Consider the following 50,164-nt stretch of genomic DNA (forward strand, 5'->3'; position numbering starts at 1 on the left):
CATCATTTGTTATTGCTAAAGCTCCCTCGTGTTCATTCTTTAAATTTATTTTATCTGAGGTAATGGGAGTTATATTGCTAATCACAAGGGTTGAATCAATTCGTTCAATTGTTGATTGATAAATATTTAAATAAGGTTCCCCATTCCACTTATAAATTTTTTGTTTTCCAAAAAGACTGTCGTTTGCTCTTGATGAAGAGAAATATAGGCTTCCATTTCTTTCATATCCTCCAAAATCAGAATATTTACTATTTGAACTTAGATTTACAATACGAATATACTTGTCTTTTGTGCTGGACAATTCTTGAAATTTTTCGAGTGTTATATCTTCAGAACCTTTTAGACGTCTGCTATTTTTTTGATGTGCTTTAAGTTTTTTTAGCCAATTATTTGCTTCGTCAAAATGGCCTAAACTTCTTAAAGTTTGTATGTACTTATAAATATATTCAGGAGCAATATCCTTGTACTTGCTAATCGCTTTATTATACCAAAAGTATGCTTGTTCTGAGTTTGAATTGTTGTAATAGCAATCACCAATTCTGGATAGAATATGTTTAGTACTATCTTCTTTTTTTAATGCATCTTTATATAATTCTTTTGCTTTGAGATAAGCAAAATCCTTAAAAAATTTGTCGGCTACTTTTGATTTTTGAGCATAAATAAAAGTGCTAAAAAAGAAGATTAAAATTAAAAGGATTCTATTTTTCATATAGATATAAGCTTAAAAGAATCTTGGGGATCTAACACGTTTTTCGTTAAACAGTTCATACATGAGTAATATTTCATGAGTAGCTCCTATATATGGTCTCAGGTCAGAAATAAAATGTTCATAAGCATAACCAACTCTAAATTGTTTTGTTATTTGAAAATCTGCTAAAGCACCTACTGAAGCAGTGTCTTTATTATATCTATAAGAACCTCCGAGCCATAATTTATTATAGAGAAGAACATTTGCGTTTACATCCATCGAAAGGGGCGCTCCGTTGGTAGCTTTCAATAAAATCGATGGCTTTAATTTTGCATTTGTGCTAAGGTCAAACACATATCCTCCAGTAAAATAATAGCTCACACGTTCTAGTGCAACGTATTCTACAGAAGTAGTTTCAGTAGTGCGATTATTATCGGTGTTTAATATTCGGGGAGCAGAAAGTCCTACATACCACGCATTCGAATTTAAATATAATCCAGCACCAATATTTGGATTCAATCGATTAGCATAATTTCCGAAGAAAGGGTCTTGAGTAACATCAGGATCGTTTAAAAACTCTTGATCCAGGTTATAATGTGTAACTCCTCCTTTAAATCCGAAAGCTAATTTTGTTGTCTCTGTGATATTAATAGAATATGAAAAATCACCATAAATATATAGGTAGTTTTCAAAACCAGGAGCATCCCTTATGACAGATAATCCAATTCCGATTTTATCATTTCTCAATGGAGAATGAACTGATAATGTTTGAGTTTCTGGTCCTCTTTGTATTCCTGTCCATTGGTTTCTGTGTAATCCTACAATACTTAGTGTTTTTCTACTACCGGCATAGGCTGGATTTATAGATATAGTGTTAAACATATACTGCGTGAACTGCGGTAGTTGTTGTGTATATCCGATCGAACTAATACATAGTATTAGTAATGTTATTTTATTTTTTACCCCCCTCATGGATTATTTGTTTATCTAGTTCCGATATATAATGGACTACTAAATGGTTTTAAGCCGCTATCAATTAAAGTTACAATACAATAGTATGTACCGCTAGGAATCTGATTTGCAGATCCCACAGAAGATTGGTTTGCTATTCCATTCCAATCATTTTGATAATCACTTGATTTGTATATAATCGCTCCCCAACGATTAATAATTTTTACATCTATGGTGTAACCGCAATCCTCGACACCTTTAACTAAAAAATATTCATTAAAGGAATCTCCGTTTGGTGTAATTACTTTTGAAATTTTTATATCACCTTCTCCTCCGCAAGTTAGTACTGCGCATCTATTATGCACTTCTATTTCTGCTTCAAGGAATATTGGGCAGACAGAGTTGTCTATAGTATAGCTAAATGTTACTGTCTCCGAATCATCTTCATCTACTAACTCTATAGTTAATGGATCAAAAAAATTGTCATCAATTACAGAGGTGTTTCCAGATGTAACTTCCCAGATTCCGCTAGTGTCAACATCGCCTTCTAATAAATCAAATAGATCAAAAATTTGCGATTCTACTTCATCGAGAGCACATAAACTTCTGTCGTTTACAATTACAGAGTTATTTTCTAATGTTATTTTGGCATTTATTGTTGATGTGTTGCCACAATCATCTGTTATGGTATATTCTACAGATAGCGTCTCATCAATTAGATTATCAAAATCATAGTCAGAAGTTACTATTGTAGTTGTGCTTGCATTACAGTTATCATTTGCACAACTTTCTAATAAAACGATATTATCGGCATTCCATTGACTTGCAGTTTCTTCGATATCGATTGTAGAGCAAGGTAAAGTTATATCGGTTACTTCACAGTTTGTTAAGCTTGGAGGAGTAGTGTCAAGGAGAGTGAGGGTTGCTACAAGTGTTGTTGCATCTCCATCTTTATCTGTAATAGTATAGGTAACTTCTATGCTTCCGCTTTGACCACAAGTGCTAATTAGATTATTAAAATCATAATCTGAAGTTACTTTACCAGTGAAATCTTCATTGCAGATATTTGTTACACAAGATTCTAATTCTAAGATATTATTCGAGTTCCAAATAGTAGCAATAGTTTCATTATTCTCTCCATCACATTCAATTATTTCATCTGCAATGTTACAGGTAGTTAGGTCAGGAGGAGTAAAGTCTGAGACAGTGAAATATACAGTCGCTCGGTCGCAAGCTAGAGGAGTATTATCATCACAAACAGAATATATAAAACTATCTGTACCTGTGAATCCTATGTTGGGAGTGTATATAAAAGTTCCATTAGCATTGAGCTGTAAAGTGCCATTATCAACATCGTCTACAGGAATTGTATTAACGATTTGGGTATCTCCTTCAGGATCAAAATCATTATCCAGGACATTATCTGAAATATTGTCACAAGCTATAAAATATGCATCATCATTTGCAAATGTACTGTTGTTTTGATTGTTTATGATTGTAATTGTTACCGTTGTGGTGTCGCATAAAGAGGGATTGCCATTGTCACATATGGTGTATTCAAAAGAATCCTCTCCGGTATATCCATTAATAGGTGTGTAAGTAAATGTTCCTGTATCGGGATTGATGATTACGATAACACTTTTCTGCGTTGTTACTGTAGTGGTTGTTACCTTGATTGGATCTCCATCAGGATCAAAATCATTAGTAAGTACATTGCCGTTTACTGGCGTATTGATTTCTGTAATTGCCGTATCTGGATTTGCAATAGGAGGGTTGTTTTTAGGATTTCCATTAGGAAGTACTTCAATATATACAGTTGCTGTATCACAAGCTACCGGACTACCATTGTCACATATGGTATATTCAAAAGTGTCAACTCCAATAAAGTCGATAGGAGGAGTATAGGTGTATATTCCAGTGTTAGGTTCTATAGCTACCTCTATCCCTTCTGTAGTAGTTACAATAAGTGTGGTTACGGTTTGTGTATCTCCTTCGAGATCAAAGTCATTGGTTAATACATTTCCAGAGACAGGAATATTCACAAAAGTATTATTGATGTCTGTTATAGCATGAGTACAATTAAATGAAATCTTTGTACAAGCTATAGAAGTACAATTGTTAGCATCCTTAATGGTTACTGTGTAGTTGTCTTGAGGGAGATTTAAAAATGTTTCATTAGCTTGATAAGTGACTCCATTATCTATGGAATAGGAATAAGGAGGTGTGCCTCCAGTTCCTTTTGATGTAATTTGACCTAAACCTTCGCATGCAATATCGGTTTTGGAGTCAATAGAAACAGATAAAGCTTTTTGAGGTTCAGAAATAATAGCAGTGTTTTTAACTACACAGTTATTGGCATCAGTAATTGTTACAGTGTATCTGCCAGCAATTACATTGGTTAAATCTTCATTAGAAGAACCGTTATTCCATGCAAAAGTATAAGGAGGAGTCCCATCATTTACTGTAAGGTCGATAGCTCCGGTTGCATCGCCTGTACATAATACATCTGTTATCGCATTAGTTGTTTTAATTTGACAAGGGTTTACACATTGTATAACAATGCTTCTTGTTAATTTGGTACCATTGGCATCTGTTACTGTAACGCTATGTATTCGATTTGTAAGAAGAGTTGCAATTTCAGTAGTCTGGTTATTGGCAGAAGCACTCCATTGATATGTGTATCCTGGTTTTCCTCCAGAAGCAATAGCTTTGGCTTTACCATCACAACATATTCCAGTAGATGTGGCGTCTTGTATTTTGATTATCGTAAGACTAAGTGGATTGGGAGGATCAGAAATTGAGCCTAAATCTCTTATGGTTAATGAGTTGTTTTCATCCTTATGGATAGTATCTCCGTAAACATATGAAGAGATGTGTAATAGTGTAAAAACACAAGTAAATAAAATAATTTTCTTATGAAAGAAGAGTAAAGTAATAATTTTCATAGGCCCCCATTTTTATTGATTTACTATAAGAAAATCCCCATTTTTTTGTTGTCTTAGTATCTCAAAAAAATTACAAACAATCGATAATAATAAGTAGTTCAGTAATTTTTTTTCATCACATTATTTTAATTAGCAAGCTTATCTTATGTGCAGAATTTCTTCTGTATATAAGATTGGATGTACATACTCATGCTAAGAATTGATGTTTTATCTGAATTAATACAGAACGATATTAATTTTAGAATCAAAATATCTCTTGTGCACAATTAAGTACCTTGACATAGCAATAAGCTAATGCCTATTTATACATAGTAAGGGGGGAATAATAAATTATACTTTTTTTGCGGGGGAGCAATATTATATTTTGGGGGGATTTATGATGAATATTATTTTCAATAGTATGCCAAAAATTATACTCATTATAAATATAGTGTCAAATATATGTTATATATCGATAAAAATCAACTAATTGAAAAATAATAATTTTAGATTGAATTAGTTTTTGGAGGTTAAAGTTATTTATTTTTCATGTCAGAACTTAATATTAGATAATGATCTGTTTTTGATTTAGTTATAGTCTTTTTAAAGATGGTGAAATCCTACTGTTTTGCAATCATAAATCAAATATTTATAAAGGATTTTGAGTTCTATTGATTTATAATAGTACTGTTTTTATAAAAATCTCTTTTTTCGGTATAGAACTAAATCTATTTCCATTCGTTGTGGTTTAGGTCGTTTTGTTATCTTTACCGCTCGTATAACTATACTTTAATTTATAATTAAATGTCACACAATTTATTAAAAGGCAAAAGAGGAATTATTTTTGGAGCGCTTGATGAAAATTCAATTGCTTGGAAAACCGCAGAGCGTGTTTTTGAAGAAGGAGGAAGTTTTGTTCTTACAAACGCTCCTGTTGCAATGCGTATGGGTGCAATAAATACTCTTGCAGAAAAAACTAATGCTCAGGTTATACCTGCAGATGCTACTTCATTAGAAGATTTAGAAAATCTTGTAGAAAAAGCAATGGAAATTTTGGGTGGTAAACTTGATTTTATATTACATTCTATAGGGATGTCGGTAAATGTGCGAAAAGGTCGTCACTATACTGATCTTAATTATGATTGGAGTCAAAAAGGTTGGGATGTTTCTGCCCTTTCTTTTCATAAAACCATGCAGACATTGTACAAAAAAGAAGCAATGAGCGAGTGGGGAAGTATTGTTGGATTGACTTATATGGCAGCACAACGTGTATTTCCTGATTATAATGATATGGCAGATAATAAAGCATATTTAGAATCTATAGCTCGTAGTTTTGGATATTTCTTTGGTAGAGAAAACAAAGTACGTGTGAATACGATTTCTCAATCACCTACGCCAACTACTGCGGGAAAAGGAGTAAAAGGATTTGATGGTTTTATTGAGTATGCAGATAAGATGTCTCCTCTTGGTAATGCTACTGCTTCAGAATGTGCAGATTATACAATTACCTTGTTTTCAGATTTAACCAAAAAGGTTACACTTCAGAATTTATATCACGATGGAGGTTTCTCAAATATGGGAGTAAGCCAAATGGTGATGGATAAATTTGTAGAAGAAAAATAAATACAGCTTTGTATTAATATAATACTCATAAAATCCCATTCTTAATTGGTATGGGATTTTTTGTAGGTTACCTTTGTGATATGGAAATGTATTTCTCCTTTATTGTTCCCGTATATAACAGACCCAATGAGATTAAGGAGCTGTTGGATAGTATGGTGATAATGGATTATGATAAAAAATATGAAATTGTTATTGTAGAAGATGGATCGACTGAAACATCAGAAGATATTATTCAGACTTTTGTAGATAAGCTTTTTATCAGTTACTATCAAAAACCTAATACTGGCCCTGGAGATTCTCGTAATTACGGTATGCGTAAAGCAAAAGGAAATTATTTCATTATTTTAGATAGCGATGTGATTCTTCCTAAAAATTATTTATCTAAAGTTGATGGTTTTTTAAACAAAAAATTTGTGCATTGTTATGGAGGTCCAGATGACGCACATGAGAGTTTTTCTAACCTTCAGAAAGCGATAAGTTATAGTATGACCTCTTACCTTACTACAGGAGGAATTCGAGGACGAAAAAATACTTTAGGTAAATTTCAACCCCGAAGTTTTAATATGGGATTGTCTAAAGATGCTTTTCAGGCTTCTGGAGGATTTGGAGATATACATCCTGGAGAAGATCCTGATTTAACGATAAGATTGTGGAAATTAGAATATGATACAGAATTGATTCCTGATGCAAAAGTTTTTCATAAAAGAAGAATTTCTTGGCAAAAATTCTACATACAGGTCAATAAATTTGGATTGGTAAGGCCTATTTTAAATAAATGGCATCCAGAAACCGCTAAACTTACCTATTGGTTTCCCACTTTATTTTTGTTTTATGGTGTATTTTCGATAATAACTGCTTTTTTTGGATGGTGGTATTTTATCACTTTTTTAGGACTATATTTTATTTTAATATTTTTGGGAGCAACTTTAGTTTATAAAAATATTTCAATAGGTTTTCAATCTATATTGGCAGTTTTTATACAATTTTATGGATACGGAAAAGGATTCCTGAAATCTTATTATTATATTCATCTATTGAAAAAAGTACCCGAAAGACAATTCGAAAAGTTGTTTTTTTCAAAGTAATACATATGCCAAACAGAATAAGCAATAGATTTTCTCTAAAAAAAAGTAATGTGAAGACTTTTTTCTTTTTTCTAATATTCACATCATTACTATGGCTGTTTATTCAATTTTCTAAAAATTATACTCGAGAAGTAGAAGTAGCTGTTCAATACACTAATATACCACAAGATAAAATTTTCAACGAGGAAAGTGATCAGGCACTACGTATGGTTTTAAACGGAAATGGTTTTAGATTAATGAGCCATAATTGGAAAAAGAGAATACTAGAGTTTAATGTTGAAGATGCAGTAATTAGTGATGACAATCAATATTACTTTAGAGTTAATAAAGAATCTGCGGTATTGAAAAATAAATTAGATTTTAAGGGAAGAGTTTTATCGATACAAAAAGATACCCTAAGGCTAAAAGTAGACCTTAATTTAGAAAAAAAGATTCCTGTTAATATTGCTCAGGATATTCAATATGCTGTTGGGTATGGCAGTGATAAAGGGTTAGTAGTTTCTCCGGATTCAGTCATGATAAGTGGACCCTCACAAGTAATTGATACTATAGAGAGGATATATACAGAGAACCTAAATCTAGAAGGCCTTAATGTTGATTATACTTCTGAATTGAATATAGATGTTTCAAGTTTTTCTTCTACGATAAAAGTGGTTCCTTCCAAGGTAGAAGCAAATATTTTGGTTAGTAAATTTACTGAAGGAAATCAGAAGATTCCGATTACTATTAATAACATACCAGAGGGAGTCGAAATTAAAATTTTTCCAAAAGAAATAACCGTTGTATACCGTGTAGGTTTAGATAAGTATAATGAAATAAGTCAACGAGATTTTATGGTTGTTGCAGATTATGCAAAGGTATCTGAAGAAAGCTCATTTTTAACTTTGGAACTAGTAAATAAACCCGGATCAATCCATGATGTTCGTTTGCAGGAAAAACAAGTTCAATTTGTAGTTCTAAAATGAGAAATGAGATAAAAGTTGTCGGGCTAACAGGTGGAATTGGTAGCGGGAAGTCCACAGTCGCTAAAATGTTCGAAAAGTTGGGAGTTCCCATATACATATCAGATGATGAAGCTAAGAAGTTGATGAACGAAGATGATGACGTCAAAAAGAAAATCATAGCACTATTAGGAGAAAACTCCTATGTGGATGAGACGTTGAATAGGGGGTATATTGCAAATATAGTTTTTAATGACCCCTTAAAATTAGAAAAGTTAAATGCGATTGTACATCCTGCAGTGGCTAAACACTTTGATTCCTGGAAGAGTTTGCAAGATTCGGTATATGTAATAAAAGAAGCTGCAATACTTTTTGAAAACGGAGGGCATACACAATGTGATTATACAATTTTGGTTTCAGTACCTTCAGAAATTAGGATTCAACGAGTTTTAAAAAGGGATAATATAACCAAAGAACAGGTGCTTTCCAGGATGAATAATCAGTGGGAGGATGCCAAGAAAATACCATTGGCAGACTTTGTAATCTATAATCTGGATTTAAAAGATACTGATAAACAGGTAAATAGGATACATAAAGTCATATCTTCATAAGTACTTTGTAATCCGAATCTTTCATTTTGTTAACATTTGGTTAAACCGTAAAGTAGCTAAATGTTAAAGTCTTACTTTTGATTTATGAATAAAAGGTTATTCGTGTTGCTGATAATCCTGATGAGTTTGTCGTTAATTGGGATTATTTTTGTTCAGGGATATTGGATTAACAACACAGTAGAGAATAATGAAGAACAGTTTTCTTTTAATGCAAAGCAAATATTAATATCTGTATCGAATCGAATTCAATACAGAGAGTTTGAGGAAATGTTTTTTCCATTGCAGGAGATTTTGGATAGCATAGAGGAGCCTGATAATAAAACGATACGTCAGCTTCTCAATATTAGTATCGATAATACCACAAAGTCATTTGCTTATACTGATGGTATTTTAGAAGAAGATTATAAGTTATTTTCATCTTTTGTCAATTTTAATATTGATACAGTAAGGTTGAAAAACATTTTAAACCGTAATGTTGACAGTGCAACACAAGACGGTAAAAATGATTTTACGAGGCGAAATTCTAAATCTAAGTTAGAGAGAATAAGAGGTCTAACAGATCTCCAAAGGATGGATTATGAAATAGTGATAGGAGAAATAGCGAGTTTTATCCCTATTCATAGAAGAGTACAAAAGAAGGAAATAGAATATTTGCTTAGAAAAGAATTAGAAGAGAGAGATATAAAGGTAGATTTTGAGTATGCTATTTATAGTAATGCTTTAGCTACAAAAGTACGTTCTGATGATTTTAGTTTGGATTATCCTACAACATACGCTATACCGCTTTTTGTAAATGATGAAGGCGTAAGTGAGTATCAATTGTATGTTAATTTTACTGGGAAAAAGCAATATGTGCTTTCTACCATTAAAGGGATGGCGATATTATCGATAATTTTTACATTAATTATTGTAGTCGCTTATTCGAGTGCGTTGTCACAATTGATGCAACAACGCCAGATATCACAGATTAAAACAGATTTTATTAATAATATGACGCATGAGCTTAAGACTCCGATAGCTACTATTAATTTGGCTTTAGATTCTATAAAGAATCCAAAGATATCAGGAGATCAAGAAAAAGTAAAGCGCTATATGAATATGATACGTGAAGAAAATAAAAGAATGCATGCTCAAGTTGAAAATGTATTAAGGATATCTCAGTTAGAGAAAAATGAGCTTAATATTAAAAAAGAAAGACAAGAGTTACATGATATTATTGAAGATGCAGTAACACATGTTTCTTTAATTGTTGAAAATAGAGAAGGGTATATTAAAATGCATTTAGGCGCCCTTAAAACAACTGTATTGGCTAATGATAGCCATTTGACAAATGTGATAGTTAATATTTTGGATAATGCAATAAAGTATTCTGAAGGAGAACCCAAAATAGATGTATATACAGAAAATGTAAAAAATAGTATTGTTCTTAAGATTCGTGACCAAGGGATTGGAATGAGTAAAGTAGCACAGAAGAAGATTTTTGAAAAGTTCTTTAGAGAACATACAGGAGATCTGCATAATGTAAAAGGACACGGATTAGGACTAACATATGTAAAACGAATTATTGACGACCATCATGGTCAGATATGGGTGGAGAGCGAAAGGGGAAAAGGCTCCACATTTATAATTAAATTACCGTTAATATCTTAAAATATGGAAACAGAAAACAAAAAGATTTTGCTTGTAGAGGATGATCCAAACTTTGGAACAGTTTTAAAGGACTATCTTGTAATGAACGAGTATGATGTTGTGCATGCTAAAAATGGTATGGAAGGCTTCGAGAAATTCAAAAAGGATGATTATGATATGTGTATCCTTGATGTTATGATGCCTTATAAAGATGGATTTACATTAGCAAAAGAGATCAGAGAAAAAAATGAAGAAATTCCTATCATTTTTTTAACCGCTAAGGCAATGAAAGAAGATGTCTTAAAAGGATATAAAGTAGGAGCAGATGACTATCTTAATAAGCCTTTTGATAGCGAGGTGTTATTGATGAAAATACAGGCGATCATGCAACGCAAGAGTACAGAGTCTGTTGCGGATAGTAAGCAATTTGAATTTAAAGTTGGAGGATTTCACCTTAATTCAAAACTTCGTTTTTTAACATTTAAAGAGGAGGATCCGATAAAACTTTCTCCTAAAGAAAATGAATTACTTCGTTTGTTAGCTCTTCATCTTAATGATTTGATGCCTAGGGAATTAGCGCTTACAAAAATATGGAGAGATGATAATTATTTTACTTCTCGTAGTATGGATGTATATATAGCTAAACTTAGAAAATATCTAAAGAAAGACGAGAATGTTGAGATTCTTAATATTCATGGAGAAGGATTTAGGTTGGTTGTTAGAAACGAAGAATCCTAAATAATAGTAATAACGGTAACTAACTTTTAGAAGTTCACCATAATAAATATTTAATTATGGTGAACTTTTTTTATGTATGATATAATAGACTTGTAATCTTCTTTATAAGTAAACCATTTGATTTCTAGATCTTTCTTAAACCAGGTAAGCTGTCTTTTTGCAAAACGTCGGGTATTTTTTTTAATCTCAGATAATGCAAAATCCAAATCCCATTCACCATCTAAGTGTTTGAATATCTCTTTATATCCAACGGTGTTTAGTGCATTAAGTGATTTGTATGGATGTAAGTCTTTGGCTTCTTTTATCAAACCATCATTTACCATTAGATCTACTCTTTGATTTATTCTATCATAAATAACTTCTCGCTCTGCAGTGACACCTATTTTGGTAATAGAAAAAGGTCTCTTTTTTTTGGGTTTGTTGAGAAAAGATGAATAAGGCATTCCGCTTTCAATACAAACTTCTAAAGCTCTCATTACTCTATGAGTGTTTTGTAGATCAACTTTTTCATGATATATAGGGTCTAATGCTTTTAATTGTTGTTGTAAATATTCAATCCCTTTAGTGTTATATTTATCCTGAAGATCTTTTCTAATTTGCTCATCGACTTCGGGGAAATGATCTAATCCTTTAGTAATTGCATCGATATAAAGGCCAGAACCACCAATAAGAATAACATAATTATTTTTTTTAAATAACCTCTCTAGAGTATTTAGTGCATCTTTTTCATAATCGCCTACACTATAGTTGTCCTGGATACTTCTATGCTGAATGAAATGATGCTTAGCTTGTTTGAGTTCATCGAGAGTAGGAGCAGCTGTACCAATACTCATCTCTTTGTAAAACTGCCTACTGTCTGCAGAAACAATTTCACAATCAAAATGTTGTGCAAGTTGAATGCTTAAGCTTGTTTTTCCAATTGCGGTAGGGCCTACAATAACAATTAAATTTTTATTCATTATATAAATCTTCTCCACACTTATGACAAAATTTTGCTCCGTCTAAATGATTATCAGCATTACAATTACTACAATGTTGGGTATTCAATGGCATTTTATGTTTAACTTGTTGGGTATATTCGGCACTAACAATACCGGTTGGAACAGCTATAATTCCATATCCCAATATCATTATTATTGAAGCGATCAATTGCCCTAAAGGAGTTTCTGGAGATATATCGCCATACCCAACAGTTGTGAGAGTGACAATACACCAATAAACGCTTTTTGGAATACTATTAAAACCATGATCTGATCCTTCTACCAGATACATTACGGTTCCTAAAATTATAGCAACAATGATCACGGCAAGCAAAAACACAGATATTTTTACTCTACTGGCTTTTAAAGCTTTTACTAAATTATTAGATTCTCCTATAAAACGTGCAAGTTTTAATATTCTAAAAACTCTTAATAATCGTAAAGCCCTTAAGGCAACAAGAGCATGAGTTCCTACAAATAGTATAGATAAATATTTTGGAACTGTAGAAAGGAGATCTATAATTCCAAAAAAGCTAAAAATGTAGTTCTTTGGTTTGTTAATAGCTATAATCCTTAAAAAATATTCAATAGTAAATACTATGGTAATAACCCATTCCAAGGCATTAAACAATGAAGCATATTTGTCATTTAGATACGAAACACTTTCTAACATAACTAGTATAATACTAGCAAGGATCATAATAAGAATAATTACATCAAATGATTTTCCGGCAGGTGTGTCTGCTTCATAGATAATCTCATGTAATTTGTCTTTCCAGTTTTTCTGAGATGAATTATTGTTCAAACTTCTTGATTTTGAATAAAAATAATAAAAAAACTAACTCTTTTTCTTTACACCGATGAGAATGTCATTTTCTATATTAACAATGAGATTAAAGAATTCTTTCAAAATGGAATAATATTCTGTAGGATAGTAAGAGGAGTTAAATGTTATTCTATGAGTGATGATTAGTTTTTTCGGATTTTTTTGAAAACTAATACCAAGTTGACCTAATTTGTTAGGAATTTGATACAAAGAGTTCTTTGGAATGTCCACAAATTCATAGTTTTCGGGTAATTCTATTGAAACTAAGTAGGTGTATGTGTCTTTGTAACCAAAATCTATGGGGTAAGTTCTTTGGTTAAGTTTAAAAGGATTTTGTTTAAAAAAGCTTTTAGTAAATGGCTTAAGATAGAGTATGTCGTCTATTTTAGAAACATCATCTCTTGTAAAATCAAATTCAAACTCGATAGCTTTATCGTAGTTATTTTTGTTTTTAATATGTATATCTGTGATCGTTATTTCTGGATCCTGATTTTTAATATTATTAAGGAAGTGGTTCTCGCCTAATGCCTCTAATTTTTTTCTTTTGAAATGAGAATGATATCCAGAATAAAGATGTTTTGCTTTACCACTTATTTTTAAATCTTCATTAAGTACAATCTCTTCCTTAAAAAAATGAGCAGAAATTTGCTTAGGTTTTATATCAATCCATGAACTACCATTCTTAAAATCTAATAACCTACCATATTGATTTAAGCACCTAAATGGAACTTCCCCAAATACTAATGTTTTTTCTGTAGCATCTAATAAATAGGTTTTGTTATCTATTGAGAGTTGTACAATCAAGTAATTAAAACCAGAGATGACGGGATGTATTTTGGTAGCATAGCCATTATTTCTAGTAGATAAAAGTACAGGATGTACTGTAAATTTTTGCTGTTTTAAAATGTTGTGTAAGAGTATGTTGATGCCACTAACATTACCAACTTTTTCTTTAATTACCTCATTAATATTTACGTCTTTAAAGATTTTGTTTTTCTTATTCCATGTATAATTACTAGAGATGTATCTAAATATTTTTTTGGCTTTTTTTATATCATTAGGTGTAGCTTTTATACTATCAGGAAGAATCCCTTTTGTAATTGCTAGTTTTTTGAGTTGTACTCCTATCGCAACTTCTTTTTTGAGTTTGTTGTCAACATTTTCCCAGGTTTCTGTATATTTTTTATTTGTTCCATCAAAACCTTTAAACTCTTTCAATTCATAATCTATCCTTGAGAAGTAGTTCTCTTTGGCGGTCATATACTTTTCTTCCTTAAATGCCGGGATATTTTTCATTATGTATACATTATGAGAGCAATCAGCATGCCCTCCGCTAGAAACTTCTAAACATTTTTTGAGTATTGTAGATGTGTTAGTTTCTAGTTTTAGTGTCCCAACCAATTTTATATTATAGATATAATTCCCAGGAAGATCTGCAATATATTCGCTATATAGTTTTGGAATATCATCCTGAAAATCCCATCCATTAAATTTATACATAAATGGGGATGCTAGTTGGTATTTGTAGGTAAGTACTGATCCTGGCTTTACATTAGGAAAGGTGAACTTTACTAGTGTGTAATTTTCGTCATATGCTTCTGTGTAGATATTTTTCTTTTCTATTTTGGTTTTTGAGATTTCACCATTTTCCAAATTATAAGTGTACGCTTTTAAATCATCAAATTGCTCTTTTCCACTCTTGTTTTTGAATAATAATACACTTACAGTTGCCTGATCAAACCCCTTCTCATTAAGTATTTTAATCTTTGCTTCATAATCGGTAAGCAGGTCATAATTTCCTCCGTTCTCAACTCTACTAAACCCTTTTTCATATATGAAAAAGGCATTTGCAGTACTGTCTTTTTTGTAAATGGTGTTCTCTAAGTCAGCCTTACTAACCAGCATATTTGCGCTGTTATAAGTTTCTTGAGAATATGTAAAAAAAAATGAAAGAGTTAAAAAGATTAATAGTGTTAGGTTTTTAATCATTTTTTGGTAGTTTGATAATCTTTAATTTTTTATGCTGGCGCACGTAGCTCTGAATAATATGTTGGGCGTCCCTGTTGTGGGTCATCGGAGTGATAATTGTTCTTAAAATATCGATATTTTGTATTTGATGATTAAGATTAAAATATCCAATGCCTTTAAACCTACCATTTTCTACGAGTATTATACTTTGTTCATCAATATCTCTTCCTCTATCCACAATAACCATATCTTGACTTTGAAAAGAACTATTGAAAATTAATTTTTGTGCTCGAATATTGTACTCTTCAGGAGATTCATTATTGATGCAAGCTCCAAGACATTTTTTTATGGTGTAATTAAAGCAATTGCTTTTACCATTATCTAATCCCATTAATTTTTGACAAAGATTATATTCTTCTGTCCATCTATGCATGTAAGATTTGGCTTGTTGTCTATTAGAAAAAGTAGTAATACTGTTTTTTTTAGAATCTACTTTGCCTACTGTTAAATTTATATACCCATTATCATCTGTAAAATGATATAATGCCTGGTCAAATTTAGTTTTGCGTAAAGCTCTATTGTATCTTGGTTTATTGCGTTTTATTTCTTCGCTCTCTTTTAATAGAGCAAGTAATTCACTTCCTGTAATTTCATGGGTTACAGTTACCACCTCTTCTTGTATTCTTTTGGATTTTCTATTATCGTTAGTGAAATGCTGATTGAGACGCTTTTTAATGTTTTTACTTTTACCAATATATATAATAGTTCCGTCCTCGCGATGCATATAATATACTCCTGTGGCGTTAGGTGCTTGTTCTATAAGTTTAAGAAGTTTGTCATCAACCTGGCGTTTGGTTTCTGTTCTAACGGTGTCGGTGATTATGGTTTTTTCCAGATCTTTTGATAATAATAGTTTAAATAGTTTTACTGTTGCCAAAGCATCTCCATTTGCTCTATGTCTGTCAGAAAGTGGTATTCCTAGTCCACGAACAAGCTTACCTAAACTATATGATTCTTGATCTGGAATTAGCTTTTTAGAAAGCTCTACGGTACACAATGATTGTCTTTCGAATTCAAACCCTAATCTGGAAAATTCGGTTTTTAAGATTCTATAGTCAAAACTGGCGTTATGAGCAACAATAACACAGTCTGTGGTGATTTCAACAATTCTTTTTGCTACTTCATAAAACTTTGGAGCATTACGAAGCATTTGATTGTTTATTCCTGTAAGATTAGCAACAAATGGTTGTATAGGTCTTTCAGGGTTGATAAGACTAATAAATTGGTCAATTACACTATGTCCGTCAAATTTATATATAGCAATTTCGGTAATTCCTTCTTCATTATATTTTCCTCCTGTAGTCTCTATATCTAAAATTGCATACATATATAATGTCTGTCGTAGCGGTTACGTTTTTTTGTTTTTGTTAAATTAAAATTATTTGCTGTTTATCCATAATTTCTGGCTCCAAAGATAGAACTTCCTATTCGAACCATGGTACTACCGCAATCAATTGCTGTTTTATAGTCTCCGCTCATGCCTATGGATAAGGTTTCTAGATAAGGATATTTAGGTTTTAACGTTCTAAACAGCACAGCTATTTTTTCAAATTCAGCTTTTATTTGTTGTTGGTTATTAGTAAAAGTAGCCATCCCCATTAGCCCTTTAATACTAATATTAGTGAGGTTTTTTAATTCTTCAGAATCTAGTAAATTAATGATGTCTTCTGTATATAAACCAAATTTACTTTCTTCCTCAGCAATTTTAACCTGTAAGAGACAATCGATTACTCTATTGTGTTTTTTTGCTTGCTTGTCAATTTCTTTAAGAAGTTTATAGCTATCTACAGCATGAATGAGATTTACAAAAGGAGCCATGTATTTAACTTTGTTAGTCTGTACATGACCAATCATATGCCAATTAATGTCTTTTGGCATATTTTCCCATTTTTCAGCCATTTCCTGAATCTTATTTTCGCCAAAAATGCGTTGTCCGGCTTTATAAGCAGTCATTAGATCAGAAATAGGTTTGGTCTTGGATACAGCAACCAGAGTAACTTCTTTTGGAATTGAAGTTTGTATGTTGTGAAGATTTCTTTCGATGTCATTCATAAGCTACAAAGATATCTAAAAAAACCATTTTTACTCTAAAACTCATATATAGTAATGCCGCTTCTAAGTTTGGGTTCAATATAAGTGCTCTTGGGAGGCATTGTTAATCCTTCGTCTGCAATTTTTTTCATTTGAGCTACCGAAGCAGGAAATAATCCAAATCCAACTTTAAACTCTTTGGAGTCGACCATGCTTTTGATATATACGATGTCTTTTTTACCATGTGCGTAATCAATTCTAGTATCACTTCGTACATCTTTTATTGCTAATATAGGATTCAATACTGTTTGGTAAAGCACTTGTGCATCCAATTCCTCAAGTGCATTAGTAAATTCATAAGTTGTTTTTCTAAGATATAAGGAATAAAACTCACCATCCAGATACATGCTGAAATGATGGGGTTTTGAAGGTTTGTAAACTTCGATTCCTCTATTTTCAATTCGAAACCACTCATCTAACCGAATTAAAAACTCTTCTTTTGATAATCCATTAAGATCTTTAACTAATCTATTAAATTCATAGATTTTTAAATCTGATTCGGGAATCAAATAACTCATAAAAAAATTATAAGCTTCATTACCAGTATGCTCAGAATTATGCGTTTTTAAATCTTGTGCCAATAATTGAGAAGAAGCAGAGCGGTGATGTCCATCAGCAATATAAATTGTCTGAATCAAAGAGAAAGCTTCTTTTATTTCTTGGATAGAATTTTTATTATCTATTTTCCAGAGATAATGGGTGTCTCGATTTGTGGTTGTGAATTCATATTCTGCTCTATGCTCAATGGTTTCATTAATAATTTTTGCAATTGTGGGATTGTCAGGATATGTGAGTAATACAGGTTCTGCATTAAATCCTACTGTTTTTAGATATTCTTTGAAGGTGTTTTCGCGATATTGTATGGTGTCTTCGTGTTTTTTGATAATGTCATTTTCATAATCTTCAGCACTAGCGGCCGCAATTATACCACAAAAAGATTCATGCTCACGATTTACAATTTTATAAATATAATAGCAAGGAGTGTCTTCCTGTATAAAGATTTCGTCTTCTTTAAATTCTAAATACCTATTACGAACTAATTTATAACGTTCTTCGCCTGATATTTCCTTCTGATATTTATATCCTGGGTTTACAATATGAAGAAAAGAATAAGGATTATAATCCATTCGCGAGTCTCGTTCAAAGGGAGTGTAGCTTTGGTATGATCTGGAAGCTACTAAGCTTACTTTATCTCGTGTTGGCCGTACAGCCTTAAACGGAAGGATTTTTGTCATTAATTGATATTTATAAATTCTGTTGGATCAAGATATCCAGAAGTTTCTTCAGAATAACCACCTCCGATATCCATAAAGATATCATCTCTTATCTCCAAATGCAAGTGTGCCCAATATATACCATGTGCATTACCAATAGTTCCTATTAAGGTTCCTTTTTTTACAAAATCACCTTCTTCTATATGTATAGTATCACAGTGGGCATATATCGATTCATAATATTTCCCTTTGTATTTATGTATAATTCGGATAACATTACCCCATCCTCCTTTTATATCTTTTGCAAAAGATATATATCCATTTCCAATAGCGTAAATAGGATCTCCTAAATCGGTATTACCTCCACCAACGCCATTCCAGTCGTCGCCTAAATGGTTGTTTTCTTTGAACTTTTGAGCGTTATAATACCCTTTAGCGTTTGGCTTACCTACTGGATATTCAAAATCACTAGCAATCCAGTCAGGGTTTTTCTTAAATAAAGTGTCGTATTTTTGGTATTGATTCTGGACTAAGGCAGGGTTTGTTTTTTTATTTATGTTTTGAGTAACAGAATAACTTTTTGTTTCATTTTTGCAGGACAAAAATGAAGATAAGATTACTATAACAATTACTAAAGGTATTTTCATTTTTGGATTATAATAACTTTTTTCCTCAAACCTCAAACCTCAAACCTCAAACCTCAAACCTCAAACCTCAAACCTCAAACCTCAAACCTCAAACCTCAAACCTCAAACCTCAAACCGTTGGTTATATAAACTGTTTTGCTACATGCTCTGCTTTTCTACTTTGGCTATAATCATAGAACCCTTCACCATTTTTTACACCGAGTTTACCAGCCATAACCATATTCACTAATAATGGACAAGGAGCATATTTAGGGTTTTTGAAACCATCATACATTACATTGAGGATAGAAAGGCATACGTCAAGGCCAATAAAATCAGCAAGTTGAAGTGGTCCCATAGGATGAGCCATACCTAGTTTCATAACCGTATCTATTTCTGCAACACTTGCCACGCCATTATATAACGTTTCAATAGATTCATTGATCATAGGCATTAGAATGCGATTTGCTACAAATCCAGGATAGTCATTTACTTCAACAGGGGTTTTGCCTAATGTTTTTGATAACTCCATGATTGTATTCGTCACTTCATCAGAAGTATTGTAACCTCTAATAATTTCAACAAGTTTCATGATAGGAACAGGGTTCATAAAATGCATTCCGATAACCATTTCGGGACGATTTGTTACTGCCGCAATTTGAGTAATTGATATTGATGAGGTATTCGATGCTAAAATAGTTTCATCAGAACATGCATCATTTAATTCTTTGAATATCTTAAGCTTAAGATCAATATTTTCTGTGGCTGCTTCAACAACAAGTTCAGCATATTCTACTCCGTCTTTAACATTAGTAAACGTAGATATATTTCCCAGAGTAGCTTCTTTATCAGCTTCTGATATTTTTTCTTTAGCAATCATTCTATCCAAATTCTTTGTAATAGTCGCTAAACCTTTATCCAAAGACTGTTGTGATATATCGATTAATTGTACTTTAAATCCTTTTTGAGCAAAAGTATGTGCAATACCATTTCCCATAGTCCCAGCACCAATTACTGCAATGTTTTTCATGTGTGTATTGTTTATTTATATGAGTGTGTAAATTTTGTATTAACGCTAGAAACAGTCAATGATTTTTAATGCTACTTCTAACGCTTTTTTTCCTTGTTCTAATGAAACGATAGGAATTGAGTCATTTTTTATAGCTTCGGCAAAAGTATCTAGTTCATCCAATATTGCATTATTAGAAGGTACATTAGGGTTGTCAAAATATATTTGTTTTTTGATGCCTTCTGCGTTTTGTAAAATCATGGCAAAATCATCAGGAGTTTCTGGTGCATCTTTCATCTTGACAACCTCACATTTTTTCTCAAAGAAATCAACAGAAATGTATGCGTCACGTTGAAAAAATCTAGATTTTCTCATATTCTTTAACGAAATTCTACTAGCTGTAAGATTAGCTACACAGCCATTTTCAAATTCGATACGAGCGTTTGCAATATCCGGAGTTTCACTAATTACTGAAACGCCACTAGCACTAATATGTTTTACTTCAGAATGAACAACACTTAGAATAGCATCAATATCATGAATCATAAGATCCAAAACAACAGGAACATCTGTTCCCCTGGGATTAAACTCTGCTAATCTATGAGATTCAATAAACATAGGGTTGTCTATTTTGTTAGCGACAGCAGTGTATGCAGGATTAAAACGTTCTACATGACCTACTTGTCCTTTAACACCATGTGTATTTGCCAGCTCAATAAGTTGTTGAGCTTCTGCGACAGTATTGGTGATTGGCTTTTCTATAAAAACGTGCTTACCTGCTTTAATAGCTTGTTTTGCTACTTCAAAATGAGCAAAAGTTGGGGTTACTATATCAACCACATCAACAGCATCTATGAGTTCTTCTACAGAATTGAATAATTGATATCCAAACTCTTCAACGATAGATTTAGCCTGACTTTGACTAGCATCATAGAAACCTATAAGATTGTAATTTTCTGACTGTTCTAAAAGACGTAAATGGATTTTACCAAGGTGTCCCGCACCGAGTACTCCGGCTTTGAGCATAATTCAAGATTTTACACAAAAATAGTATTATTTATAAATTTTAAATCCTAATTATATCTAAAATCTAAAATTTTAATTCTAAAAGGGGAATAAGTTGTAAATACTTCAACTAAATGTTTTTTAAATGAGCATTTTTAGAATATATAAAAACGATAATTTTTGTTTTATTTGTTTTCGAAATCATAAATTATTATACTCTTAATTCTATAAATAATTGATCTAATTGCAAAGAGTAAATTTTTGTAATATTTTCAACTCAAAATATTAAAACAGATAAAATGTTTATGTAATTTTAGCCCTCTAAATAACCATCAAGATAGTGAAAGATACCCTTAGACATGCCGGAAAAAGAAAACAGTTAGTTGAAGTATTAATTAAGAAAGGAATCAAGAATAAAGCTGTGCTATCTGCTATAGAAAAGATACCCAGACATTTATTTATGGATTCTGGGTTTGAAGATCATGCTTATCAGGATAAAGCTTTTCCTATAGCTGCAGATCAAACAATTTCTCAACCTTATACTGTAGCTTTTCAAAGTGAATTATTGGAAATCAAAAGGGGGGATATGGTATTAGAAATAGGAACAGGATCGGGCTATCAGACAGCTGTATTATGTGAATTAGGAGCAAAAGTTTATAGTATTGAACGCCAAAAAGAATTGTTTAAAAAAACAAAATTGTTTTTAACCAAACTTGGATGCCGCCCTAAGCATTTATCGTTTGGTGATGGGTATAAAGGCTTATCAGAGCATGCACCTTATGATGCAATTATCGTGACAGCGGGTGCTCCTTATGTTCCTAAACCATTATTAAGCCAATTACAAATTAATGGAAGGTTGGTAATCCCCGTAGGAGAAGATGTACAAATTATGACTCTTTTTATTCGCAAAAGTGAAACTGAATTTGAAAAGCGAGAGTTTGGAGAATTTAGATTTGTTCCTTTATTAGAAGATAAGAATTGATCAAGTTTGTATTATGAAAAAAACTGAAATAATTTTAGGAGCCTTAATTATTTTTGGAATCTTACTATTTGTATTGAACTTTCCTTTTGGAGCTATTATTGCAATATTGTCTCTTGTAACACTTTCTGGTTTCTATTTCTATTTTAGTTTTGCATTACTTAATGGAGTGAAGTTTCATGAAATGTTTAGAAAAGAATCCTTCAGAGGAATTCCCGGGGTCAGAATTTTTGCTACAATAGGAGCAGGGATAGGGTTTTCAATCATAGTTTTAGGGATACTTTTTAAAATATTTAAATGGCCTTTTGCGAATCAAAATTTGTTGATCGGAGGGGGGATAACATCCGTAATTTTAGTAGTGAGCTTGATAAAACTATGGTTAGGAAAGAAAGAGGTGTATGCGGGAATACTTTTAAGATCAGTTGTGTTAGGAGTGGTGTGTTGCTTATTGTTTTTAATGCCGAGTTCTATATTGATGCAGTTAAAATATAGAGATTACCCTAATTATGTTGAAACCTTGAAAGAATTGGATGCAGATCCGGATAATGTTCTTTTACAAGAAAAAGAACGTCAGGAATATAATAGAATTAATGGAATAAGATAAATAAGAATATAATCAAGTTATCTAAAATCTTTTTTAATACGATCCAGAGCTCTTTTATTATCACGATCTTTAATCGTTTCCCTTTTGTCATACATTTTTTTACCACGAGCAAGTGCAATATTTAACTTGGCTAATCCACGATCATTAATAAATAAACGGGTAGGGATAATGGTTAATCCAGAATTTTTTACTTCTTTTTCTAATTTTTTTAATTCTTTTTTATTCAGAAGTAATTTTCTTTCACTTTTGGGGTTGTGATTAAAATATGTGGCATGTGAATATTCTTCTATATGCATGTTGATTACAAAAAGCTCACCGTTATTAAATTCACAAAAACTTTCTGCAATACCTGCTTTACCTTCGCGTATTGCTTTGATTTCGGTTCCAGCTAATTTAATTCCTGCTGTATATTTATCCAGAAATTCATATTCGAATTTTGCTTTACGGTTGAGTATATTGATTTTATTTGGATTCATGTTTGTGAATTCGAGATGCTTTTATAAATGAATGCAAAAGTACAAAGCTTTCTCGAAAGAAAGCTTTACATCAAAAGTGAATATTTTAAATACTTTCTATGGTTCTTGAAATTGTATTGTGGCAATCTTACCATTGGGACTTAACAGAAGCTCCATTACCAAACTTATTTTTTCAAATTCTGCCGTGTAGCTATTGATATTTTCTGCTGTCTGTATGAAAGTAAGTTTTTTTAGGTTTCCAAATTGCTCATGACATCCATTCACAAAACGTTTCACTCCTTCTTTTGTCATCGTTTCTTGCATTTCGGGAGTATATAACGCAAAAATGGCATCTACATTCTGCGCATTAAAGTTTTCTTGAAAAGCTTTTATAGTATTTTCATATGCAGTAGCATCCTGAGCTAGGATGTGCTGAGTAGAAAAACAAATTATAAGCAGAACTATATATTTCATAGCATTAACATTTGGGGTTTTGAAAGTGCAAAATAATTATCTTTTTTAAGATTTAAAAAAATAAGGCTAAAAAACAGATAATTACCTAATCCTCTTTTTGGGGTATAAAAAGTGAAGTTAATGAGTAAGTATGTTATATGGGTACCGTCTAATAGGGCGATAAACACTATTGAATTTTGTGTGACCTTAATTTTTATGTAATTGGGGGTTTAACAAAATTGTGACAGTAATTTATCCTGTAAAGTTTAATTTAGTTTTTTTAATGATTGTTATGAAAAGGTATTCACTTTTATTATTGATTATAGTTTTAGCTTCATTCACTTTGGTTTTGCCCCAGTTTTCTGCAGCAGAAATTATAGATAAAGCTATAGATCATGCTGGAGGTCATAGATTTGATAATGCAATTATGCATTTTACATTTAGAGGAAAACAATATAGAAGTGAAAGAGGAGAAGGAATCTATGCATTAGAAAGATTTGTGGATGGACCAAATGGATTGATTCATGATATTGTGAGTAATGCTGGTTTGAAGCGTACTATTGAAAATTGTCCTGTGGAAATTACTGATTCATTAGTAACCAGAATTAGTGATGGGGTAAATTCTGTGCATTACTTTGCAAACTTACCTTATGGACTTAATGCTCCTGCCGTACAAAAAGAGTTAATAGGCGAATCAACTATTGATAATGAAGGGTATTATAAGATCAAAGTCACTTTTGCTCAAGAAGGTGGAGGAACTGATTTTGAAGATGAATTTTTATATTGGATAAATAAAGAAGATTTTACAATAGATTATCTAGCTTATAAATATGCAGTTAATGGAGGAGGAATACGTTTTAGAGAGGCATATAATTCAAGGGTTATTAATGGTATACGGTTTGTGGATTATAAGAATTATAAAACAGACGATCTAAAAACTCCATTAGAAAAACTAGATCAATTATTTGAGCAGAAACAACTGAAGTTACTTTCGAAAATAGAGCTAGAAGATATTTATGTGTATCTTGAAAAGGATATCGTTAATTAATTGTAAGTACAGTATCTGTAATAATATCTCCAGTAATTTTTATAATAAATACTTTGCCATAAACTTTCTCATCAATTGCACTATATTTTTCTTTACCCATGATTTTGTTTACAAAAGCAGGAGTAGTATTGCTATGACCAACAACGACAACTGTTTTTCCTTTAGTTTTTTGCTGAAACTCAGGATCATTTAGATTTCTGGGATCATATAGTGTTACTTGTAAATTTTTACTTTTTGCTATAGGTTCAGCGGTTTTTTGAGTTCTGATATAATCAGTAGAGTATATCATATCAATAGTAGTGTCAACAAGCATTTTCGCCCAGTTTTCTGCCCTTGCGTTTCCTTCATCCGTAAGTTTAGGATTCCTGTTTTTGGGATCACTAAGGTCTTTTTCGGCATGTCGTATAAAGAAATACGTAGTTGTAAGATCCTGTGATGCTCCTGTGTTCTGAGCTAAACTTAAAAATGAAGAAAGAAAAATGCTTAAAACTAATATTGCTCTCATAATATAATGTAACTATTAAATCAGATACGAAAATAACTATTACAAAAGTAATAAACGGTTATTTTCGTATCTGATTGGATTATTCTAACATTCCCATTTGCCAAATAACAATGATCATAGACAGAATGGCTATGATAAAAAATCCTATATAGATATAGGTATAGGAGCTTCTCTTTTTGTTAGAGGAGCCCAAATCGCCAGAAGATCTCATATGGCTTGGTTTTATGTGGTTGCATGTTTATATAAGACCCCATAAAAATATAAATGTTACACTTTTTGTGGTTTTAATTGTGAAATTCTTTCTTCAAAACTGGATGCTGCAATTGGTTCTTCGATATTTTTGAATAATTCCATGAGTTGAGTATCATGATTCCAACGTTTTTGCTTTAATAAATTAAAGTGTACAAAAGTACTCCACAATATAGCTTTTAATTCAGTTTTGTCTTGATTCCACATTCTGATTTCTACATGCAATTGATTCTCTGTGTGTCGGATCAGTTGAGAATCTATAATTACATTTTCCATTAATAAGGCAGGTTTGATATATGCAATCTGGTTTGTGCCGACTACCCAACTTATACCTTTTGTCTTTGCTAGTGTGAAAATATCAAGATTGTAATATTTGTCAATTTGATCCTCTCGGGCATTGATCATATAATTGATATAAGCAGCGTTGTTCAGGTGATTAAAAGGGTCGCAATCCTGAAATCTTATTTTTGCTTTACTTTCTAGTACTTTAAGTAATTTCATATGTCTGTTATTTATTAATTTTAATAATATACCAATTGGTATATTGTAGATTAAAAAAAAGTTATTATTTAAGTTCGTTGTTAATTATTTCATCAACTTGATCCATAGTTTCCAGAAGATAACTGTTATCTTCTAGGGTATGCGTCATAAAAATAGCACCAATAATCATTGTGTATAATCTTTTTGCATATAATATAGGGTCTATTTTAGAGTTTATCTCTCCATGTTTTTGGCCGTTTTCAATAATCTTTGCAAGATTACTTTTTATTTTTGTGATTGTATATCTTACCCGTTCGAGTAATAAAGGGTTTTGATGTTTGGCATCTACTCCCATATTTAGAACCGGACAACCTCCTAATTCTTGACTGTAGTTATAATAATTTCGATAAAAATCGGTAATTAGAAATAATTTTTCCAGAGAAGAGTTACTTAAAGATTGGTGATCTGTGATCCTGCGAAGCATATTCTTTACTGTAGCATTAAATGCAGCAACAGCTAATTCTTCTTTATTTTTAAAGTTACCATAAATAGCGCCTTTAGTTAATCCTGTAGCCTTAGTGATATCACTAAGACTTGTAGCTGCGTATCCATTTTTATTAAAAATTGGCGCAACGGTCTGAATAATAAATTCTGTTGTCTGTTCGGCTTTTGTAAGCATTTCTTAGTAAAATGAGTTTAAATGTACAAAAAATATACCTATTGGTATATTTTAAAGTAAAATAATTTTTAGATAATTAAAAAACAGAAAAAAGTAAAGTTGCTAATTATGACCTAGGTTGCCATAAATACCATCGAGAGGTTCTATTTTTGTAATGCTTTTTGGTAAGTTACAAGCATCTTCAATTTCCATATCCTGATAACGTAATAATAAATCAAATTTTTTGAGAGCACTTTGCGCTTGATCACACCCAACATTCACATTTCTTACATTATTTGTTTTAATCTCTTTAGGTCGATTACTTCTATTTTCAAAGTCTTTAAATTGGCATTTTATAACGTTTCTTTCTTTGAAATAGAAACGCTCTTCAAGAGTTAATATAACATCTACAAGTTGACGCTTTCCTGATTTACTTCTTTCATAATCCTTGTACGAGATCTTATGTGTTGCGTACTGGAAGAATAGTTCATCATCCCAGATATAGAATTCATCACGATATTTTACATGCCCTTTGGTATGAGTATGTATGATGTGTTTTAGTTCATTACCATTGTAATAAAAAGTAAGACCTCCTTTTTCTATTGCTTCTTCACAAGAGTATTCTGTATGATGTTGTCTTAGAGTGTTTGTGTCTACTAATTCTCTGATTAATTGATATTTATTGCGAATATCAGATAATGCTCCTTTTCTGGTTTGGCCCAGGGAGATAAATGAGGTCAGAAGAAGTACTAATACTATAGTTGGTTTCATTGAGGGAGCAATGTACTCAAAACCTCTTTTTTTTCATTATTTAGTTATTAACCATGTAGGAATAATTTTGTTAATATCTACGGTAAAACCGTAATTCATGCAGTCTAACGATATCTACTTTTTTTATTTTTTTGTTTAAAAATATACAAGCAATCTACTTTTTCCAGGTAGATTGCTTGTTTTGTCATAAGATTCAGGGGATTTTTCCCGGTCAAGAAACTAAATTCTCTTGATTTCTAAAAACTAAATTATTATCAAATTCATCTAGTAGGATTATGTTTTCAGTAGATACTTTGCCTGCTAGAATTTCTTTTGATAGCTTGTTTAGTACTTCTTTTTGTATTGTACGTTTAACGGGTCTTGCTCCAAACTCTGGCTGGAAACCTCTTTCTGCGAGATATGTTATTGCTTGTTCTGTGGCATCCAAAGTAATTTGTTGTTCCACTAACATTTTTGAAACATGTTTTAGTTGAAGTTTTACAATCTCCTTTATGTTGGATTTGGTTAATGGAGAAAACATCACAATGTCGTCTATTCTGTTTAGAAACTCTGGACGAACAGCTTGTTTTAGTAATCCAAGAACTTCAACTTTGGCCGCTTCCATCGCAGAATCCATATCTTTAATAGTTTCAAATTTTTCCTGAATGATATGGCTCCCGATATTACTGGTCATAATGATGATGGTATTTCTGAAATCGGCTGTTCTACCTTTGTTATCTGTTAATCGACCTTCGTCTAATACTTGTAAGAGTACATTAAATGTATCAGGGTGTGCTTTCTCTATTTCATCGAGTAATACCACAGAATATGGTTTTCTTCTTACAGCTTCAGTTAATTGTCCTCCTTCATCATATCCAACATATCCTGGAGGAGCTCCCATTAATCTGCTTACAGAGTGTCGCTCTTGATATTCACTCATGTCTATACGAGTAATGGAGCTTTCATCATTAAAGAGATATTCTGCTAAAGCTTTTGCTAATTCAGTTTTACCCACTCCTGTAGTTCCGAGAAATAAGAACGATCCAATGGGTTTTTTCTGATCCTGTAAACCGGCTCGACTTCGACGTACTGCATCACTAACTGCTTGTATGGCTTCAGTTTGACCAACAACTCGTTTTTGAAGTTCTTCTTCTAATACAAGTAATTTTTCTCGTTCGCTTTGTAGCATTTTGGTAACGGGTATGCCTGTCCATTTGGCAACAACTTCTGCGATATCATCATTGGTAACTTCTTCTTTGATAAGAGAAGATTTACTCTGTTGTTCATTTAGTTGTGTTTGAAGTTCGTCCAGTTTTTCCTGTACTTCTTTTATTTTTCCATAACGTAATTCTGCAACTTTCCCATAATCACCATTTCGCTCTGCTCGTTCAGCTTCAAGTTTATATTCTTCTATATCTGTTTTGGCATTTTGTATGGCATCAACGACTTCTTTTTCACTTTGCCATTTTGAGAAAATTTCATTACGTTCTTCCTTGATATTAGCAAGATCAGCATTTAATGTTTTTAATTTTAGATGATCATCTTCTCGTTTTATAGCTTCGATTTCAATCTCGAGTTGCATAACTTTTCGATCTAATACATCTAATTCTTCAGGTTTTGAGTTGATTTCCATTCGTAATTTAGAAGCAGCTTCATCCATTAAGTCAATAGCCTTGTCGGGTAAAAACCTGTTAGTTATGTAGCGCTGGGATAATTCAACTGCAGAAATGATGGCTTCATCTTTTATACGAACTTTATGATGTGTTTCGTATTTTTCTTTAATACCTCTAAGAATTGAAATAGCACTTTCTGTATCTGGTTCATCCACAACTACCCTTTGAAAACGTCTTTCTAAAGCTTTATCTTTTTCAAAATATTTTTGGTATTCATCTAGTGTTGTAGCTCCTATCGCTCGTAACTCTCCTCTTGCTAAAGCTGGTTTAAGGATGTTGGCGGCATCCATTGCCCCTTGGCCACCGCCGGCACCTACCAAAGTATGTATTTCGTCAATAAATAGTACAATATCTCCATCGCTAGAGGTTACTTCTTTGACTACAGATTTTAAACGTTCTTCAAATTCACCTTTAAATTTTGCGCCAGCAATTAAGGCACCCATATCCAGAGAAAAAATTTGTTTATCTCTCAGGTTTTCTGGAATATCTCCAGCAATAATTCGATGTGCTAATCCTTCTGCAATAGCAGTTTTACCAACACCAGGTTCTCCAACCAGCATTGGGTTGTTTTTGGTACGACGAGATAAGATTTGTAGCACTCTTCTAATTTCCTCATCACGGCCAATTACAGGATCCAATTTCCCGCTTTCTGCCATTTCATTAAGGTTTTTGGCATATTTGCTTAATGCTTGATATGTCTCTTCTGCGTTTTGAGATGTTACTCGTTCTCCTTTTCTTATTTCGCTAATGGCTTCGGTAAGATGTTTTTCTGTGACTCCTTGATCTTTTAGGATTTGTGCGATCTTACTTTTTGATTTAAAAATTGCAATGACTAAATGTTCGATAGAAACATATTCATCGTTCATCTTTTTTGCAATGATGCTAGCTTCGTTTAATGAAGAACCGGCTTCTCGAGACAATTGCAATTCTCCTCCGCTTACTTTCGGAAAACTTTCTAACGTACTATCTAAAACTTGTTGCAATAGATTAATATTTACATTGAGTTTTTTAAGTAGAAATGGTAAAACATTTTCGTCTACATTAAAAATGGCCTTAAAAATATGTTCATTTTCTATTTGCTGATGTCCGAACCCTTGAGCAAGTTGTTGTGCTTGCTGTATGGCTTCTTGTGATTTTATGGTGAAATTATTAAAATTCATAGGGTTATATTTTGAGTTCTAGTGTAGGAAATCAAATAATATTCCGACAATAAAAACACGTCAAAATGTCTGTTTTTTCTCGAGGTTTACTGACTTTTTGGCTAAATGTAAAGTTAAGGGTTTTACAACGACAAATAAATAATTATAGTCAGTTTTAAAATGCATTTGACTAAGTTTGCAATAATTTAGTATAAGAAATAACAATGGGAATATTAGGTAAATTATTTGGATCTGAAGAGAAAGAATCTAAAGAAGAAAAACAAGCTCTACCATGGCAAGAGCTTAATTCGATACCTCAATTGGATAAAATAGCAGAAGCTTCAAAGACTAAAACACAAGCAATTTTTAAACATTCTACACGATGTGGAATTAGTAGAATGGTGATTAGAAATTTTGAAAGTAGTTTTGATCTAGCAGAGAGTCAGGTAGATCTTTATTATTTGGATTTATTGAATCATAGAGATGTTTCTTCAGAGGTGTCTGCAAAATTTCAGGTTTTTCATGAGTCACCACAATTTATTGTAATTCGCAATGGAGTAGTGGTTCATCATTCTTCACATAGTATGATTACACCTCAGGTTTTACATCAATATATTTAAAAAACATTTTTGCTTTTTTCATCTAGAAATGGGCATATTGTTTTATTAGAATTTCTAGACTCAAACATTTTTATGAATAGGTGAGTTGACATTTTTCGGGCTCTTCTTTTTGCAAGTTCTACTTTTTCTCCAAAAAAGAGTTTATCAAGTGTTTCTATCCATATGTTAAGCCAAATACCAAAGTGTTTTTCTGTAATAGTACCCTTAAAAACTTGATCGACTTCTTGGTGTACTTTGATAGGATTACCTTTATATTTTGCAACAAATAAAAGATTGGTTTCCCAGAAGTCAGTTAACCTTTCTAGATGTGCATCCCAATCCTGGATTACATGATTAAAAAGAGGACCAAGTGTAGGTTCTTCTCTAATTTTTGAATAGAATGAGGTGATTAATAGATAAACATCATCTCTACTCCTTATATCACTTTTCATAGACTCAAATTTTCAATATTCATAAGTCTGTTAGTTTATATGAGACTTAAAAGGATAATAACGCTATTAATAAGTAAACTAACTATTAGTAAATTAAATACTATTTTGGCTTTCATTTGAGCTAAAATAGAGGCGTTAAATGTCATGCACGCGATCACACAAAGAGAAAGTTCTATAACTTGTGCTGTAGATCGATCTTGCATAAGAATAACCATTGCAGCAACTGATCCCAGACAACTGGAAAGTATGATCATTAATGGTATATATGCCATATACATTTCTTTGAAATCTTTTAATAACCTTGAATACATAACAATAGATTTTAGATATATATTACAAAGGTATTTCAAGGAAGAGGTATGGATTTATGATCAAGATCATAAAGCTAGTACAACCACTGATTTATCGATAAACTTTTCGATTTTTGATTAAAAGTTCTCCTTTTTGCTCTAACTTTTTAATGCTCCTTATTACAGTTTCTACACGTAATCCGGTTAAATCGGCAAGTTGTTGTCTTGTGAGTTCTACTTTATATGTTTTTGAAGATGTTATTTGGGGATCATTATTCTTTTTAAAATAATCTAATATTCTTAAAATACGATGCTCTGGTTCCTGAGTTGATATTTCTGAAACCATAATAGCTTTGTAATACAAACGAGAAGCAAGTGTGCTGGTAAATTTATAATGAATCTTAGGGTTTTCTTCTAAGAGTTTTAAAAATTTCTCCTTGGATAATTGCCAAACCTCAGAATCTATAATTGCTTCTGCATTCGCAGGGTATTTGAAATCTGAAAATAAAGGAGGTTCACCAAAACTCTTTTCTTTTACAAAAATACCTTGTATGTACTCTTTGCCTTCTTCATTATAGTTATTCATTTTAATCTCGCCAGCATGCACCTGATAATAATAGCGAGCTATAGTGCCTTCTTCAAAAAGTTGTTCACCTCGTTTATATTTTTTTAAAACAGCCCCCGAGTTAAGTAATTTTTCATTATCTATCATGCTAAATTTTTCTATGGATCATATTATCCGTCAAAATTCAATAGTGATATGGCTAATACTATAAGAAATCTTGTTGTGCAAGACAAGAGGTCTATCGTTACTATTTAAAACGATAATTAGTAATAATATTCTTTAGTTTATTTTTTAAATCTTCACCTGAGTCATAAACCATTTGCTCATTAGATGGAAATTGAACTGCTTTAAGTCCCAGATATCCCAGTAAACCATCTTCTAATGCACGTTTATCACCACTATAATTGGCATAAATATGTTGAAATACATATTCACTAGATATAGGGAAAGTTTCTAAAAGTTGTCTGGTTCTAAGATTTCTGTATTGAACATTACCCACTACATTCGCTGCTTTAAACTGAGTGAATTCATAATACTCGCAACGAACTTTTACCATTTTATCTACTTTTACTTTTTCCCCTTTATCATCTACCACTATTTCATCATTTTCATCTAGTAAATATTCCCAACCATCTTTAACTAGTTTTTCCTTTTCTAGTTGACGTTCTTTTATCTGTTCTGGAGAGATATTAATTTCTCTCAAGGAAACTTCCATTGCATAATCATATTTTACAGAACGTTGAGGTTGGCTATGATATACTGTCCATAAATCATCAAGACCATACGTACCAAAATTTAGCAAATCACTTTCTAATCTTCTTGGGATAATGACGTCTGTGTTATTTTTCATAGTAACTCTTACAAAATCTGTCCCTTTGAGATGAGCTTCTTCTATCATCTCTTTTGTATTCTTATAGTTAGGGGTGATTTTATCAAGGTATATTAAATCATCATATACCGCTCTGTAATCTGATTTTTGTTTTGCAGAGGATAAAAGTGTTTTAGCATTATCAAAAAGGTACTTAGAAAGTTTATCTTTTGTACTTATAATTCTCTGATCATAATTATCGATAGAAAAATTTGCATTACGTCCTTCTTCTACAAGGTAAAGTGGTAGAAGAGGCTTGATACGTTCTTGTCGACTTTTTAAAGTAGTATATGTATTAAAAATACGTTCTAAATTTGCAGGATTCCCTTCTTTTTCTAAGTAGGCTACAGCATTTTTATCTCTCTCAATAACTTTTGCATATGCCTGTTCTAACATAAGAATATAAGGTTGCTTACCCTTTTTATCTTTATTGGTCTTAAGTTTGTTTAAAGCAATATTTATAGCTTGATCGTAGTTTCCTGTATTAAGTGCTTTTTCGGTTTTCTTTACACTGCTACAAGAAACAGCAAAAACAAATGTGAGTACCAGAAGTAATAGTTTTTTCATGTCAATAGTATTTTGATTGGGGTCATAAAATCAACTTTAATGCCAAAAGATAATAAAAAAAACCTCGAAATTGAGTTTTCCGAGGTTTTATAACGGTTGCGATTATTTTATTTTTTGAAAACAGGAAGTAATTTAGTAGAAACTTCTCCAAACCCAATACGTACTCCATTCTTTTCACAATACCCTCTTATAGTCACGGTATCATTATCTTCAACAAATTTACGACTTCCACCAGAATCTAACTGAACTGGTTTCTCTCCTCGCCAGCTTAATTCTAACATAGAACCATAAGATTCTGGAGTTGGACCTGATAAAGTTCCACTTCCCATCATGTCTCCAGAATTAACGGGACACCCATTTATGGTATGATGTGTGAGTTGTTGTGCCATATTCCAGTACATATGTTTAAAATTACTTCTGGATATGATAGTTTCTTTTTCTTTTTCTGGTTGAATAGCTACTTCAAGATTGATGTCAAAACTCTTTTTGCCTTTATATTGAAGATAGGGCAGTTGTTTTTTTAATGGTTTTGGACCCTCAGTTCTATAAGGTTCTAATGCATCAAGAGTAACAATCCATGGTGATATTGATGAGGCAAAGTTTTTACCTAAAAAAGGACCAAGAGGTACATATTCCCATTTTTGTATATCTCTTGCACTCCAATCATTAAAAAGCACCATCCCAAAAATATAATCCTCAGCTTCTTCAATAGGGATTGGTTCTCCCAATTGATTTGCATCTGTAGTTATAAATGCCATTTCAAGTTCGAAATCGACTAATCTCGAAGGACCAAAAATTGGCTCTGTAGCACCATTAGTTAGTTTTTGACCTTGCGGACGATGAACAGGAATACCAGATGGAATTATAGAACTACTTCGTCCATGATACCCAACAGGCATATGTAACCAATTAGGAAGTAGAGCATTTTCTGGATCTCTAAACATCTTTCCTACATTTGTAGCATGCTCAATACTACTATAAAAATCAGTATAATCTCCAATGCTAACAGGTAATTGCATTTCGATTTCATCTAGAGAGAATAATACTTCTTTTCTATGTTTTTCATTGTTTTTTAGACTGTCATTGGTAGCGTCAAAAATATCCGCAATTCTATTACGAACTAACCTCCATGTTTTTTTTCCGTCAGAAATAAAGTCATTTAAAGAATCTTGTAAAAAAATATCATCGGTTAAAGGAATTCCTTCAAAATAACCCAACTGATGAAGAGCTCCTAAGTCAATAGCAGTATCACCAATACGTGTTCCTATGGTAATAATATCATCCCTGGTAAGGAAAACACCAAAAGGAATATTCTGAATTGGAAAATCAGTTTTAAGAGGGGTTTTAATCCACGTTTTTCTATCTGGATAATTTGCGGTTATGGGCATTATTGTTTTTTTAATAGATTGTTGGTAATTCTTAAAATCAAATATATAATTTTCGCTCGTTTAAAAATTTTTAATTGTGTGAAAATTAATTAAAATTTTACAAAAGAATATAATTGATTGTAATAATAATATTTATTAAGCCTTCTTATTGAAGAGTCTTCTCGATAAGAGTAGTAAAAATAGATAATATACAATTCTCTTATCTGCTATGTTGTTAAGAAAATGTTCATATTTATTACTATTCATTTCATCTAATTTAATGAATGTATTTCCTATTTTTGCACTTTTATTAACAAATTGAGAATACATGCAACGCGACGAACAAATTTTTGATTTAATTCAGGACGAAAGAGAACGTCAGATCAACGGATTAGAACTTATCGCTTCAGAAAATTTTGTAAGTGAACAAGTGATGGAAGCTGCCGGATCTGTACTAACTAATAAATATGCCGAGGGATATCCCGGAAAACGTTATTATGGCGGATGTGCAGTAGTAGATGTTGTAGAACAGATTGCTATTGATCGTGCAAAAGAATTGTTTGGAGCAGAGTATGCTAATGTGCAACCACATTCTGGCTCGCAAGCGAATACTGCGGTATATCATGCATGTCTTAAACCTGGAGATAAAATATTAGGTTTTGATCTTTCTCATGGAGGACATTTGACTCATGGGTCTCCGGTTAATTTTTCAGGAAAATTATACAACCCGGTTTTTTATGGTGTAGAAAAAGAGACGGGAGAATTAAATTATGACAAGATTCAGGAAATTGCGACAACAGAAAAGCCACAAATGATCATTGCCGGAGCGTCTGCATATTCAAGAGAAATCGATTATAAAAGATTTAGAGAGATTGCAGATAGTTTAGGTGCAATTCTTATGGCTGATATTGCACATCCAGCAGGCTTAATAGCAAAAGGTGTTATTTCTGATCCTGTTCCGCATTGTCATGTAGTAACGACGACTACACATAAGACGCTTAGAGGTCCAAGAGGAGGGTTGATCCTTATGGGTAAAGATTTTGAAAATCCTTTTGGAATTACTTTAAAAAGTGGAAAGAAGCGTATGATGTCTTCTTTGTTTGATAGTGCTGTTTTTCCAGGAAATCAAGGTGGACCTTTAGAGCACATCATTGCTGCAAAAGCTATTGCGTTTGGAGAGGCGTTAACCGATGAATTTTTGCACTATATAGTACAAGTAAAGAAAAATGCAGCGGTTATGGCTGAAGCATTTGTGAAAAAAGGATATGAAGTGATTTCTGGAGGTACAGATAATCATATGATGTTAATCGATTTACGTAATAAAGGAGTAACAGGGAAGCAGGCTGAAGAAGCTCTTGGTGTTGCAGAAATTACTGTAAATAAAAATATGGTACCTTTTGATGATAAATCTCCATTTGTTACTTCAGGAATTAGAATAGGTGTGGCTGCAGTTACTACACGCGGACTTGTAGAAAATGATATGCTTGCTATTGTAGAATTAATTGACAAAGTAATTGTTAATGTAGAGAATGAAGAAGCATTACATGATATTGCTAACGAAGTAAATGCTATGATGGCAGACAAACCATTATTTATAGCTTAGCAGATTAATTATAATAATTAAAGCGCATTGTCTTATTAGTAGATAATGCGCTTTTCGTATTTAATACGATAGATTTACATTATTATCTATTAGAAACGGCGAATAGTATCAGTTTTTCACTAGAAATAGGGTAGTTTACATATTTTATATTCCTGATCTTTGGATTCATTATAAAATATAATTTGATCTAGAATTATCCCCAATAATAAATTTGCTGGTAAGGAAGTTTTTAACGAATTATGTATTTAAATTTGGATTGGTTATCACCATAGAGTTATGAAAAATATAAAATTACTCATATTCGTATTGATATTGCCTTTTATTGGTATATCACAGAATATAGATGAATCTATTCTAAAAATTAGGAAAGAGTTTCAACGTATCAATTCGAGTACAACATTAAAAAAGATTGATTTGAATAATGAAGAATTTATGGAATATATACCAGATGGAGGAGGTCAGATTACTGGTTTTTTTGAGAGTGATCATTTGGTGAAAATTACTGAATGGATGGGACCTTCTTATGGAGTTATCATAACAGATTATTACTTAAAAGACGGGGACGTGTTTTTTGCGTATCAGCGGGAAAATAAGTTTAAGGATGTTTTTGATGAATCAGGAGAATGGATGCATTTTGATACATCTAAACTCGAAATTAAATTTGAAGGAAGATATTATTTTGAAAATTATAAACTTATAAAAGAACTCAATAAAGGAAAGCCTTTATTTGAAAGAACTTTTAAGGAAACTGAATTTCTTGAACAAGCTAATATATATGCCGAGATATTAAGAAAATCAAGGATTATGAAAAACAAAAAGAATTAGACTCTCTTTTTATTCAAAATGTAATATTCTAGAACAATACAGATGAACAAATATATGAATGTTATGAATATACAGAGTACACTTATTTCGATGTTGATCATAATAACTGTTGTATTGACAGGGTGTAATAAAAAACAACAGTCTACATCTACAAAGAATAAAGTAGAGACAGAGGATGTAAACGCTACATCTGATGAAAACAATATGGAAAAACAGAAAACCTCCTCCGATGACATTACTGTTCCTGATATAGAAGGACGATATGATCTTATAGAAGGGTTTGGGAATGGGCCAGAAAAAATACACGATTATAGTATATATAAAGGGATATTAATCATAAACCGTATCTCTGATACAGAGTTTGGTTTTGTTAAGGTTACAAAAACTAATCCATACAGTCCTATTGGCGAACATGGAATCTTCTCTTATAAAGAAAACAGGTTTTATAAAAAAGAAATAGACTATCCTAAAAAAATTATATACCATAGTAAAAGTATGGATCTCATAGTAAATGATAGTTTGATCAGTACAACTCGATATACTTCAAATATGACTATATATGGTATATGGAGAAAATCGAATCCAGAATCAAATATTTATGTTTCTCTTCGGAAAACATTAGAGAAAGAAAAAAAAGAATATATTGATTTTTATAATGAAGTGTATAAAGATACTAGTATAACAGGAAGAAATGAATTCATCAAATATAGAACAGGAGAGAGATTTATAGAAAATGATTCAATTTTTCTGAGTAAATGGAAGAAATATAATACTAATTCTTCTGATAAGGGATAGAGTATTGATGTGAAAAAAGATTTCAAAATCTCTTTTTCCTCATGAAAGCCTAATATAATGAAAGAATATATACAAACAATAGAGAGTGAATTCAAGAAAAATGGAAACCCAACTATTGCATTGGATCAAAAGGCTTATATGAGGGGTCAATTTGAGTTTTTCGGACTCAAAGCAACCCAAAGAAGAGAAATTCAAAAACCATTTTTTATTAAAGAATTTCTCCCGAAAAAAGGCGAATTACATCAAATTGTTAAAATACTTTGGGAGAAACCTCAAAGAGATTTTCAACATTTTGGACAAGAGCTTACCTTAAAATATGTAAAGCAGTTTGAAAAAGAAGATATTGAACTTTTTGAATTCATGGTGATTCATAAATCCTGGTGGGATACAATTGATTTTATTGCCACAAAATTAATTGGTGAATATTTTAAGATGTATCCAGAACAAAGGGATATTTATATAAAAAAATGGCTTGCATCTAATCATATATGGTTGCAAAGATCATGTTTGCTATTTCAACTGAAGTATAAAGAAAAATTAGATCCCGTGTTTTTGAGTTATGTGATTAATTCATTAACCGGGACTCAAGAATTTTTTATTAATAAAGCTATTGGTTGGGTGCTGAGAGAGTACAGTAGAACAAATCCAGAATGGGTTGTAGAATTTACGAACAAGACAGAATTGAGTAGGTTAAGTAGAAAAGAAGCTTTAAGATTAATTAAAAAGAATTAAAAATTGATAAGAAGAATAGGTGTTATAGTAAGTATAAGTTTACTCGTTGGTCTAAGTAGCTTTTATTCAATTCAATCATTGGGTAATAGGATTGATGAATCAAAATTAATTAGTCACATTATTAACCCTAAAGAACAAGAGGTACATTTTTATTGGAAAGATAAGAACGGAAATACATATGCAAGCCTAAACAATCTAAAAACAAAATTAGAGGAAGAAAATAAACAGTTAGTTTTTGCCATGAATGGAGGCATGTATAATAAAGATAGGACGCCACAGGGATTATATATAGAAAACGGAGTTCGTAAGGCAAAAATAGATACCGTGGATAAAGGATATGGAAACTTTTATTTGCAGCCCAATGGTATTTTCTATTTAACCATAGATAACACCCCTATTATATGCCCGACAACTAAGTTTAACAGTAATAGTGATATAAAATATGCGACTCAATCAGGGCCAATGTTATTGATTGATAATAAAATTCACCCTAAGTTTACTGAAGGTTCTGTTAATGTTCATATCAGAAACGGAGTAGGAATTCTTCCTAATGGAAATTTACTTTTTGCAATGTCAAAAGAAAAAATAAACTTCTATGATTTTGCATCGTATTTTAAACAAAACGGCTGCAAGAATGCACTGTATCTAGATGGTTTTGTGTCTAGAACATATTTGCCTTCAGAGAATTGGGAGCAATTGGATGGAGATTTTGGAGTGATTATAGGAGAAATAAAAACTAAAAACTAATCCTTAGATGCTTATGAATGGCTCCAATTTTCTGCATCGTCACTATTATTGGGAGAAAGTCCGATAATGTCCCCATCAGTATTTACACCCAGACCAACGACAGTTCTATTTACATAATTGAAATAGCTAACTACTTGATTAATTTCTAATATTTCTCCATCAGATAATTGTTGCTCTCTAAGTTTATGAATATCTGCTTCTGTAATAGTGTGATGAGATAGTGTTAATTGTTTTGCATAATGTAAGCCCTCTAAATATTGATATTTAAAATGAAGTTCTGGTTGATCTTTTATGATAGAAGACATAATTCCCTGAAAAGTAGTTTCATCATTGAGCAAACGTTTTAACCCGGCAGCGTGATGATCAACACAATAGCTGCATTGGTTCAAATTACTCACATAAACACCAAGTGTTTCCAAATACCACTTTGGTAGTGTGTTATTCGAATTATGAAGTACATTTTTATATAATCCCATGTGACCTATAAGGGTATGTGGTCGTAAGCTATGAATAGATAAAACATTATCTACATTATTGTCAGGGCCCTTGATACGGTCATAAATCTTTTTTAATTGACCTGTAGCATTTTTATATGCTATTTCCTTTATCCAACTCATTTATTGAAGTTTTTCTCTAAAAAATGACCCTTTTTTACTGAAAAGAGCACTAAATAATACTAACATTGATCCTAGCATAATAGAAACATCTGCTAGGTTAAATATTTCAGTTTTAAAAATACCTAGATCCAAAATCAAAAAATCAGTCACCGATCCATACATAATACGATCAAAAAGGTTTCCAATTCCTCCACCAATAATGAAAGCAAAACCGATAATAGTTTCTCTGGAATAATTTGTCTTGATTAATATTTGTCTTAATAATACTAGTAAAACGAATATTGGAAGAATTTGTAATAAAATAATTTTTAGTATCGGACTTAAATCCGAACCTAAACTATACGCTGCTCCTGTATTTTCGACTTTAGTCAACACAAAATTATCTTTAAAAACAGCTATACGTTCATAAGGTTCAATTGCTTGTCGTACAACACTTTTTGAGATCTGGTCGCAGCTAATATTTAGCAAAACCAGAGAAAGTATGAGTATTATTCTTATTTTTCCTTTGATTTTCATTATAATTTCAAAAGTAATAGAAACGATCAATTATTCTCATGTTTCTCATATTTTTTATGTTCAGAAAGAGAGAAAGCTTTATCATAACTATCTTTGTTAATAGTTTCATTTTCATTAGAATCATAATCAATTAAAATTTTCCAATTACCCTCTATCATTTTTAGTACGACATGAAATTGGCCATATGAATATTGTACTTTATTATCATTATCAGTATACGATGCTCTATAAATACCTCTGTCAGAAACAAGGGTTTCTGAATACACTCTTTCGAATAACCTAAAATCAATAAGAGCTGGTTTTCCTTTGGGTTTACTCCATCTTTTTTTATATCCTTCAAGGTAGGTTTTAACACCTTTTATTTCTCCACCATTTCCAGAAATACGAATCATGTCATTACTATGAATAGAGGCAAACAAATTGTAATCTAATGTTTCAAAGGCTTTAGAAAAATTACCATACATGTCGGCATTAATTTTTTCATGAATAGCAGTTTCTTGCGCTATACCATCAAGATTTGAATAATAAGAGAGTAGAATTATTATAAATATTATTTTTATTTTAGATTTCATAACTGTTAAATATTTTGTTGTTCATATAATACGCAATGTTTCAATCGGTCATTATCTAATAATTTAGGATGTATAAAAGTTTTAATGCGTTGCATTCCTATTTTTTTCATGATTAATTCTGATTTTAGATTAATCTCTGGGGCAACAGAATAGATTTTGTTTAGTCCCATTTGTTGAAATCCAAAATCCAGGCATGCTTTTGCACCTTCGGTAGCATATCCTTTGTTCCAAATACTTTTTTTAAGCCGCCAACCAATATCTATAAAAACATCGAGATCTTTTAAATAGGTTTGCTCGCATAAACCTATAAAGCCAATACATTCTCCATTTTCTAAAAGATCAACAGGGAAGTAACAGAACCCTTTTTCAGCGAACATTTCTTGCATTCGTACAATGAAAGCCTTAGTTTCTTGCTTTGATGGCTTAAAGGGGAAAAATTCCATTACATCATCATCATTATTAATTTCTGTTAAGAGCTCTAGATCGTCTAGCGTCCATTCCCTGAAACCTAAGCGTTCAGATGTAAAGATGTATGTATTCATTTTAAGCATTTTCATGTTGGCTTATGTAAATATAAAGTATCATTTAATACTTCTATAAAAATATAGGAGCACGTTAACGTTTTTTACATAAAAAAACAGGTGTTTACCCTCTTTTATTTACATTATATAATAATTATATTTGGTTATACACGATTCTTTATAAGAATACTAACCTAATAACCAGCCAAATATGAAAAACAAAACAGGAATTATTTTACATGGTTTTATAATAGTAGCTATTGGGGCTGCTTGTATGACTTCTTGTAAAAAGGAAGAAAAAAAAGAAGAAAAGATAGAGCCTGAAACCACATATAGTGAAGTTCAGACAGAAACTACTTGTGCTTGTGAATCGAGCTGGTTCCCACACAGTCAAACATCTGCTCCTGCCGAGGGAAAAGGAAGCCCGTTTGATGTATCTTCTACGACCAATTGTATTTTTCACCAATGGTCATGGCAGAAATTTTTATGGTTGACAAAACCAGATGGTAACCTCCCTTTATTTCTAAATCAGGATTCAATAATTCAAGTGAGTGATTTAATGGAGAAAATACCACAACAGACTGGGGCAAATGTGGTGTTAACAGATACAGAACAAGCAGGGTCGAATGGTATACTAAAAACAAATCCTGCATATAATAGTGCGACCAATGAGGCTATTACTATATATTATTCGATTCATACTAGTCCAATAATGTTAAACCAAGCTGAGATTTTTAAAAAACAATTAGATGATGGAACATTGCCTGCAGATAATTTAGAAGTATTTCCAGTAGGTTCTTTAGAGTTAAAAGTGTCATGGGTAGATATTAATGCTATTTCCAGTGATAAACAAAGTAATTATTTTACAACTGTTGCTGCTTTGAGCACAGATGGAGGCGCTACTTTTACAAATACTAAGATGGCTTTGTTAGGGATGCATGTTACTGGTGTTGTAGAAAATCATCCTGAGTTTATTTGGGCTACATTTGAGCATAATGATATTGCACCAAATTATGATTGGTCTGCCAATACAGCAAGTTCATCCACAGAGAAATTATTATTTAGTAAAGGGACAACAACTGGCTTAGGAGGGATTACCTGGGATACAACAAACAAAGCACCAGTGACAGCCCATATGGCGTATGATTTATTTCAATATGGGGTTCCTGTAAATGCTTCTGGTTTTTTGAAAACAAGCCAATCAGAGCCAGAAAATTTTGATAATATTAAAGATATTAATACTTGTGTGGCTGCAAAACTTACCGATGTATGGAATAATTATTTCTATAATGGTTCTATTTGGATTAATACAGATAATATGACACCAAAGGAACAAGCAGAAAAGATCGTAAGTTTAGGATATAAAATAGGAGCAGCAACACCAGGATCTTTTGCAAGAGGCTCTTTAAATAACGCAAATGTTTCTATGGAAACCTTTACCCAGACTTTTCAAGATAGTATTTCAAAAATAGCAGTAGATAATCTCGCTAATTGCTTTTCATGTCATGCAGGAGTTAGTTTTACAGGTAATACTTCTCCAATATATCTTAGCCATATTTTTGATGCTTATATCAAATCTGGTCAAGGTAAAACAAGGGATGAAATTAATACATTAAAAGACGATCAACATATACAAACACTTCTTAAAGCTGTTGAATAGTAGTATTGTATAACATAAAAAAATGTCCTTTAAATAATAATCTAAAGGACATTTTTTATTTCTGTTTCATGATGTCTTTTTTCAATAATATCGATATCAATCTCATATTGCAATCCATACAAATTTATAAGAGTATCGGTTCTTTTATATTATCTATAAGATTATAAAAGAATGATTAGTTGTTTTCTTCAAAAGCGGCACTTTCATATGCACCAATATCGGGGGCAGTTGTATTGCGCAGATTACCCAGGATATCAGTTCCCGAAGTTGGAGTAGATGCACCTCCATTTGCTGCAGAATTCTCACCAATATTGAGCATGTTTTCGAAAGGGGCTTTAAAATCAGGTTCTCCGTTTAATACGATATTCTCAAACAATGCTACATTTGTAAAATCATATAAGGCATTATCAGCAAATTGATTTCCTGTATCTTCGAATCTAATCAGACTGTTCTTGAAATTATAGTTAAAAGCAGTACCGTCAACTCTACTAAATATAAGTTCAAGTTGTTGGTTACCATAAATAATACAATTTGTAAAATTGGCTTCGATTAAATCAGCAACAACCACTTCTGTTTCACTTACTCTAAGATTATTATCTATTAAGACGGTTGGAAGTTCTCTAAATCCACTTCCTATACTAGAATAATTAGTAAAAGTACAGTGATTGAAATTGTAAGTCCCTCCTAATGAACAATTGAGAGATACTTGTCCAGCATTATTAATAACTACGTTTTCACCAAGTATATTACCTGTGCGAGCTAAAAGACCGACATTAGAACTGTTATAAATCTGTGTATTCGAAATGGTAAGTGTTGGATCTGGTCCGCCATCATTAGAATCCATTAATATACCCACCGTAGCATTTTTTATTGTGGCATGATTTATACTATGTCCTGTACTTCCTGCGGTGAGCCATATTGTACCCCATTGTCCCGGGATATCACTAAAACCAGGTTCTAAACGATCACTTTCAAAAATCACTTCATTTTCAAGGAGTTCGGGATCTGTACTTACATCACCATTTATAACAAGAGTACCTTCATTAGCAACAATAAGCCCAGAATCGGCATGAAAGTGTATTCTTGCACCAGCATCTATAGTAAGAGTTTTTCCACCGGGAACAGCTGCATATCCATAAATAATATAGGGCTTTTCGTTGGTAAAATTTAGCTGCTCGTCTTCTAGGAAGAAACCTTCAATTCTAATTTCATTATTTTCATTATCTAAACCTAATAAAAGTGTTTCTATTTCACCTGTCATAGCATCTCTAGAAGGAAATAAAAATATAGCATCTTTTATTAAGGTAACCAGATCAACATCTTGTTGATTTCCACCTGTATCAAATAATATACGATCTGTATATAAAAACTCGGTATCTGTTGTTTGACTTGTTATATCGGTTGTGGTTTCTACAAATACAAAAATACTATCCTTTGCAAGTACCTGAACATCTTCAAAAGATTTTCCAGGAATACCATCTACATTAAGTCTATAGTTAGAATTTTCACCTCGTTCTAATGCAATAGTGGGGATCGTAAAATCATCGTCTGTTCGATTATATACTTTAAAGCTATACGTACTAGAGCCAATATTGGTAAAAACAGTATCCAAAAATAGAGTGTCATTTGAAAATTGTAAATTTCCAGTACTAGGCCCAGATTCAAAATCATTACGACAAGAGCTCCATAAAATTAATACTACAAGTAAGAAAAGAGTTGATAAGTAACGCATATTTATATAAAAAGGTCTTTAAGAGAATACATAAAGTTGCAAATTAGCAAAGATTTTTGTTTTTAAAAGCTTCATTTTCTCATTCTTTCATTTAATCATTATTTATGTTGATGAAAGTATAACTTGTTAGCCTATACATATATTGCTTTTTGATAAAATATAATACTAGTTAAATTATTTCTTTTTACTTAAAATTATTTCTTTTAATACTTTAACTTTGTTAGTTCAAATTTAATACGCACAACATAATAATCTATTATGAGTATATATGATGTAGCCGTGATTGGCTCTGGACCTGGTGGATATGTAGCCGCTATTCGATGCGCACAACTGGGTATGAAAACAGCAATAATCGAAAAATACACAACTCTTGGAGGAACATGTCTTAATGTAGGTTGTATACCTAGTAAGGCTTTATTAGATTCTTCTCATCATTATGAACATGCAGTAAAGCATTTTGCAGATCATGGTATAGAAATTCCTGGAGATGTAAAGATTAACCTTGAAAAAATGATTGCCCGTAAACAGGCAGTAGTTGATCAAACTACAGGAGGTGTTGATTTTCTGATGAAAAAAAATAAGATTGATGTATTTGAAGGAGTTGGAGCTTTTAAAGATGCAACTCACATTAATATTACAAAAGCAGATAGTACTGTTGAAACTATCGAAGCTAAGCATACTATTATTGCTACAGGTTCGAAACCTTCTACGTTGCCATTTATCAAAATAGATAAAAAGAGAATCATTACTTCTACGGAAGCATTAAAACTTAAAGAAATACCAAAACATCTAGTTGTTATTGGAGGAGGAGTAATAGGGTTAGAATTAGGTCAAGTATATCGTCGTTTGGGAGCAGAAGTTTCTGTTGTGGAATATATGGACAGAATTATTCCCGGAATGGATAAAGCACTCTCTAGAGAATTGCAGAAAGCAATGAAAAAACAAGGAGTTAAGTTTTATACCTCACATAAGGTTACAGAAGTAAAAACTGGAGCCAAAGAGGTAGTTATTACTGCCGATGATAAAAAAGGTAACCCTGTAGAATTCAAAGGAGATTATTGTTTGGTATCAGTTGGTCGTCGTCCTTATACCGATGGGTTAAATGCAGAAGCTGCAGGAGTAAAACTTAATGATAGAGGTCAAGTAGAAGTGAACGATCATCTACAAACTTCTACATCAAATATTTATGCAATAGGAGATGTAATTAAAGGAGCAATGCTTGCACATAAGGCAGAGGAAGAAGGGGTTTTTGTTGCAGAAACACTTGCCGGACAAAAACCACATATTGATTACAACTTAATTCCTGGAGTAGTATATACATGGCCAGAAGTAGCTGCAGTAGGAAAAACTGAAGAAGAGTTAAAAGAAGCAGGAGTAAAATATAAATCAGGACAGTTTCCATTTAGAGCATTGGGAAGATCACGTGCTAGTGGAGATCTTGACGGTTTTGTGAAAATTCTTGCAGATGAGGTTACAGATGAAGTGCTAGGAGTACATATGGTAGGAGCACGTTGTGCTGATCTTATAGCAGAGGCTGTTACAGCTATGGAATTTAGAGCTTCGGCAGAAGATATCTCACGTATGTCTCATGCACACCCTACGTTTACTGAGGCTATAAAAGAAGCTGCACTAGCAGCGACAGATGATAGAGCGCTACACGTATAGATTTTATATTGATATCCTCTTGTAGTTTTAGGAAAGATGTTTTGAGGAAATTATGATAACGAGCCATTCTTTTTAGGGTGGCTCATTTTTTATTTTTTCTTTATGAATCATAAAACGAACTTATCTATATATTAGCTGTGTCAAAAAAACTAAGTATAATGCATATTAATGATAAAACAGGAATTAAAGAATATCAGGCTTCACCAGAGCGTTATAAAACAATGGCTTATAATCGATGTGGAAAAAGCGGAGTGCTCTTACCAGCTATATCACTTGGACTTTGGCACAATTTCGGTTTTGTAGATAATATACATAATGCAAGAGAAATTTTGAGGTCTGCCTTTGATTTAGGAATTACTCATTTTGATCTTGCAAATAATTATGGGCCACCTTATGGTTCTGCAGAAGAGAATTTTGGAGTATTGTATAAAAAAGATTTCCTACCGTATAGGGATGAGCTTTTTATAGCGACAAAAGCTGGTTATGATATGTGGCCAGGCCCTTATGGAAATTGGGGATCTCGAAAATACTTGATGGCTAGTATTGATCAGAGTCTTACCCGTATGGGATTAGATTATGTAGATATCTTTTATCACCATAGACCAGATCCAGAAACACCACTAGAAGAAACTATGGTTGCACTATCTGATATTGTTAGACAAGGAAAGGCATTATATGTAGGTATTTCTAATTATCAACCAGAAGAAACTGCTAGAGCAGCAGCATTATTACAAGATTTAAAAGTCCCTTTTGTATTACATCAAGCTCGATATTCGATTTTTGAAAGAGAAGTAGAAAATGGTTTATTAGAAACATTAGGGCATAATGGAGTTGGATGCATTGCTTTTTCACCTCTTGCACAAGGAATGCTCACAGATAAATATCTAAACGGAATCCCAGAGGACTCTCGTGCAGCAAAGAATTTTACATATCTGGATAAAGAAAAATTAACGAGTAATCTAAAAAGAATACAGAGCTTGGCAGCAATAGCACGTGAAAGAGGACAAAAATTATCTCAGATGGCTATTGCATGGTTATTAAATCAACCTCAAATAACTTCTGTACTTATTGGCGCTAGTTCTGCAAATCAACTTAAGGAGAATATAATAGCATTAGAACAGTTACAGTTTTCTGAGGAAGAATTAGTAGCCATTAACAATATTTCTAAGGGAGAGTAAAATCAGGATATTAGAATCTTATATGCTTTCTAACCGCCCTAAGACTTCAGTTTTATAGTTTCTGCTAATAGGGATAGATTTATTATGTAGAACAATTTCTTCATTAGAAAAAGAGTCTATTTTGGAAATAGCAATAATATATGACCTATGTGTCCTTATGAATTGTTGTTGAGGTAATTTTGATTCTATAGTACTAATAGTTTCTCTCGTTATAATGGTTCCAGAAGTACAATGTATTTTTATATAATCACTATAACTTTCAATATAAATGATGTCAGGGAAATCTATTTTTTTCATCCTGCGTTCTGATCTTACAAAAATAAAATTGTTAGAATGAATTTTTTCTATATTGGTGGCTTTAGGTTTATGATAAACTTCAAAATAGTTAGTAATTGCATTTAAAAGCCGCTCAAAAGAAATAGGTTTAAGAAGATAATCTACAGCATGTAGGTCAAAACCATCAATAGCATATTCACGATATGCAGTGGTAAAAATAACCTTGATATTAGTATTGATGGATTTAGCAAAAGAGATACCAGAAATTTCGGGCATATTAATATCCAAAAAAATGAGATCAATTTTTTGAGTGTTAATAGAATTAAAAGCTTCTATTGCGTTACTGCAGATATCAACTATGTCAACCGTATCAATTTTTGATAAATGGCTTGCTATAATATCTCTTGCGGTAGGCTCATCATCTACTATAATACATGATATTTTTGTGCTCATTATACGGGTTTTGTAATTTTTAAAACGAGATGTACATGATACCAATCATCATTTTCAGAGATGTTTAATTCATGCATATCTTTATATAACAGCTGTAATCGTTTCTTGATATTTGTCAACCCTATACCTTGTACGTTATCTTTAGAAGTGTTTAAAATAGAGTTTTTGATATTAAAATGTATCTTATTATTACGATATTTTAAATCGATTATAATAGATAATTTTTGATTGCGAATTTGCCCGTGTTTAAAACTGTTTTCTATAAATGGAATAAAAAGCATAGGTGCAATTTGTATAGTGTGAGCTATCTTATCAAAATTCATAGAAACGTCCAAAGTATTCATAAAACGCATTTTTTCTAAGGCGAGATAATCTTCTATGTGATTAATTTCTTCTTGTAACGAAACAAAAGGTTTATCTACTTGATACAATAGATAGTCTAAAAGATTAGATAGCTTTAATATCATTTCTGGAGTTTCTTCTGATTTTTTTAAAGCAAAACCATACATAGTATTTAGTGTATTGAATAAAAAATGGGGATGTATCTGCATTTTTAGATAATGCAGTTCTTGCTCTTTAAGTTTAAGCTGTGCTTCGAGCACTTTATTTTTTAATTCTTGATTTGCACTAATAGAAGTATAGTTATGTTGCACAAGGTTAATTGCACTAGCTACAAAGACTACAAAATATACAGCAATAAAAAGAAATAGAGGACTTTGGGTCATCGGAGCCATTTCGCCAATTTTTAATCCGGTAAGAAATAATAGACCATAGAAAAAGGACATTACAATAAAGAAAGCCGAAATAATGATAGTATATGTACAATACAATATGAATAGACCATATTTTTCGTGTAATAAATATTTTGGAATTAGAATGTCTGTAACAGCATATGTAGTTCCTATAGTAACGGGCATTAAAAAGAGAGAAAATGAGAAAACATAATTAATATTATCACTATTATGTCCAAAGAAATAGGAATAACAGAATAATACAATTACCCAAAAAATAATGTGGAGTAGGAGCTTTGCAGTTTTTTTAAGTATAAAATCTCTGGAAATCATATGAACAGACAATATCCGTATTTTTTGCGTTTTGAAATATAATTTTGAGATGAATAACCTCTTTAAAGCTGTATTTAACAAAATAGAACTAATTTTACTCATATTGAGTAGTAATTCTGCTAAATATCACATTAATCAGGTAAGTAAGCGCAAAAAGAAAAAATGTAACACAACAAAAATTAGTTTTGGATATGTCTAATTCAAAATCCATCATTCTATGATTTCATTACTTTTTATTCTTCAACAAAAAGAATCTTTTTTTTCAGCACTCTTTAGCCGCATTAATGAAGGTGGTCCATTTTTTATGGTTCCAATTTTGATCATGTTACTATTAACGTTTTTTCTAATTATTAAAAGTGTAATAGCGTTAAAACAAGGGAGTGTTACCCTACAAAAAAACATTAGCTTACCCGTTGTGCATTTAGAAAAAGTTGCGCAAACTGCTAAAAGGCAGTAAATTGTAGTTACGACACTATAATTTATATGCACAACTTTCAAGCAAATTACGATAAAATACTCAAGGTTTTAAAAGGATTAG

At 31.9% G+C, this 50,164-nt stretch carries 51 protein-coding genes (1 of these 51 running past the window's edge); 20 read left to right on the forward strand and 31 right to left on the reverse strand.

Annotation, left to right across the window (positions count from 1 at the left end):
• The 3 genes in view from FOF46_RS08410 to FOF46_RS08420 are tightly spaced (at most 12 nt apart) and all read right to left on the reverse strand, a layout consistent with a single transcriptional unit that may run on beyond the window.
• On the reverse strand, positions 1-709 hold the 5' end (the start) of the coding sequence (locus FOF46_RS08410; protein ID WP_143916146.1) for an OmpA family protein. It extends 1,241 nt beyond the left edge of the window; 709 of the gene's 1,950 nt are visible here — the first part of the coding sequence; it begins with the start codon at positions 707-709; the stop codon falls past the left edge of the window.
• Between the two features lie 12 nt (positions 710-721).
• Positions 722-1,660: a PorP/SprF family type IX secretion system membrane protein gene (locus FOF46_RS08415; protein WP_143916147.1), complete on the reverse strand. Its 939-nt coding sequence runs from the start codon at positions 1,658-1,660 to the stop codon at positions 722-724.
• 11 nt (positions 1,661-1,671) lie between these two features.
• Complete coding sequence (locus FOF46_RS08420) at positions 1,672-4,584, reverse strand: Ig-like domain-containing protein (protein ID WP_143916148.1); 2,913 nt, start codon at positions 4,582-4,584, stop codon at positions 1,672-1,674.
• Positions 4,585-5,367: 783 nt separating this feature from the next.
• Here FOF46_RS08420 and FOF46_RS08425 point away from each other — a divergent pair.
• The 6 genes from FOF46_RS08425 (at position 5,368) to FOF46_RS08450 (ending at position 11,190) form a co-directional block, all read left to right on the forward strand.
• Positions 5,368-6,186, forward strand: coding sequence for an enoyl-ACP reductase FabI (locus FOF46_RS08425; protein ID WP_109439176.1), 819 nt, complete (start codon positions 5,368-5,370; stop codon positions 6,184-6,186).
• A gap of 80 nt (positions 6,187-6,266) precedes the next feature.
• A complete protein-coding gene (locus tag FOF46_RS08430; RefSeq protein WP_143916172.1) occupies positions 6,267-7,271 on the forward strand; it encodes a glycosyltransferase family 2 protein in 1,005 nt (334 codons plus the stop codon).
• A 5-nt stretch (positions 7,272-7,276) separates the two neighbouring features.
• The gene (locus tag FOF46_RS08435) at positions 7,277-8,236 is read left to right on the forward strand and encodes a CdaR family protein (protein ID WP_109439175.1); all 960 of its coding nucleotides are present in this window, start codon (positions 7,277-7,279) and stop codon (positions 8,234-8,236) included.
• Positions 8,233-8,823 (forward strand): dephospho-CoA kinase, encoded by a 591-nt coding sequence (gene coaE, locus FOF46_RS08440; RefSeq protein ID WP_244299590.1) that lies wholly within the window; start codon positions 8,233-8,235, stop codon positions 8,821-8,823. The genes FOF46_RS08435 and coaE overlap by 4 nt, the downstream gene beginning before the upstream one ends.
• Before the next feature lie 84 nt (positions 8,824-8,907).
• Complete coding sequence (locus FOF46_RS08445; RefSeq protein WP_109439174.1) at positions 8,908-10,473, forward strand: sensor histidine kinase; 1,566 nt, start codon at positions 8,908-8,910, stop codon at positions 10,471-10,473.
• 3 nt (positions 10,474-10,476) lie between these two features.
• Positions 10,477-11,190 (forward strand): response regulator transcription factor, encoded by a 714-nt coding sequence (locus FOF46_RS08450; protein WP_109439173.1) that lies wholly within the window; start codon positions 10,477-10,479, stop codon positions 11,188-11,190.
• 50 nt (positions 11,191-11,240) lie between these two features.
• Here the strand turns inward: FOF46_RS08450 and miaA are convergent, their stop codons facing one another.
• From miaA to FOF46_RS08495, 9 genes are all read right to left on the reverse strand, one after another.
• A complete protein-coding gene (gene miaA, locus FOF46_RS08455; RefSeq protein ID WP_143916149.1) occupies positions 11,241-12,149 on the reverse strand; it encodes a tRNA (adenosine(37)-N6)-dimethylallyltransferase MiaA in 909 nt (302 codons plus the stop codon).
• On the reverse strand, positions 12,142-12,975 hold the full coding sequence (locus FOF46_RS08460) for an ion transporter (RefSeq protein ID WP_109439171.1): 834 nt from the start codon (positions 12,973-12,975) through the stop codon (positions 12,142-12,144). Before FOF46_RS08460 ends, miaA begins: the two co-directional genes overlap by 8 nt.
• Before the next feature lie 33 nt (positions 12,976-13,008).
• Entirely contained in the window at positions 13,009-14,985 is a 1,977-nt protein-coding gene (locus FOF46_RS08465; RefSeq protein WP_143916150.1) for a DUF3857 domain-containing protein, read from the reverse strand.
• Positions 14,978-16,351, reverse strand: coding sequence for an exonuclease domain-containing protein (locus FOF46_RS08470; RefSeq protein WP_109439169.1), 1,374 nt, complete (start codon positions 16,349-16,351; stop codon positions 14,978-14,980). The genes FOF46_RS08465 and FOF46_RS08470 overlap by 8 nt, the downstream gene beginning before the upstream one ends.
• Positions 16,352-16,413: 62 nt before the next feature.
• Complete coding sequence (locus FOF46_RS08475; protein WP_143916151.1) at positions 16,414-17,076, reverse strand: YggS family pyridoxal phosphate-dependent enzyme; 663 nt, start codon at positions 17,074-17,076, stop codon at positions 16,414-16,416.
• Positions 17,077-17,111: 35 nt separating this feature from the next.
• A complete protein-coding gene (locus FOF46_RS08480; protein WP_143916152.1) occupies positions 17,112-18,350 on the reverse strand; it encodes a DUF1015 domain-containing protein in 1,239 nt (412 codons plus the stop codon).
• On the reverse strand, positions 18,350-18,976 hold the full coding sequence (locus tag FOF46_RS08485; RefSeq protein ID WP_143916153.1) for a M23 family metallopeptidase: 627 nt from the start codon (positions 18,974-18,976) through the stop codon (positions 18,350-18,352). The genes FOF46_RS08480 and FOF46_RS08485 overlap by 1 nt, the downstream gene beginning before the upstream one ends.
• A 121-nt stretch (positions 18,977-19,097) precedes the next feature.
• Entirely contained in the window at positions 19,098-19,985 is an 888-nt protein-coding gene (locus FOF46_RS08490; RefSeq protein ID WP_143916154.1) for a 3-hydroxybutyryl-CoA dehydrogenase, read from the reverse strand.
• A 45-nt stretch (positions 19,986-20,030) separates the two neighbouring features.
• Positions 20,031-20,990, reverse strand: coding sequence for a Gfo/Idh/MocA family protein (locus FOF46_RS08495; RefSeq protein ID WP_143916155.1), 960 nt, complete (start codon positions 20,988-20,990; stop codon positions 20,031-20,033).
• Between the two features lie 319 nt (positions 20,991-21,309).
• Here FOF46_RS08495 and FOF46_RS08500 point away from each other — a divergent pair, with 319 nt between their 5' ends.
• Together FOF46_RS08500 and FOF46_RS08505 are read left to right on the forward strand one after the other, a co-directional pair.
• Positions 21,310-21,951, forward strand: a complete 642-nt coding sequence (locus FOF46_RS08500) for a protein-L-isoaspartate(D-aspartate) O-methyltransferase (protein ID WP_143916156.1) — start codon at positions 21,310-21,312, stop codon at positions 21,949-21,951.
• 13 nt (positions 21,952-21,964) lie between these two features.
• Complete coding sequence (locus tag FOF46_RS08505; protein ID WP_109439162.1) at positions 21,965-22,552, forward strand: hypothetical protein; 588 nt, start codon at positions 21,965-21,967, stop codon at positions 22,550-22,552.
• Positions 22,553-22,569: 17 nt separating this feature from the next.
• Here the strand turns inward: FOF46_RS08505 and smpB are convergent, their stop codons facing one another.
• Both smpB and FOF46_RS08515 read right to left on the reverse strand, forming a co-directional pair.
• On the reverse strand, positions 22,570-23,028 hold the full coding sequence (gene smpB / locus FOF46_RS08510) for an SsrA-binding protein SmpB (protein ID WP_109439161.1): 459 nt from the start codon (positions 23,026-23,028) through the stop codon (positions 22,570-22,572).
• Between the two features lie 96 nt (positions 23,029-23,124).
• Entirely contained in the window at positions 23,125-23,481 is a 357-nt protein-coding gene (locus FOF46_RS08515; RefSeq protein WP_143916157.1) for a DUF3887 domain-containing protein, read from the reverse strand.
• A gap of 271 nt (positions 23,482-23,752) precedes the next feature.
• On the opposite strand from FOF46_RS08515, the gene FOF46_RS08520 reads away from it, so the two are divergent.
• Entirely contained in the window at positions 23,753-24,508 is a 756-nt protein-coding gene (locus FOF46_RS08520) for a DUF6503 family protein (protein WP_109439233.1), read from the forward strand.
• On the opposite strand, the gene FOF46_RS08525 is transcribed toward FOF46_RS08520, so the two are convergent.
• Positions 24,501-25,013: a SixA phosphatase family protein gene (locus FOF46_RS08525; RefSeq protein WP_109439159.1), complete on the reverse strand. Its 513-nt coding sequence runs from the start codon at positions 25,011-25,013 to the stop codon at positions 24,501-24,503. The two genes, FOF46_RS08520 and FOF46_RS08525, sit on opposite strands and share 8 nt — an antisense overlap.
• 97 nt (positions 25,014-25,110) lie before the next feature.
• Here FOF46_RS08525 and FOF46_RS31450 point away from each other — a divergent pair, with 97 nt between their 5' ends.
• On the forward strand, positions 25,111-25,269 hold the full coding sequence (locus tag FOF46_RS31450) for a hypothetical protein (RefSeq protein WP_160114396.1): 159 nt from the start codon (positions 25,111-25,113) through the stop codon (positions 25,267-25,269).
• An 11-nt stretch (positions 25,270-25,280) separates the two neighbouring features.
• Here the strand turns inward: FOF46_RS31450 and FOF46_RS08530 are convergent, their stop codons facing one another.
• The 4 genes from FOF46_RS08530 to clpB all read right to left on the reverse strand — a co-directional run bounded on the left by FOF46_RS08530 (position 25,281) and on the right by clpB (position 29,983).
• Complete coding sequence (locus FOF46_RS08530; RefSeq protein WP_109439158.1) at positions 25,281-25,763, reverse strand: acyl-CoA thioesterase; 483 nt, start codon at positions 25,761-25,763, stop codon at positions 25,281-25,283.
• Between the two features lie 64 nt (positions 25,764-25,827).
• The gene (locus tag FOF46_RS08535) at positions 25,828-26,421 is read right to left on the reverse strand and encodes a TetR/AcrR family transcriptional regulator (RefSeq protein ID WP_109439157.1); all 594 of its coding nucleotides are present in this window, start codon (positions 26,419-26,421) and stop codon (positions 25,828-25,830) included.
• 102 nt (positions 26,422-26,523) lie between these two features.
• The gene (locus tag FOF46_RS08540; RefSeq protein ID WP_109439156.1) at positions 26,524-27,171 is read right to left on the reverse strand and encodes a hypothetical protein; all 648 of its coding nucleotides are present in this window, start codon (positions 27,169-27,171) and stop codon (positions 26,524-26,526) included.
• A 211-nt stretch (positions 27,172-27,382) separates the two neighbouring features.
• Complete coding sequence (gene clpB, locus FOF46_RS08545; RefSeq protein WP_109439155.1) at positions 27,383-29,983, reverse strand: ATP-dependent chaperone ClpB; 2,601 nt, start codon at positions 29,981-29,983, stop codon at positions 27,383-27,385.
• A gap of 203 nt (positions 29,984-30,186) precedes the next feature.
• Here clpB and ytxJ point away from each other — a divergent pair, with 203 nt between their 5' ends.
• Positions 30,187-30,582, forward strand: coding sequence for a bacillithiol system redox-active protein YtxJ (gene ytxJ / locus FOF46_RS08550; protein ID WP_143916158.1), 396 nt, complete (start codon positions 30,187-30,189; stop codon positions 30,580-30,582).
• Here the strand turns inward: ytxJ and FOF46_RS08555 are convergent.
• The 5 genes from FOF46_RS08555 to fahA all read right to left on the reverse strand — a co-directional run bounded on the left by FOF46_RS08555 (position 30,579) and on the right by fahA (position 34,691).
• Positions 30,579-31,013, reverse strand: coding sequence for a group III truncated hemoglobin (locus tag FOF46_RS08555; RefSeq protein ID WP_143916159.1), 435 nt, complete (start codon positions 31,011-31,013; stop codon positions 30,579-30,581). The genes ytxJ and FOF46_RS08555 overlap by 4 nt on opposite strands.
• 35 nt (positions 31,014-31,048) lie before the next feature.
• Positions 31,049-31,324 carry a hypothetical protein gene (locus tag FOF46_RS08560; RefSeq protein ID WP_143916160.1) on the reverse strand — a complete coding sequence of 92 codons (276 nt, stop codon included), beginning with the start codon at positions 31,322-31,324 and terminating at the stop codon, positions 31,049-31,051.
• 91 nt (positions 31,325-31,415) lie between these two features.
• On the reverse strand, positions 31,416-32,015 hold the full coding sequence (locus FOF46_RS08565) for a Crp/Fnr family transcriptional regulator (protein ID WP_143916161.1): 600 nt from the start codon (positions 32,013-32,015) through the stop codon (positions 31,416-31,418).
• 100 nt (positions 32,016-32,115) lie between these two features.
• Entirely contained in the window at positions 32,116-33,303 is a 1,188-nt protein-coding gene (locus tag FOF46_RS08570) for a hypothetical protein (protein ID WP_109439150.1), read from the reverse strand.
• A gap of 107 nt (positions 33,304-33,410) precedes the next feature.
• The gene (fahA, locus tag FOF46_RS08575) at positions 33,411-34,691 is read right to left on the reverse strand and encodes a fumarylacetoacetase (RefSeq protein WP_109439149.1); all 1,281 of its coding nucleotides are present in this window, start codon (positions 34,689-34,691) and stop codon (positions 33,411-33,413) included.
• A 307-nt stretch (positions 34,692-34,998) separates the two neighbouring features.
• On the opposite strand from fahA, the gene glyA reads away from it, so the two are divergent.
• From glyA to FOF46_RS08600, 5 genes are all read left to right on the forward strand, one after another.
• Positions 34,999-36,273: a serine hydroxymethyltransferase gene (gene glyA, locus FOF46_RS08580; RefSeq protein ID WP_143916162.1), complete on the forward strand. Its 1,275-nt coding sequence runs from the start codon at positions 34,999-35,001 to the stop codon at positions 36,271-36,273.
• Between the two features lie 276 nt (positions 36,274-36,549).
• Positions 36,550-37,098, forward strand: a complete 549-nt coding sequence (locus FOF46_RS08585) for a hypothetical protein (protein ID WP_143916163.1) — start codon at positions 36,550-36,552, stop codon at positions 37,096-37,098.
• Positions 37,099-37,161: 63 nt separating this feature from the next.
• On the forward strand, positions 37,162-37,893 hold the full coding sequence (locus tag FOF46_RS08590) for a hypothetical protein (protein WP_143916164.1): 732 nt from the start codon (positions 37,162-37,164) through the stop codon (positions 37,891-37,893).
• Positions 37,894-37,950: 57 nt separating this feature from the next.
• Positions 37,951-38,625 (forward strand): DNA alkylation repair protein, encoded by a 675-nt coding sequence (locus tag FOF46_RS08595; protein ID WP_109439145.1) that lies wholly within the window; start codon positions 37,951-37,953, stop codon positions 38,623-38,625.
• A gap of 3 nt (positions 38,626-38,628) precedes the next feature.
• Positions 38,629-39,372, forward strand: coding sequence for a phosphodiester glycosidase family protein (locus FOF46_RS08600; protein ID WP_244299591.1), 744 nt, complete (start codon positions 38,629-38,631; stop codon positions 39,370-39,372).
• Positions 39,373-39,383: 11 nt separating this feature from the next.
• On the opposite strand, the gene FOF46_RS08605 is transcribed toward FOF46_RS08600, so the two are convergent.
• From FOF46_RS08605 to FOF46_RS08620, 4 genes are read right to left on the reverse strand one after another with little or no spacing between them, the layout of a single operon-like run.
• Positions 39,384-39,989: a carboxymuconolactone decarboxylase family protein gene (locus FOF46_RS08605; protein WP_109439144.1), complete on the reverse strand. Its 606-nt coding sequence runs from the start codon at positions 39,987-39,989 to the stop codon at positions 39,384-39,386.
• Positions 39,990-40,505, reverse strand: coding sequence for a signal peptidase II (lspA, locus tag FOF46_RS08610; RefSeq protein ID WP_143916165.1), 516 nt, complete (start codon positions 40,503-40,505; stop codon positions 39,990-39,992).
• A 26-nt stretch (positions 40,506-40,531) separates the two neighbouring features.
• Entirely contained in the window at positions 40,532-41,077 is a 546-nt protein-coding gene (locus tag FOF46_RS08615; protein ID WP_109439142.1) for a DUF4440 domain-containing protein, read from the reverse strand.
• Positions 41,078-41,082: 5 nt separating this feature from the next.
• Positions 41,083-41,619: a GNAT family N-acetyltransferase gene (locus tag FOF46_RS08620; protein ID WP_109439231.1), complete on the reverse strand. Its 537-nt coding sequence runs from the start codon at positions 41,617-41,619 to the stop codon at positions 41,083-41,085.
• 190 nt (positions 41,620-41,809) lie between these two features.
• On the opposite strand from FOF46_RS08620, the gene FOF46_RS08625 reads away from it, so the two are divergent.
• Positions 41,810-43,258, forward strand: a complete 1,449-nt coding sequence (locus FOF46_RS08625; protein ID WP_143916166.1) for a hypothetical protein — start codon at positions 41,810-41,812, stop codon at positions 43,256-43,258.
• Positions 43,259-43,433: 175 nt separating this feature from the next.
• Here the strand turns inward: FOF46_RS08625 and FOF46_RS08630 are convergent, their stop codons facing one another.
• Positions 43,434-44,990, reverse strand: a complete 1,557-nt coding sequence (locus FOF46_RS08630; RefSeq protein WP_143916167.1) for a hypothetical protein — start codon at positions 44,988-44,990, stop codon at positions 43,434-43,436.
• A 258-nt stretch (positions 44,991-45,248) separates the two neighbouring features.
• Between FOF46_RS08630 and lpdA the strand changes: the two genes are divergently transcribed.
• Together lpdA and mgrA are read left to right on the forward strand one after the other, a co-directional pair.
• Positions 45,249-46,655, forward strand: coding sequence for a dihydrolipoyl dehydrogenase (lpdA, locus tag FOF46_RS08635; RefSeq protein WP_143916168.1), 1,407 nt, complete (start codon positions 45,249-45,251; stop codon positions 46,653-46,655).
• Between the two features lie 158 nt (positions 46,656-46,813).
• Complete coding sequence (gene mgrA, locus FOF46_RS08640) at positions 46,814-47,833, forward strand: L-glyceraldehyde 3-phosphate reductase (protein ID WP_109439138.1); 1,020 nt, start codon at positions 46,814-46,816, stop codon at positions 47,831-47,833.
• Positions 47,834-47,851: 18 nt separating this feature from the next.
• Here mgrA and FOF46_RS08645 read toward each other — a convergent pair whose 3' ends face one another.
• On the reverse strand, positions 47,852-48,562 hold the full coding sequence (locus tag FOF46_RS08645) for a LytR/AlgR family response regulator transcription factor (protein ID WP_143916169.1): 711 nt from the start codon (positions 48,560-48,562) through the stop codon (positions 47,852-47,854).
• Positions 48,562-49,728 carry a sensor histidine kinase gene (locus FOF46_RS08650; RefSeq protein ID WP_235011043.1) on the reverse strand — a complete coding sequence of 389 codons (1,167 nt, stop codon included), beginning with the start codon at positions 49,726-49,728 and terminating at the stop codon, positions 48,562-48,564. The genes FOF46_RS08645 and FOF46_RS08650 overlap by 1 nt, the downstream gene beginning before the upstream one ends.
• Before the next feature lie 115 nt (positions 49,729-49,843).
• Between FOF46_RS08650 and FOF46_RS08655 the strand changes: the two genes are divergently transcribed.
• On the forward strand, positions 49,844-50,083 hold the full coding sequence (locus FOF46_RS08655) for a hypothetical protein (RefSeq protein ID WP_143916170.1): 240 nt from the start codon (positions 49,844-49,846) through the stop codon (positions 50,081-50,083).
• Positions 50,084-50,164 lie beyond the last annotated feature (81 nt).

It is taken from the genome of Aquimarina algiphila (assembly GCF_007489275.1).
GTDB classification, from domain to species: Bacteria; Bacteroidota; Bacteroidia; order Flavobacteriales; family Flavobacteriaceae; genus Aquimarina; species Aquimarina algiphila.

Coding starts and splice junctions, on each gene's coding strand:
- FOF46_RS08415 (WP_143916147.1), bottom strand. CDS start 1,660: ATGAGGGGGGTAAAAAATAAAATAACATTACTAATACTATGTATTAGT.
- FOF46_RS08420 (WP_143916148.1), bottom strand. CDS start 4,584: ATGAAAATTATTACTTTACTCTTCTTTCATAAGAAAATTATTTTATTT.
- FOF46_RS08425 (WP_109439176.1), top strand. CDS start 5,368: ATGTCACACAATTTATTAAAAGGCAAAAGAGGAATTATTTTTGGAGCG.
- FOF46_RS08430 (WP_143916172.1), top strand. CDS start 6,267: ATGGAAATGTATTTCTCCTTTATTGTTCCCGTATATAACAGACCCAAT.
- FOF46_RS08435 (WP_109439175.1), top strand. CDS start 7,277: ATGCCAAACAGAATAAGCAATAGATTTTCTCTAAAAAAAAGTAATGTG.
- coaE (WP_244299590.1), top strand. CDS start 8,233: ATGAGAAATGAGATAAAAGTTGTCGGGCTAACAGGTGGAATTGGTAGC.
- FOF46_RS08445 (WP_109439174.1), top strand. CDS start 8,908: ATGAATAAAAGGTTATTCGTGTTGCTGATAATCCTGATGAGTTTGTCG.
- FOF46_RS08450 (WP_109439173.1), top strand. CDS start 10,477: ATGGAAACAGAAAACAAAAAGATTTTGCTTGTAGAGGATGATCCAAAC.
- miaA (WP_143916149.1), bottom strand. CDS start 12,149: ATGAATAAAAATTTAATTGTTATTGTAGGCCCTACCGCAATTGGAAAA.
- FOF46_RS08465 (WP_143916150.1), bottom strand. CDS start 14,985: ATGATTAAAAACCTAACACTATTAATCTTTTTAACTCTTTCATTTTTT.
- FOF46_RS08470 (WP_109439169.1), bottom strand. CDS start 16,351: ATGTATGCAATTTTAGATATAGAGACTACAGGAGGAAAATATAATGAA.
- FOF46_RS08475 (WP_143916151.1), bottom strand. CDS start 17,076: ATGAATGACATCGAAAGAAATCTTCACAACATACAAACTTCAATTCCA.
- FOF46_RS08480 (WP_143916152.1), bottom strand. CDS start 18,350: ATGACAAAAATCCTTCCGTTTAAGGCTGTACGGCCAACACGAGATAAA.
- FOF46_RS08485 (WP_143916153.1), bottom strand. CDS start 18,976: ATGAAAATACCTTTAGTAATTGTTATAGTAATCTTATCTTCATTTTTG.
- FOF46_RS08490 (WP_143916154.1), bottom strand. CDS start 19,985: ATGAAAAACATTGCAGTAATTGGTGCTGGGACTATGGGAAATGGTATT.
- FOF46_RS08495 (WP_143916155.1), bottom strand. CDS start 20,990: ATGCTCAAAGCCGGAGTACTCGGTGCGGGACACCTTGGTAAAATCCAT.
- FOF46_RS08505 (WP_109439162.1), top strand. CDS start 21,965: ATGAAAAAAACTGAAATAATTTTAGGAGCCTTAATTATTTTTGGAATC.
- smpB (WP_109439161.1), bottom strand. CDS start 23,028: ATGAATCCAAATAAAATCAATATACTCAACCGTAAAGCAAAATTCGAA.
- FOF46_RS08515 (WP_143916157.1), bottom strand. CDS start 23,481: ATGAAATATATAGTTCTGCTTATAATTTGTTTTTCTACTCAGCACATC.
- FOF46_RS08520 (WP_109439233.1), top strand. CDS start 23,753: ATGAAAAGGTATTCACTTTTATTATTGATTATAGTTTTAGCTTCATTC.
- FOF46_RS08525 (WP_109439159.1), bottom strand. CDS start 25,013: ATGAGAGCAATATTAGTTTTAAGCATTTTTCTTTCTTCATTTTTAAGT.
- FOF46_RS08530 (WP_109439158.1), bottom strand. CDS start 25,763: ATGAAATTACTTAAAGTACTAGAAAGTAAAGCAAAAATAAGATTTCAG.
- FOF46_RS08535 (WP_109439157.1), bottom strand. CDS start 26,421: ATGCTTACAAAAGCCGAACAGACAACAGAATTTATTATTCAGACCGTT.
- FOF46_RS08540 (WP_109439156.1), bottom strand. CDS start 27,171: ATGAAACCAACTATAGTATTAGTACTTCTTCTGACCTCATTTATCTCC.
- clpB (WP_109439155.1), bottom strand. CDS start 29,983: ATGAATTTTAATAATTTCACCATAAAATCACAAGAAGCCATACAGCAA.
- ytxJ (WP_143916158.1), top strand. CDS start 30,187: ATGGGAATATTAGGTAAATTATTTGGATCTGAAGAGAAAGAATCTAAA.
- FOF46_RS08555 (WP_143916159.1), bottom strand. CDS start 31,013: ATGAAAAGTGATATAAGGAGTAGAGATGATGTTTATCTATTAATCACC.
- FOF46_RS08560 (WP_143916160.1), bottom strand. CDS start 31,324: ATGTATTCAAGGTTATTAAAAGATTTCAAAGAAATGTATATGGCATAT.
- FOF46_RS08565 (WP_143916161.1), bottom strand. CDS start 32,015: ATGATAGATAATGAAAAATTACTTAACTCGGGGGCTGTTTTAAAAAAA.
- FOF46_RS08570 (WP_109439150.1), bottom strand. CDS start 33,303: ATGAAAAAACTATTACTTCTGGTACTCACATTTGTTTTTGCTGTTTCT.
- fahA (WP_109439149.1), bottom strand. CDS start 34,691: ATGCCCATAACCGCAAATTATCCAGATAGAAAAACGTGGATTAAAACC.
- glyA (WP_143916162.1), top strand. CDS start 34,999: ATGCAACGCGACGAACAAATTTTTGATTTAATTCAGGACGAAAGAGAA.
- FOF46_RS08585 (WP_143916163.1), top strand. CDS start 36,550: ATGAAAAATATAAAATTACTCATATTCGTATTGATATTGCCTTTTATT.
- FOF46_RS08590 (WP_143916164.1), top strand. CDS start 37,162: ATGAATATACAGAGTACACTTATTTCGATGTTGATCATAATAACTGTT.
- FOF46_RS08595 (WP_109439145.1), top strand. CDS start 37,951: ATGAAAGAATATATACAAACAATAGAGAGTGAATTCAAGAAAAATGGA.
- FOF46_RS08605 (WP_109439144.1), bottom strand. CDS start 39,989: ATGAGTTGGATAAAGGAAATAGCATATAAAAATGCTACAGGTCAATTA.
- lspA (WP_143916165.1), bottom strand. CDS start 40,505: ATGAAAATCAAAGGAAAAATAAGAATAATACTCATACTTTCTCTGGTT.
- FOF46_RS08615 (WP_109439142.1), bottom strand. CDS start 41,077: ATGAAATCTAAAATAAAAATAATATTTATAATAATTCTACTCTCTTAT.
- FOF46_RS08620 (WP_109439231.1), bottom strand. CDS start 41,619: ATGAATACATACATCTTTACATCTGAACGCTTAGGTTTCAGGGAATGG.
- FOF46_RS08625 (WP_143916166.1), top strand. CDS start 41,810: ATGAAAAACAAAACAGGAATTATTTTACATGGTTTTATAATAGTAGCT.
- FOF46_RS08630 (WP_143916167.1), bottom strand. CDS start 44,990: ATGCGTTACTTATCAACTCTTTTCTTACTTGTAGTATTAATTTTATGG.
- lpdA (WP_143916168.1), top strand. CDS start 45,249: ATGAGTATATATGATGTAGCCGTGATTGGCTCTGGACCTGGTGGATAT.
- mgrA (WP_109439138.1), top strand. CDS start 46,814: ATGCATATTAATGATAAAACAGGAATTAAAGAATATCAGGCTTCACCA.
- FOF46_RS08645 (WP_143916169.1), bottom strand. CDS start 48,562: ATGAGCACAAAAATATCATGTATTATAGTAGATGATGAGCCTACCGCA.
- FOF46_RS08650 (WP_235011043.1), bottom strand. CDS start 49,728: ATGAGTAAAATTAGTTCTATTTTGTTAAATACAGCTTTAAAGAGGTTA.
- FOF46_RS08655 (WP_143916170.1), top strand. CDS start 49,844: ATGATTTCATTACTTTTTATTCTTCAACAAAAAGAATCTTTTTTTTCA.